49 protein-coding genes and 1 pseudogene (2 of these 50 only partly in view) are annotated in these 57,535 nt (G+C 61.0%); 26 read left to right on the top strand and 24 right to left on the bottom strand.

Features of this window, described 5'->3' with window-relative positions; all coding sequences use genetic code 11:
• The 7 genes from BN1800_RS12970 to BN1800_RS12940 form a co-directional block, all read left to right on the top strand.
• Positions 1-650: the 3' portion of a glycine--tRNA ligase subunit alpha gene (locus BN1800_RS12970; protein ID WP_086998011.1), read on the top strand. 310 nt of this gene lie to the left of the window's left edge; the window shows 650 of its 960 coding nt (coding positions 311-960); the start codon falls outside the window, past its left edge; the stop codon is at positions 648-650.
• Between the two features lie 332 nt (positions 651-982).
• A complete protein-coding gene (locus tag BN1800_RS12965; protein ID WP_027507772.1) occupies positions 983-1,534 on the top strand; it encodes a LemA family protein in 552 nt (183 codons plus the stop codon).
• 92 nt (positions 1,535-1,626) lie between these two features.
• Positions 1,627-2,889 (top strand): 3-phosphoshikimate 1-carboxyvinyltransferase, encoded by a 1,263-nt coding sequence (locus tag BN1800_RS12960; RefSeq protein WP_086998008.1) that lies wholly within the window; start codon positions 1,627-1,629, stop codon positions 2,887-2,889.
• Positions 2,890-2,933: 44 nt separating this feature from the next.
• Positions 2,934-4,868 carry a DUF2207 domain-containing protein gene (locus BN1800_RS12955; RefSeq protein ID WP_086998127.1) on the top strand — a complete coding sequence of 645 codons (1,935 nt, stop codon included), beginning with the start codon at positions 2,934-2,936 and terminating at the stop codon, positions 4,866-4,868.
• Between the two features lie 196 nt (positions 4,869-5,064).
• Positions 5,065-6,336, top strand: coding sequence for a phosphoribosylamine--glycine ligase (gene purD / locus BN1800_RS12950; protein WP_027507769.1), 1,272 nt, complete (start codon positions 5,065-5,067; stop codon positions 6,334-6,336).
• A 107-nt stretch (positions 6,337-6,443) separates the two neighbouring features.
• Entirely contained in the window at positions 6,444-6,908 is a 465-nt protein-coding gene (locus BN1800_RS12945; protein WP_027507768.1) for a plant virulence effector HPE1-like domain-containing protein, read from the top strand.
• 357 nt (positions 6,909-7,265) lie between these two features.
• Entirely contained in the window at positions 7,266-9,086 is a 1,821-nt protein-coding gene (locus BN1800_RS12940; RefSeq protein ID WP_086998004.1) for a methyl-accepting chemotaxis protein, read from the top strand.
• A gap of 66 nt (positions 9,087-9,152) precedes the next feature.
• On the opposite strand, the gene BN1800_RS12935 is transcribed toward BN1800_RS12940, so the two are convergent.
• The 3 genes from BN1800_RS12935 to glyS form a co-directional block, all read right to left on the bottom strand.
• Positions 9,153-9,647: a 2-thiouracil desulfurase family protein gene (locus BN1800_RS12935; RefSeq protein ID WP_086998124.1), complete on the bottom strand. Its 495-nt coding sequence runs from the start codon at positions 9,645-9,647 to the stop codon at positions 9,153-9,155.
• A gap of 157 nt (positions 9,648-9,804) precedes the next feature.
• Positions 9,805-10,185, bottom strand: coding sequence for a cupin domain-containing protein (locus tag BN1800_RS12930; RefSeq protein ID WP_027507765.1), 381 nt, complete (start codon positions 10,183-10,185; stop codon positions 9,805-9,807).
• Positions 10,186-10,259: 74 nt separating this feature from the next.
• A complete protein-coding gene (gene glyS, locus BN1800_RS12925; RefSeq protein WP_086998001.1) occupies positions 10,260-12,572 on the bottom strand; it encodes a glycine--tRNA ligase subunit beta in 2,313 nt (770 codons plus the stop codon).
• A gap of 415 nt (positions 12,573-12,987) precedes the next feature.
• Between glyS and BN1800_RS12920 the strand changes: the two genes are divergently transcribed.
• From BN1800_RS12920 to ubiA, 5 genes are all read left to right on the top strand, one after another.
• Complete coding sequence (locus BN1800_RS12920) at positions 12,988-15,297, top strand: Tex family protein (protein ID WP_086997998.1); 2,310 nt, start codon at positions 12,988-12,990, stop codon at positions 15,295-15,297.
• A 138-nt stretch (positions 15,298-15,435) separates the two neighbouring features.
• A complete protein-coding gene (locus tag BN1800_RS12915; RefSeq protein WP_086997995.1) occupies positions 15,436-16,695 on the top strand; it encodes a cyclopropane fatty acid synthase in 1,260 nt (419 codons plus the stop codon).
• A gap of 46 nt (positions 16,696-16,741) precedes the next feature.
• Complete coding sequence (locus BN1800_RS12910; protein ID WP_086997992.1) at positions 16,742-17,323, top strand: histidine phosphatase family protein; 582 nt, start codon at positions 16,742-16,744, stop codon at positions 17,321-17,323.
• Positions 17,324-17,390: 67 nt separating this feature from the next.
• Complete coding sequence (locus tag BN1800_RS12905; protein ID WP_037140686.1) at positions 17,391-17,876, top strand: class I SAM-dependent methyltransferase; 486 nt, start codon at positions 17,391-17,393, stop codon at positions 17,874-17,876.
• 57 nt (positions 17,877-17,933) lie between these two features.
• Positions 17,934-18,893, top strand: coding sequence for a 4-hydroxybenzoate octaprenyltransferase (gene ubiA / locus BN1800_RS12900; protein WP_086997989.1), 960 nt, complete (start codon positions 17,934-17,936; stop codon positions 18,891-18,893).
• Between the two features lie 133 nt (positions 18,894-19,026).
• Here ubiA and BN1800_RS12895 read toward each other — a convergent pair whose 3' ends face one another.
• Positions 19,027-19,593, bottom strand: a complete 567-nt coding sequence (locus BN1800_RS12895; RefSeq protein WP_027507758.1) for a DUF6101 family protein — start codon at positions 19,591-19,593, stop codon at positions 19,027-19,029.
• Positions 19,594-19,841: 248 nt separating this feature from the next.
• Between BN1800_RS12895 and BN1800_RS12890 the strand changes: the two genes are divergently transcribed.
• The gene (locus tag BN1800_RS12890) at positions 19,842-22,121 is read left to right on the top strand and encodes a DUF1217 domain-containing protein (protein WP_425298999.1); all 2,280 of its coding nucleotides are present in this window, start codon (positions 19,842-19,844) and stop codon (positions 22,119-22,121) included.
• Between the two features lie 12 nt (positions 22,122-22,133).
• On the opposite strand, the gene BN1800_RS12885 is transcribed toward BN1800_RS12890, so the two are convergent.
• From BN1800_RS12885 to BN1800_RS12875, 3 genes are read right to left on the bottom strand one after another with little or no spacing between them, the layout of a single operon-like run.
• Complete coding sequence (locus tag BN1800_RS12885) at positions 22,134-23,564, bottom strand: FAD-binding oxidoreductase (protein ID WP_086998118.1); 1,431 nt, start codon at positions 23,562-23,564, stop codon at positions 22,134-22,136.
• Between the two features lie 19 nt (positions 23,565-23,583).
• A complete protein-coding gene (locus BN1800_RS12880) occupies positions 23,584-24,561 on the bottom strand; it encodes an L-threonylcarbamoyladenylate synthase (protein ID WP_027507755.1) in 978 nt (325 codons plus the stop codon).
• A 56-nt stretch (positions 24,562-24,617) separates the two neighbouring features.
• Complete coding sequence (locus BN1800_RS12875) at positions 24,618-25,226, bottom strand: DUF6656 family protein (RefSeq protein WP_027507754.1); 609 nt, start codon at positions 25,224-25,226, stop codon at positions 24,618-24,620.
• A gap of 382 nt (positions 25,227-25,608) precedes the next feature.
• On the opposite strand from BN1800_RS12875, the gene BN1800_RS12870 reads away from it, so the two are divergent.
• Complete coding sequence (locus BN1800_RS12870; RefSeq protein WP_086997986.1) at positions 25,609-26,853, top strand: aromatic ring-hydroxylating oxygenase subunit alpha; 1,245 nt, start codon at positions 25,609-25,611, stop codon at positions 26,851-26,853.
• Positions 26,854-27,008: 155 nt separating this feature from the next.
• Positions 27,009-27,521, top strand: coding sequence for a BA14K family protein (locus BN1800_RS12865; protein WP_027507752.1), 513 nt, complete (start codon positions 27,009-27,011; stop codon positions 27,519-27,521).
• Between the two features lie 54 nt (positions 27,522-27,575).
• On the opposite strand, the gene BN1800_RS12860 is transcribed toward BN1800_RS12865, so the two are convergent.
• Positions 27,576-28,571: a transporter gene (locus BN1800_RS12860; protein WP_027507751.1), complete on the bottom strand. Its 996-nt coding sequence runs from the start codon at positions 28,569-28,571 to the stop codon at positions 27,576-27,578.
• A 200-nt stretch (positions 28,572-28,771) separates the two neighbouring features.
• On the opposite strand from BN1800_RS12860, the gene BN1800_RS12855 reads away from it, so the two are divergent.
• From BN1800_RS12855 to mcpU, 3 genes are all read left to right on the top strand, one after another.
• Complete coding sequence (locus BN1800_RS12855; protein WP_086997984.1) at positions 28,772-30,550, top strand: acyl-CoA dehydrogenase family protein; 1,779 nt, start codon at positions 28,772-28,774, stop codon at positions 30,548-30,550.
• Between the two features lie 8 nt (positions 30,551-30,558).
• Positions 30,559-31,311 (top strand): crotonase/enoyl-CoA hydratase family protein, encoded by a 753-nt coding sequence (locus BN1800_RS12850; protein WP_027507749.1) that lies wholly within the window; start codon positions 30,559-30,561, stop codon positions 31,309-31,311.
• Positions 31,312-31,517: 206 nt separating this feature from the next.
• On the top strand, positions 31,518-33,611 hold the full coding sequence (gene mcpU / locus BN1800_RS12845; RefSeq protein ID WP_086997981.1) for a methyl-accepting chemotaxis protein McpU: 2,094 nt from the start codon (positions 31,518-31,520) through the stop codon (positions 33,609-33,611).
• A gap of 87 nt (positions 33,612-33,698) precedes the next feature.
• Here the strand turns inward: mcpU and BN1800_RS12840 are convergent, their stop codons facing one another.
• Both BN1800_RS12840 and BN1800_RS12835 read right to left on the bottom strand, forming a co-directional pair.
• Positions 33,699-34,949, bottom strand: coding sequence for a class I SAM-dependent RNA methyltransferase (locus tag BN1800_RS12840; protein ID WP_086997977.1), 1,251 nt, complete (start codon positions 34,947-34,949; stop codon positions 33,699-33,701).
• Positions 34,946-35,692 (bottom strand): TlyA family RNA methyltransferase, encoded by a 747-nt coding sequence (locus tag BN1800_RS12835; protein WP_086997974.1) that lies wholly within the window; start codon positions 35,690-35,692, stop codon positions 34,946-34,948. The genes BN1800_RS12840 and BN1800_RS12835 overlap by 4 nt, the downstream gene beginning before the upstream one ends.
• 303 nt (positions 35,693-35,995) lie before the next feature.
• On the opposite strand from BN1800_RS12835, the pseudogene BN1800_RS12830 reads away from it, so the two are divergent.
• Positions 35,996-37,997 (top strand): annotated as a pseudogene (locus tag BN1800_RS12830) (methyl-accepting chemotaxis protein).
• 99 nt (positions 37,998-38,096) lie between these two features.
• On the opposite strand, the gene dxs reads toward BN1800_RS12830, so the two are convergent.
• Positions 38,097-40,013, bottom strand: coding sequence for a 1-deoxy-D-xylulose-5-phosphate synthase (dxs, locus tag BN1800_RS12825; protein WP_027507744.1), 1,917 nt, complete (start codon positions 40,011-40,013; stop codon positions 38,097-38,099).
• A 102-nt stretch (positions 40,014-40,115) separates the two neighbouring features.
• Positions 40,116-41,039: a pirin family protein gene (locus tag BN1800_RS12820; protein WP_086997971.1), complete on the bottom strand. Its 924-nt coding sequence runs from the start codon at positions 41,037-41,039 to the stop codon at positions 40,116-40,118.
• A gap of 113 nt (positions 41,040-41,152) precedes the next feature.
• On the opposite strand from BN1800_RS12820, the gene BN1800_RS12815 reads away from it, so the two are divergent.
• Both BN1800_RS12815 and BN1800_RS12810 read left to right on the top strand, forming a co-directional pair.
• Positions 41,153-41,443, top strand: coding sequence for a toxin-antitoxin system TumE family protein (locus tag BN1800_RS12815; protein ID WP_027507742.1), 291 nt, complete (start codon positions 41,153-41,155; stop codon positions 41,441-41,443).
• Positions 41,440-41,790, top strand: a complete 351-nt coding sequence (locus tag BN1800_RS12810; RefSeq protein ID WP_086997968.1) for an HVO_A0114 family putative DNA-binding protein — start codon at positions 41,440-41,442, stop codon at positions 41,788-41,790. Before BN1800_RS12815 ends, BN1800_RS12810 begins: the two co-directional genes overlap by 4 nt.
• Before the next feature lie 3 nt (positions 41,791-41,793).
• Here BN1800_RS12810 and BN1800_RS12805 read toward each other — a convergent pair whose 3' ends face one another.
• Together BN1800_RS12805 and BN1800_RS12800 are read right to left on the bottom strand one after the other, a co-directional pair.
• On the bottom strand, positions 41,794-42,045 hold the full coding sequence (locus tag BN1800_RS12805) for an exodeoxyribonuclease VII small subunit (RefSeq protein WP_027507740.1): 252 nt from the start codon (positions 42,043-42,045) through the stop codon (positions 41,794-41,796).
• A gap of 2 nt (positions 42,046-42,047) precedes the next feature.
• On the bottom strand, positions 42,048-42,983 hold the full coding sequence (locus tag BN1800_RS12800) for a histone deacetylase family protein (protein ID WP_086997965.1): 936 nt from the start codon (positions 42,981-42,983) through the stop codon (positions 42,048-42,050).
• Between the two features lie 227 nt (positions 42,984-43,210).
• Here BN1800_RS12800 and BN1800_RS12795 point away from each other — a divergent pair, with 227 nt between their 5' ends.
• Entirely contained in the window at positions 43,211-43,552 is a 342-nt protein-coding gene (locus BN1800_RS12795; protein ID WP_375714114.1) for a hotdog domain-containing protein, read from the top strand.
• A 9-nt stretch (positions 43,553-43,561) separates the two neighbouring features.
• On the opposite strand, the gene BN1800_RS12790 is transcribed toward BN1800_RS12795, so the two are convergent.
• Genes BN1800_RS12790 through BN1800_RS12780 form a run of 3 tightly spaced genes read right to left on the bottom strand, consistent with a single transcriptional unit; the run spans position 43,562 to position 45,432 of the window.
• Positions 43,562-44,125 carry a biotin transporter BioY gene (locus BN1800_RS12790; RefSeq protein ID WP_027507737.1) on the bottom strand — a complete coding sequence of 188 codons (564 nt, stop codon included), beginning with the start codon at positions 44,123-44,125 and terminating at the stop codon, positions 43,562-43,564.
• Between the two features lie 24 nt (positions 44,126-44,149).
• Positions 44,150-44,758: an energy-coupling factor transporter transmembrane component T family protein gene (locus BN1800_RS12785; RefSeq protein WP_027507736.1), complete on the bottom strand. Its 609-nt coding sequence runs from the start codon at positions 44,756-44,758 to the stop codon at positions 44,150-44,152.
• Positions 44,758-45,432, bottom strand: coding sequence for an energy-coupling factor ABC transporter ATP-binding protein (locus BN1800_RS12780; protein ID WP_027507735.1), 675 nt, complete (start codon positions 45,430-45,432; stop codon positions 44,758-44,760). The genes BN1800_RS12785 and BN1800_RS12780 overlap by 1 nt, the downstream gene beginning before the upstream one ends.
• A gap of 98 nt (positions 45,433-45,530) precedes the next feature.
• Between BN1800_RS12780 and BN1800_RS12775 the strand changes: the two genes are divergently transcribed.
• On the top strand, positions 45,531-46,727 hold the full coding sequence (locus tag BN1800_RS12775) for a winged helix-turn-helix domain-containing protein (protein WP_086997962.1): 1,197 nt from the start codon (positions 45,531-45,533) through the stop codon (positions 46,725-46,727).
• 285 nt (positions 46,728-47,012) lie between these two features.
• On the opposite strand, the gene ribB is transcribed toward BN1800_RS12775, so the two are convergent.
• The 3 genes from ribB to BN1800_RS12760 all read right to left on the bottom strand — a co-directional run bounded on the left by ribB (position 47,013) and on the right by BN1800_RS12760 (position 52,550).
• On the bottom strand, positions 47,013-48,116 hold the full coding sequence (ribB, locus tag BN1800_RS12770) for a 3,4-dihydroxy-2-butanone-4-phosphate synthase (RefSeq protein WP_027507733.1): 1,104 nt from the start codon (positions 48,114-48,116) through the stop codon (positions 47,013-47,015).
• A gap of 11 nt (positions 48,117-48,127) precedes the next feature.
• Complete coding sequence (gene aroC / locus BN1800_RS12765; RefSeq protein WP_027507732.1) at positions 48,128-49,225, bottom strand: chorismate synthase; 1,098 nt, start codon at positions 49,223-49,225, stop codon at positions 48,128-48,130.
• A gap of 145 nt (positions 49,226-49,370) precedes the next feature.
• A complete protein-coding gene (locus BN1800_RS12760; protein ID WP_086998114.1) occupies positions 49,371-52,550 on the bottom strand; it encodes a bifunctional diguanylate cyclase/phosphodiesterase in 3,180 nt (1,059 codons plus the stop codon).
• Between the two features lie 245 nt (positions 52,551-52,795).
• Between BN1800_RS12760 and BN1800_RS12755 the strand changes: the two genes are divergently transcribed.
• A complete protein-coding gene (locus BN1800_RS12755; RefSeq protein WP_086997959.1) occupies positions 52,796-53,056 on the top strand; it encodes a DUF1344 domain-containing protein in 261 nt (86 codons plus the stop codon).
• A 6-nt stretch (positions 53,057-53,062) separates the two neighbouring features.
• Here the strand turns inward: BN1800_RS12755 and BN1800_RS12750 are convergent, their stop codons facing one another.
• From BN1800_RS12750 to BN1800_RS12740, 3 genes are all read right to left on the bottom strand, one after another.
• A complete protein-coding gene (locus BN1800_RS12750) occupies positions 53,063-53,653 on the bottom strand; it encodes a histidine phosphatase family protein (protein ID WP_027507729.1) in 591 nt (196 codons plus the stop codon).
• 27 nt (positions 53,654-53,680) lie between these two features.
• On the bottom strand, positions 53,681-54,499 hold the full coding sequence (fabI, locus tag BN1800_RS12745; protein WP_027507728.1) for an enoyl-ACP reductase FabI: 819 nt from the start codon (positions 54,497-54,499) through the stop codon (positions 53,681-53,683).
• 122 nt (positions 54,500-54,621) lie between these two features.
• Positions 54,622-55,779, bottom strand: coding sequence for a J domain-containing protein (locus tag BN1800_RS12740; protein ID WP_027507727.1), 1,158 nt, complete (start codon positions 55,777-55,779; stop codon positions 54,622-54,624).
• Between the two features lie 269 nt (positions 55,780-56,048).
• Here BN1800_RS12740 and BN1800_RS12735 point away from each other — a divergent pair, with 269 nt between their 5' ends.
• Positions 56,049-56,546: an RNA-guided endonuclease InsQ/TnpB family protein gene (locus BN1800_RS12735; protein ID WP_086997956.1), complete on the top strand. Its 498-nt coding sequence runs from the start codon at positions 56,049-56,051 to the stop codon at positions 56,544-56,546.
• A gap of 54 nt (positions 56,547-56,600) precedes the next feature.
• On the opposite strand, the gene BN1800_RS12730 is transcribed toward BN1800_RS12735, so the two are convergent.
• A complete protein-coding gene (locus tag BN1800_RS12730) occupies positions 56,601-57,059 on the bottom strand; it encodes an RT0821/Lpp0805 family surface protein (RefSeq protein WP_027507726.1) in 459 nt (152 codons plus the stop codon).
• A 66-nt stretch (positions 57,060-57,125) separates the two neighbouring features.
• Between BN1800_RS12730 and pdxH the strand changes: the two genes are divergently transcribed.
• Positions 57,126-57,535, top strand: the 5' portion of a protein-coding gene (gene pdxH / locus BN1800_RS12725) for a pyridoxamine 5'-phosphate oxidase (RefSeq protein ID WP_027507725.1). It continues 211 nt past the right edge of the window; 410 of the gene's 621 nt are visible here — the first part of the coding sequence; it begins with the start codon at positions 57,126-57,128; the stop codon falls past the right edge of the window.

The following is a 57,535-nucleotide window of genomic DNA, read 5'->3' as shown; positions in this document are numbered from 1 at the left end:
ATCTTGGCTCGTTGGCGGCGATCGGTCTCGATCCGTTGCTGCACGACATTCGCTTTGTCGAGGACGATTGGGAAAGCCCGACGCTTGGCGCCTGGGGGCTTGGGTGGGAGTGCTGGTGCGACGGCATGGAAGTCTCGCAGTTCACCTACTTCCAGCAGGTTTGCGGCATCGAATGCTCGCCGGTCGCCGGCGAGTTGACCTATGGTCTCGAGCGTCTGGCGATGTATGTGCAGGGTGTCGACAACGTCTACGACCTGAATTTCAACGGCCGCGAAGGCGACGAGAAGATCAGCTATGGCGAAGTCTTCCTGCAGGCCGAACAGGAATATTCGCGCCACAACTTTGAGTTCGCCAACACCGAGATGCTGCATCGCCATTTCATCGATGCGGAGAAGGAATGTCAGGCACTTCTCGCAGCCGGTGCTCCGGGCGACGGCGACAATCAGCGGCTGCATAAATGCGTCTTTCCGGCCTACGACCAATGCATCAAAGCAAGCCACGTCTTCAATCTGCTGGATGCGCGCGGCGTGATCTCGGTCACCGAACGGCAGAGTTACATTCTGCGGGTGCGCACGCTCGCCAAGGCCTGCGGCGAAGCCTTCCTGCTGACGGATGCGGGTGGCGTGAATATCGCGAGCGCCGCCGCCTGAAAATACCGCTCAGTGGCGGTTGTTGGACCGGATAATAACGCGCCGGGGTGCCGGCCGCGGGGTGTTCCGGAAGACGACAAGAGATGCGATCGCCGACAGGCTCAATAAGAAGATTGCTGTGCTCATTGTCTGACTGTTCCTCGTCATGAGTTTCAAGTATGCCGCAACCAGTCGCGTAACAGAAAGATACAGCCCGTTCTCCGCGCGCGATATCGCGAAATTTCACTAGTTATGGTGGAATTTGTCGGAGAAGGAGCGGAAATGCGGGATGACAATCCGGCCGAAGCCGCATAGTCTCCAACCAACATTTGCGCCGTTGCGGGGGATTCGCGATGTATATCCTTCTCGGTGCGATCGCTCTGATCGCGCTTTATCTTGTCTTTGTCTACAACGGTCTCGTCCGCGCTCGGCAGATGGCTGAGGAAGCATGGTCCGGCATTGATGTGCAGCTGAAGCGCCGTGCAGATCTGATCCCGAACCTCATTGAAACGGTCAAAGGTTACGCCACCCACGAAAAGAGCACGCTGGAAGAGGTCGTCGAGCTGCGCAACAAGGCGCAGGCGGTGCCGGCAGGCGATGTTGCGGGCAGGGCACAGGCGGAAGGCCTTCTCGGCCAGGCGCTAGGCCGCGTTCTGGCGCTGGCGGAAGCCTATCCGGACCTGAAGGCGAACGAAAACTTCTCCGAGCTTCAGGCCTCGCTCGAAACCATGGAGAGCGAAATCCAGATGGCCCGCCGGTATTACAACGGTGCTGCCCGTGATCTCAACGTCAAAGTCGAGAGCTTCCCGTCCAATCTGGTCGCCGGGCAGTTCGGTTTCCAGAAGCGGGAATATTTCGAGATCACCAACGAGGCCGACCGCGCCGTTCCGGCCGTCAAATTCTGATATGGGCGTTTGCCTTTGCGCAAAAGCTGCTATGAGCAGGGCCGGTTAAGGCCGCAGTGCGGCCAGCGCAGTGGACGGAATAGACAGGCGTCATGAGCAAGGACAAGAAACTCAGCATCATCCCGGTTAAGGCGCCGCTCGTTGGGCGCGCCGTGCCGCCCGGTTCGAAGTCGATCACCAACCGCGCATTGCTTCTGGCGGGCCTCGCCAAGGGCACCAGCCGCTTGACCGGCGCCCTGAAGAGCGACGACACGCGCTATATGGCCGATGCCCTGCGCGCCATGGGGGTCTCCATCGATGAGCCGGACGATACCAGCTTCGTCGTCACCGGAAGCGGCAAGCTGCTGCCGCCGAAGGCACCGCTCTTCCTCGGCAATGCGGGCACGGCGACGCGCTTCCTGACGGCCGCTGCGGCGCTCGTTGATGGCACTGTCGTCATCGACGGCGACCAGCATATGCGCAAGCGCCCGATCGGCCCGTTGGTCGACGCGCTGCGGTCGCTCGGCATTGATGCGACGGCCGAAACCGGCTGCCCGCCGGTGGTGGTGAATGGCACCGGCCGCTTCGAGGCGAGCCGAATCGGGATCGATGGCGGTCTCTCCAGCCAGTATGTGTCCGCGCTGCTGATGATGGCGGCCGGCGGCGACCGTCGGGTCGATATCGAACTCCTCGGTGAGGATATCGGCGCGCTCGGCTACATCGATCTCACCACGGCGGCGATGCGCGCCTTCGGCGCAAGTGTCGAGAAGACCAGCCCGGTCGTCTGGCGCGTCGAGCCGACCGGTTACTCCGCAGCCGATTTCGTCATCGAGCCGGATGCGTCGGCGGCAACCTATCTCTGGGCGGCCGAAGTCCTGACCGGCGGCTCCATCGACCTCGGCGTTCCGAATGGCGCTTTCACGCAGCCGGACGCGAAGGCTTACGATATGATCGCCAAATTCCCGCACCTGCCGGCCGAAATCGACGGCTCGCAGATGCAGGATGCTGTCCCGACGCTCGCCGTGCTCGCAGCGTTCAACGGGACGCCCGTCCGCTTCGTCGGCATCGCCAATCTGCGCGTCAAGGAATGCGACCGCATCCGCGCGCTATCGACCGGCCTGACGCAGATCCGCTCGGATCTGGCGCGCGAGGAAGGCGATGATCTCATCGTTCAATCCGATCCGTCGCTGGCCGGAAGGCACCTTCCCGCCGAGATCGACACCTTTGCCGACCACCGCATCGCCATGAGCTTCGCGCTTGCCGGGCTGAAGATCGACGGTATCACGATCCTTAATCCGGATTGCGTCGGCAAGACGTTTCCTGCCTATTGGCGGACGCTGGCGGGACTGGGCGTCAGATATGCGAACGAGGGCTGACATTTTCTGAGGCGGCAGCGCGCCGCCGGCGGGGGCGAGGTATGATGATCCGGCGGCTTTTCGGCCTTTGCTTCATTCTGTTTCTGGCGTTTGTCGCGCACAGGGCAAGTGCTGCGGAGGTCATCAACTCCTTCGCATCGGATATAAAGCTCGAAAAGAGCGGCGCGATGACGGTGACGGAGACGATCACCGTCAATGCCGAAGGTGACCGTATCAGGCGCGGCATCTTCCGCGACTTTCCGCTGACGTTCGTCGATGAAGAGGACCGCCGCCGCACCGTCGACTTCGACGTCGTCTCGGTGAAGCGCGACGGAAATGACGAGCCGTGGAAGACGGAATCCATTTCCGGCGGCATCCGCATCTATGCTGGGTCGGAAGACGTCATGCTTCCGCCCGGCCGCCATCAATATGCCTTCACCTACACCACCAATCGCCAGATCCGGTATTTCGAAGATCACGACGAGCTTTACTGGAACGTCACCGGCAATGGCTGGATCTTTCCGATCATGGCCGCGACTGCGACCGTGACTCTACCGGATGGTGTTAGCGCAATAGATACGAATTTCTTCACCGGCCCGTTTGGCGCGACGGACAAGAATGCCCGCATCTCGGGCAGCGACACTCGACCGATTTTCTCGACAACCAGGCCGCTCAATGCCAACGAGGGCCTGACGATCGCTGTCAAGTTTCCGAAGGGTGCGATCGATCCGCCGAGCGCCGAAGATCGGCAGCGATGGTGGTTGAGCGACAACCGGGACTATTTCATCGGCTTCGGCGGCCTCGTCCTTGTTTTCCTCTACTACACCCGCGCCTGGTTGAAGGTCGGGCGCGATCCTTCCCGCGGCGTCCTTGTGCCGCGCTGGGACGCCCCGGACGGTATCTCGCCTGCGCTCGTCAATTATATCGACAACAGGGGCTTTTCCGGCGGGGGCTGGACGGCGCTTTCGGCAACGGCACTGAACCTTGCGGTTCGCGGCTATGTCGTTCTTGAAGACCTCAAGCAATCGATCATCGTGCGCCGCACGGAAAAGCCGGCGGGTAAAGAGAAGCTGGAAGCCGGCGATACCAGCCTCCTGAACGCCGTCGGCAACAAGGGATCACTGACGATCGACAAGGCAAACGGCGAACGTGTGAAGTCGGTCGGCCAAAGCTTCCGCTCTTCGATCGAGCGGGAGCATCGCGGCAAATACTATAATTCCAACACCGCCTATACCGCAGGCGGCATCGCGCTCAGCGTCGCAGCACTCGTCGCTCTCTTCGTTTTCGGCACGCTGGAGCCTGATACGATCGCGCTTATGATCATCCCGATCGTCGTTTCCGTCTTCGTTGCCATCTTCGTGGCAGGCTTTGCAAGATCGATCCGCCCCGGCGGGGCCTTGGGCGGCAAGATCGTCGCGGTGATCGCGATCGCCTTCGCTGTCTTCGTCGGTTTCAGCATCATTTCATCGCTGGGTCTGGCGCTTTTCTCCACGCTCTTGGAATTCCACGAGACACCAATGCTCTTTGCCGTCGGCGGCATCGTGCTGCTCAATCTGCTCTATGTCTTCATCATGGGTGCGCCGACGCCGCTCGGCTCGAAGATGATGGATGGCATCGACGGCCTTCGCCAGTATCTGACGCTTGCCGAGAAGGACCGGATGAACATGGCCGGTGCGCCGGAAATGTCGCCGCAACATTTCGAGAAGCTGCTGCCCTATGCGGTTGCGCTCGGTGTCGAGAAGCCCTGGACCCGCACGTTCGAAACCTGGCTCGCGGCGGCTGCTGCCGGTGCGGCCGCGGCCTATGCACCGTCCTGGTATTCTGGCAACTTCAGCAGCGGCAGCTTCTCCGATCGCATCGGCGGCTTCTCGTCGTCGATGGCGTCGACCATCGCCTCGACCATTCCCTCGCCGCCACCCTCCAGTTCCTCTTCCGGTTTTTCCGGCGGCGGTGGCTCCTCCGGTGGTGGCGGGGGAGGCGGTGGAGGCGGCGGCTGGTAAAAGACGCGCGGCGGCTTGGCAGCCCCTCATCCGGCTGCCGCCGCCTTCTCCCCGCTGGGGAGAAGGCGGCCTGAAGGGCCGGATAAGGGGGCCGCGCGGTATATCGCAGGCGATTAAGCCCTCCCACTCGCCACCAACACTTGACCTTTCGCTCTTGGCCCCTTAACCGCCAGACGGAAACGGGAAAGGATCGGGCATGAAGGTTCTGTTGATCGGTTCGGGCGGACGCGAGCATGCGCTTGCCTGGAAGCTGGCGCAATCGCCGCTGTTGACGGAATTCTATGCCACGCCGGGCAACCCGGGTATTGCCGAGCACGCAGCGCTCGTTTCCCTGAATGTCGAGGATCACGAGGCGGTCGCCGCCTTCTGCCGGGAAAAAGCGATCGACTTCGTCGTCGTCGGCCCCGAGGCGCCGCTGGTTGCAGGCCTTGCCGACCGCCTGCGTGCCTATGGCTTGAAGGTTTTCGGCCCTTCCGCTGCCGCGGCCCAGCTCGAAGGTTCCAAGGGCTTCACCAAAGATATCTGTGCCCGCTACAACATCCCGACGGGCGCCTACCAACGCTTCAACAACGCCCCGAAAGCAAAAGCCTATATTCGCGAACAGGGTGCCCCGATCGTCGTCAAGGCTGATGGTCTTGCCGCCGGCAAGGGCGTGACGGTGGCGATGACTGTTGAGGAGGCACTTGCCGCCGTTGACGATTGTTTCGAAGGCGCGTTCGGCGCAGCCGGTGCCGAGGTGGTCGTCGAGGCTTATCTCGACGGCGAGGAGGCAAGCTTCTTCTGCCTGTGTGACGGCCGGAACGCGCTGCCGCTCGCAACCGTCCAGGACCACAAGCGGGTGGGCGAGGGCGATACCGGCGTCAATACCGGCGGCATGGGCGCCTATTCGCCGGCGCCGGTGATGACTGCCGAAATGATCGAGCGGACGATGAAGGAAATCATCGAGCCGACGATCCGCGGCATGGCCGAAAGCGGGTACCCCTTCTCCGGTGTGTTCTTCGCCGGACTGATGATCACCGCAAAAGGCCCGGAACTGATCGAATACAATGTCCGTTTCGGCGATCCCGAGTGCCAGGTGCTGATGATGCGGCTGAAGAGCGATCTGCTGCCGCTGCTGCTGGCAGCCGCTGAGGGCACCCTCGACAAAGTCATGGCCGAGTGGAGCGACGATCCGGCGCTGACCGTCGTGATGGCCTCCAAGGGCTATCCTGGCTCCTACGAGAAGAACACGCCGATCGTCTCGTTGCCGGAGGCAGGCGACGGCGCGAAAGTGTTCCATGCCGGCACGTCATTAAAGGGCGGCGAACTTGTCGCCACCGGCGGCCGCGTGCTGAACGTGACCGCCACCGGCAGAACCGTCGGCGAGGCGCAGAACCGCGCCTATGCCTTGGTCGACAAGGTGGAATGGGAAAACGGCTTTTGCCGCCGCGATATCGGCTGGCGGGCGATCGAGCGCGAAAAAGCTTAACCTTCGGCCCAAAATCGGGTCAGTTCTCTAAATTTTTACCCTTTCCCCTGACGGGATGGAAATAAAGGCGCTCTATTCTGCTCCCATAGTAAGTCGGAGCAGCTTCCATGCGTCAATTCATTCTCGGTGCGGCAATTCTTCTGGCAGCCGGTTCGGCGATGGCCTCGTCGATCGAGGTGATCGGCAAGACGCCGCGCACCGGCGGCGAAAGCATCGTGACTGAGACCTGCGCTAGCTGCCCGCCGCTGCAATCGACCGAGCGTAAGAAGGACTACACGGTGCCGGCGCTGCCGCCCGGCGCAATCCAGGAAAGCGCGCTCCGCGATGTGGCAGGAGAGCCGAAGCTCTACCGCACTGAAGGCTGGATGGGCGGCTCGCCCGTCGTTTTCGTGACCAAGGCAACGCCCGAAGTCATTGCAGCCTTCAAGGAAACCGTTCCCGCCGAGGGCATTGACCCCACGGCAACGACCTCCGTGATCGGAGGCGATGCGAAGCCTGTTGTTGCCGGCATGTCCGTCTCGATGGAACAAACCGCGCCGCTCGACGTTTCCGGCTTCAAGCTGCGGATGTAATTTCCAAAGTTCCCTGCCCCTGACCCGATCAAAGTTTTGATCGTTCGGGGTTCCGCCTCTTTGGCGGACTGAATGCGCTCCTGAAGAGAAGCAGGGGCGCATTCTTTTTTAATTGAATTGCAAAGTACTCATGCAACCTAAGCGAATTGTGCAAGAAAGCATGACTCAGATTTGGCACTGTTGATCTTCAGCAAGCTCAGAAGCGTTAAGTAATCATTCAGCCATTCACAATAATTTTACTTACGGAGGACCGGAGTGAGCATGATTGCGCTTGCTGAATGTGCGTGGTGACACGCGCGAAGGGACGGGAGTTGACCGATCCGGTGTTGCAAATTCACCATTTTTCGCGAGACATTCATGAAAAATCTAAAGATTTCAAAACAACTGATATTGCTGGTGACGGGCCTGATGATTGCCTTTGTGATCGCCACCAGCCTGCAACTCAAATCGTCTGCCGACGGCATCTACAACGAGCGTTACGAAATGCTGCGCGCGGAAGTGGAATCCGCCGTCTCCGTCCTTAAGCTCTATCAGTCCAGGGTCGAAGCTGGCGAACTGACGCTGGACGACGCGAAAAAGCAGGCGTACGCCACGCTTACCGGCATGAAGTATAATCCAGACGGTTACTTTTTTGCCTATGACTACGACATCACCATCGTCTTTCACTACGACAAGACCAAGGTCGGCCAGAACGTGAAGGGCCAGCCGGATATCAAGAACCACTTGTATCGCGAGGAACTCGTCAAGCTCGGCCAAAGCGGCGGCGGTATGACGGATTACTATGCGAGCAAGCCAGGCGAGCCCAAGGATGCGACTTTCCGGAAGACCGCCTATGCGCTCGACTTCGCGCCATGGAAGATCGTGGTCGTCACCGGCGTCTACATGGACGATCTCGATGTGCAAGTGCGCGGCAGGATCATGACGGCGCTCATCAGCAGCCTCGTCCTTTTCATCCTTGCGATCGCGGCTGCCTATTTCGTCATCCGCGGTATTTCCAGGCCGCTTTCAGATGTCCACACAGCCCTGAAGGCCGTCGCCGACGAGGATGTGTCGGTTGCTATCCCGCACGCCGGTATGGGTAATGAAGTGGGCATGATGGCCAAGGCTACGAAGGCGCTTCAGGAAAAAATCCGCGAAAGGCAGGCGCTGGCCCTGCATCAGGCGGAGCAGGAATTGGCACTGAGTGCCGAGCGCGAAAACAATCTCCGCCTGCAGCAGGAAGAAGCCCGGATGCAGGCAGGCGTCGTTTCCACGATCGGCGAGGCACTGGAACTGATTGCCCGTGGCGATCTGACGGTTCGCTGCGGCGATATTGGCCAGAAATACGCCGCCCTTCGCGACAACTTCAACGACGCGCTTTCGCATCTCGAAGCCGCGATGGCCAAAGTCAGCGCCAAGGGCGGTGATATCGGCATGGCGAAGGAGGAAATCCGCCGCGCCTCGAACGAACTGTCGCAGCGCACCGAGCGCCAGGCCGCGAGTCTGGAGGAAACCTCGGCCGCTCTCGACGAACTGACCGTCGCCGTCCGCCAGACGGCGGAAGGCGCGCACGAGGCCGCCAAGCGCGTACACGCCGTCAGCACCGAAGCGAACCGCAGCGATGCGGTCGTCACCGAAGCGATCGAAGCGATGAGCGGCATCGAAAAGTCGTCCGACGAGATCGGCAAGATCATCGGAGTCATCGACGATATCGCCTTTCAGACGAACCTGCTGGCGCTGAATGCCGGTGTCGAAGCTGCACGCGCCGGCGAATCCGGCAAGGGCTTTGCGGTGGTCGCCCAGGAAGTCCGCGAGCTGGCTCAGCGCTCCGCCGCTGCCGCCAAGGAGATCAAGGATCAGATCGCCCGTTCTTCCAGCCAGGTCGATCAGGGCGTCCGCCTTGTCGGCGAGGCAGGGGAAGCGCTCAAGCGCATCTCGGATCAGATCAAGGCTGCCAACGAGATCGTCGCCAAGATCGCCCACAGCGCCTCGGAGCAGGACACGACGCTGCGCTCGATATCGTCCTCGATGAACCAGCTCGACACGGCAACGCAGCAGAATGCGGCGATGGCCGAAGAAACGACGGCATCGGCGGAAACGCTGGCGGCCGATACCGACGAACTGCTCGGCCTCATCCACGGCTTCCGTGTCGGCAGTGCAGCTCAGACGATCACTGCTCCGGCACGCCGCGCGGCCTAGGCCAGTCGTTTTCAAAGACAACATATTAGCGGCCGCCCGAGAAATCCGGCGGCCGCTTCTTTTTTCTCAGACGGCCGCGGCGAGGCTTTCCACCAGCCGGTCGATTTCCCGATCGGAGAATACCTGGATTCCCGCGCGCATCAGCAGGGCAGCGGTGACGCCCCTGCCGCTATGCTGCGCGCCGCTGAAAGACCCGTCATAGATGAAGCCGGAACCGCAGGAGGGGCTGCCGTCGATGAGCAGAGCGTAGGCGCAGCCCGTCTCTTGAGCCAGCCTGAGCGCATTCTCTGCCGCCTGCCGGAATGTCGCCGTTACATCGTCGCCGGTGATCTCGACGACGCGCGCTCTACCCGCAAGCACATCTTCGCCGCTCGCCCCGCCCGCGATTTCCGCCGGCGGCCGCGGCACGGGCATGCCTGCCGACATCTCCGGACACATCGTCACGAGCCTGCCCTCCGCCCGCCACCGCTCGATCGCCGGATGCGCAAGCGGCTTCGCCCGGCCGTCATAACGGACGGCATGGCCCATGAGGCAGGCGCTGACGAGAATTTTTCCGGTCATGATTGTCTGATAGCTCTGCTGCGCCTCAAATGCCAGTGCCAGTGGGGTTATCAGACATCGGAAGCGGGCAGCGATGCGATCGAATCTCGAAACCAGCGCCGGGCGGGAGGTACGTCTCACTGCCCACCAGAAATCTAGCTCCGAAATCTTGCGGCGGTCAGATCCAGATGTCGTTCTGGGCCGTCCTTTCGCCGCCTTCATCACCGGTATTCAGTGTTCCGCGCGGCTCGATGAGCAGCATCTTCACTTCGGAAGCTGCGTGAGGCTTGTGCTTGACGCCTTTCGGGACGATGTACATCTCTCCGGGGCCGATCGACACGGAGCCATCCGGAAAATCGATCCTGAGCACACCGTCGAGAACGATGAAAGCTTCATCTGTCGTCGGGTGATCGTGCCAGATGAAGTCCCCTTCAATGCGGACGATCTTGAACTGATAGTCATTGAGTTCGGCAATGACGCGTGGCTGCCACTGATCGCTGAACTTCGAAAGCTTGTCGGCAAAGTTGATGGGCGCGTAGGTCTTGGTCGTCTGATCCATCTTGATCTCCATTCTGCAGCCTGCAGTCGATAAACAAGGATGAATCAGCCGTCTTGTACGTTTGTGACCGGATTCTATCCGGCGATCTTCGAGAAGTCCGCAACTGTCCCCGTCGCCTCGCGGATGAGCCGCAGCAGGGCGAGGCGGTTGGCGCGGATCGCCGCGTCTTCATCGTTGACGAGCACGTCGTCGAAGAAGCGGTCGACCGGGGCGCGGAGCTTCGAAAGCGCCTCCATCGCCGAACGGAAGTCTTCCTTGGCGATTGCAGCGGAAGCCTCGGCCGAGGCTTCGGTGATGGCTGAAAAGAGCTCCTTTTCGGCATCGAGCCGGAACAGATTTTCCGAAACGCCGTCGGCGATCACTGTGCCCTTCTTCTCCTCGGCGGCGAGAATCTGCGTCGCGCGCTTGGTGCCGACCAAAAGGTTCTTGCCGTTTTCCGAGGTGATGAATGCCGTCAGCGCCTCGATGCGGCGGGCGATCATCAGGAGGTCGTCGGCTTCGGGAGTGACAACGGCGTCGATCAGATCGTAGCGGGCACCTTGATCGCGGAGATAGACCTTGAGGCGGTCGTGGAAGAAGGAGAGGAGGCTGATCGCCAGCTCATATTCTTCCTCGATTGTCTTTGGGTGGCCGTCAGCGAGATAGGTCTCGCAGTATTCGATAGCGGCGTATTGTTCTTTTATGAGCTTCTCGAATTCGGACTTATCCTCACCCTGTTGGATCCTAAGCTCGAAGAGTCTTATCGAAGCTTCATGGCTGGCGATGGCCACAGCCCATTCGCTGCGAAACGCGGCGCGAAACAGCGGGATGAGGGATGCTCTAATTCCTCGTTCCAGCAGCAGCCGTATAGATCCTAGCGCTGCGCGTCTTAGCGCGAACGGATCCTTTGAGCCGGTGGGTTTTTCATCTATGCGCCAGAACCAAACAAGCGTGTCGACCTTATCAGCAAGAGCGATGCATATGGCGACCTTGTCGGTAGGCACGCGGTCTGTGGGGCCTTGAGGCTTATAATGGTCCTCCACGGCCGCCGCCACCGATTCTTCTTCACCTTGCAGCAGCGCGTATTTCTTCCCCATTGTGCCCTGCAGTTCGGGGAATTCGCCGACCACCTCAGTTCGCAGGTCCGCTTTTGCCAACACTGCGGCACGGCTGACCTTTAAGGCATCTGCATCGACCACTTTCCCGATTTCGCCGGCAAGGGTGCGAATGCGGGTTACCCGTTCGCCCTGCGTTCCAATATGGGCATGGAACGTCACATGCAGCGTATCGAGCTTTGCCATCCGCTGATCCAGCGGCTTCTTCAGATCAAGCCCGAACTTTTTGGCTGAAACCTCCAGCGTCTCCAGGTCAGGCAAGTTCCCCTGGTCGCGCTTCCAGAAATGCAGCGCGTCGGAAAGGCGGGCGCGGACGACCTTGCCGTTGCCGTGGATGATTTCCTTGCCGCCGTCGCTCGCTTCAATGTTGGAAACGAGGACAAACTTGTTTGAAAGCGTCTCGTCGCCCGGTTTGCGTGTGACGAAGCACTTCTGGTTGGTCTTGATCGTCAGCCGGATGATTTCGGAGGGGATCGAGAGGTAGTCCTCCTCGAAGGCACCCATCAGCACCTGCGGCCATTCGACGAGGCCGGAGACCTCTTCGAGCAGGCCTTCGTCCACGACCAGTTCCAGACCGGCCGCGAAAGCAAGGTCGCGGGCGTCGTGCAGGATGATGTCCTTGCGGCGCTCGGCGTCGAGAATGACCTTCGCCTTTTCGAGGCTTGCGGCATAGTCGTCGAAGCGCTTGACGGTAATGGCGCCGGGCGCATGGAAGCGATGGCCGTAGGTGACGTTGGAGGCAACGACGCCGTCGATCTCGAAGGGGATGACCGTGGTTTCCTCATGCTCGGTGCCGAAGGTGCAGACGATCGATTGCAGCGGGCGTACCCAGCGCAACGATCCCGGCCTCGATGAGGCCGTGCCCCAGCGCATGGATTTGGGCCAGGGGAAATCGCGGATGATCCGGGGCATCACCTCGGTGATGATTTCGTCGGCCGCGCGGCCGGGCTTCGAAACGACGGCAATGTAGAAATCGCCCTTTTTCGGGTCGCTCTGCACCTGCGCCTCGGCAATCGAGGAAAGGCCGGCGCCGCGCAAAAAGCCTTCGATTGCCTTCTCGTTGGCGTCAATGCGCGGCCCCTTGCGCTCTTCGCGCACATCAGCGGAGCGGGCGGTCAAGCCGTGGATGTCGAGCGTTAGGCGCCGGGGCGTCCAGTATTCGCGGGCGCCCTCATAGGAAAGACCTGCCTCCACCAGCGCATCGGTGACCAGCTTCCTGAGATCGCCTGCGGCCTTGCGCTGCATGCGGGCGGGAATCTCTTCGGAGCGAAGTTCGAGAAGCAGGTTCGGCATGTGACTATGATCCTTGCACCGTCGGAAGAAAGCGGTCTGAAACGGTGGCTTCTGCTAGCAAAGAAAGCGGTCCTCGCACAACCGCAAAAAAGCGGAGGAGGGCGATCACGATAAAGGCCCTTCCCCGATCCCTCACCACAAGGGGGAGGGGCTACGATGCCGCTCACTTAATGCCCTCTCGCAGCGTTGTTCCACGAAGAGGTCGCTTTGCGGCGAACGATGGTGGCAGTTAAGTCCCTCCCCTTGTGGGGGGGTGGGGAGGGTCTTTCGCGGGTTGGGGAGGCGTCTTCGTCCAGAAGGGGTGGGAGGTTTTCGCATTAGTGGGGCCTCCGCTCTGTGGAAACCCATCTCGGGCATTGCCTTGCCGCTTTTCGCCGCTATGGTCCCGGCACTTTCGTGAATTCAGGGAAATCCCATGGCCGCAGACCTTCGCTCGCTTGCCGCAGTCATCGCCTCCGAAATCAATGCCCGGCCGGACCAGGCCAAAGCCGCGATCGAGCTGCTCGATGAGGGCGCGACCGTTCCCTTCATCGCGCGCTACCGCAAGGAAGTGACGGGCGGGCTGGATGATACGCAGCTGCGCACGCTCGCCGAACGCCTCGTCTATCTGCGCGAGCTGGAGGCCCGCCGCGACACGATTGTCGAATCGATCGCCGGCCAGGGCAAGATGACCGACGAGTTGATGGCCAAGATCGCGAGCGCCGCCACCAAGGCGGAGCTCGAAGACCTCTATCTGCCCTACAAGCCGAAGCGCCGCACCCGTGCCGAAATCGCCCGCGAGCGCGGTCTCGGGCCGCTGGCCGAAGCGATCGTCGCCGACCGCTCGAAGGAACCCGCTGCGTTGGCTGAAGGCTACATCACTGCCGATGTGCCGGATGTGAAAACGGCGCTCGAAGGCGCACGCGATATCATCGCGGAAGGCATTGCGGAAAATGCCGATCTGCTCGGTAAGCTCCGCGCCCATATGCGCAAAGCCGCGCTTCTGAAGGCCAAGGTCGTGGATGGCAAGCAGGCGGCGGGCGAGAAGTTCTCGGACTATTTCGGCCATTCCGAACGCTGGGCGACGGTGCCCGGCCACCGCGCGCTTGCCATGCTGCGCGGCTGGAACGAGGAAGTGCTGACGCTGACGATCGAAGCCGATGCGGAGACCGCCTCACCCAACAAGCCAGTCGAGCGGATGATCGCCGAAGCTTACGAGATCGGTCCGAACCGCCCCAGCGACCGCTGGCTGATGGATGTCGCAAGCTGGACCTGGCGCGTGAAGCTTTCCATGTCGCTGTCGCTCGACCTCATGCGCGAATTGCGCGAACGCGCCGAAGAGGAAGCGATCCACGTCTTTGCACGTAATTTGAAGGATCTGCTGCTTGCGGCGCCTGCAGGTTCGCGTGCCACGATGGGCCTCGATCCGGGCATCCGCACGGGCGTCAAGGTCGCGGTCGTCGACGGCACCGGCAAGGTCGTCGCAACCTCCACGGTCTACCCCTTCCAGCCGCGGAACGATGTGCGTGGCACTCAGGTGGAATTGGCCTCGCTCATCCGCAAGCACAATGTCGAACTGATCTCGATCGGCAACGGCACCGGCAGCCGCGAAACCGAAAAGTTGGTAGCCGACATGCTGGTCGATCTTCCGGGCGCAAAGCCCACCAAGGTTATCGTTTCGGAAGCCGGCGCATCGGTCTATTCCGCGTCCGCGACTGCTGCAGCCGAATTCCCGGACCTCGACGTATCGCTGCGTGGCGCCGTTTCCATCGCCCGCCGCCTGCAGGATCCGCTGGCAGAACTCGTCAAGATCGAGCCGAAGTCGATCGGCGTCGGCCAGTACCAGCATGACGTGGACCAGCAGAAGCTGTCGCGATCGCTCGATGCCGTCGTCGAAGACGCGGTGAATGCCGTCGGCGTCGATCTCAACACGGCTTCCGCGCCGCTGCTGTCACGCGTCTCCGGCCTCGGCCCGTCGATTGCCGAAGCCATCGTCGTCCATCGCGACCAGAACGGTCCGTTCGGAAGCCGCCGCGACCTGTTGAAGGTCGCCCGCCTCGGCAACCGCACCTTCGAGCAGGCGGCGGGCTTTCTGCGTATTCCGAACGGTAAGGAGCCCCTCGACGCATCATCGGTCCATCCGGAAGCCTATGGCGTGGCGAAGAAGATCGTCGCCGCCTGTGGCCGCGATCTGCGTTCGCTGATGGGCGACAGCGCCGCTTTGAAGGCGATCGATCCGCGCCAGTTCATCGACGAGAAATTCGGCCTGCCGACGGTCAAGGATATCCTCACCGAGCTGGAAAAGCCCGGCCGCGACCCGCGCCCGAACTTCAAGACGGCCACCTTTGCCGAAGGCGTCAACGAAATCTCTGATCTCAAGCCGGGCATGGTGCTGGAAGGCACGGTGACCAACGTCGCGGCCTTTGGCGCCTTCGTCGATATCGGCGTGCATCAGGACGGCCTTGTGCATGTCTCGCAGCTTGCCGACCGCTTCGTCAAAGATCCTCACGAAGTTGTCAAGGCCGGCGATGTGGTGACGGTGCGAGTCGTCGAAGTCGATGCGAAGCGCAAGCGCATCGGTCTTTCGATGCGCAAGGATGACGGTTCGCCGGCTTCGGCACCGCGCGGCGAGCCCCGTGGGAATCAGGGTGCACGGCCGCAGAACGACCGGCGTCCGCTTGTCCCGAGACAGGAAACACAAGGCGCCTTCGGCGCTGCGCTCGCAGAGGCCATGAAGCGAAAATAAAGGCTTAGCTGCGCCCATTGCAAAAATGTCACAGTTTGGCAGCCTTGTTGCGGAACTGCCAAATACGGCGCTTGTGTGGCGGAGGAGAGGGACTAAGTTTAATCCGTATCATCCTGTCACATTTGCGAGGCCCAGTGCATGGCGTCGGGATTTTTATCGATTGTCAAAAAAATCATCTGCAAGGGTAATCTGAAGCTCACGCTGGCCAATGGCGAGACACATGCGATTGGCGATGGCGGCGGGGATCTGGTCGTCGTCCGCGTAGCGGACGAGGAGGCCGAGAAGCTCATCCGCCGCGATCCCACACTCAAGCTCGGCGAAATGTATATGGACGGCCGGTTCATTCTTGAGCAGGGCAATATCTACGATTTCCTTTCGATGGTGAAGCAGAACACCACCAACGAAATCTTCGATATTCCGATGGCCGCACGTCTGGTCGGCCGCATCGCCCTACAGCAGCTGAAGAGCCGGCTGCCGATCAATCACAACAAGCGCAATGTCGCCCACCACTACGATCTGTCGGAAAAGCTTTTTGCACTTTTCCTTGATGAAGACTGGCAATATTCCTGTGCTTATTTCGATCCGCCGGGCATCAGTCTGGAGGAGGCGCAACTCGCCAAGAAGCGACATATCGCCGCCAAGCTTCTGCTGGAACCCAATCAGCACATTCTGGAAATCGGCTCCGGCTGGGGCGGCATGGGCATGTATCTGGCGGAGTCGACGACAGGCGTCGATGTCACCGGCATCACGCTCAGCGAGGAGCAGTTGAAAATTTCGCGCGAGCGCGCCCAAAAGCGTGGCCTTGCGGATTGCGTCCGCTTCGAACTGCAGGATTACCGCACGATGACAGGCATGAAGTTCGACCGCATCGTTTCGGTCGGCATGTTCGAGCATGTCGGCATCGGCAATTTCGGCAACTATTTCCGCAAGGTGCACGAACTTCTCGCCGACGATGGCGTCATGCTCCTGCATTCCATCGCCCGCCCAAAGCGGAGCTTTGCGACGAATGCCTTCATCGAGAAATACATCTTCCCGCAGGGCTACATCCCCTCGATCGGCGAGACGGTGCCTGCGATCGAGAAGGCCGGGCTGTTGATCAGGGACATCGAAGTCCTGCCGCTACATTATGCTCATACGCTCCGCCACTGGCGGGAGCGCTTCGTGACGCGAAAGGCGGAGGCCGTTGCCCTTTACGACGAGCGGTTTTTCCGCATGTGGGAGTTTTATCTCGCCGGCTCTGAAATGGGCTTCCGCTGGGACGAACTCTTCGTCATGCAGATCCAAATTTCCAAGAACCAGTACTCGACACCGGACAACCGCAATTATATTGCCGAGAATGAGGCGAAGCTGAAGGAGTTCGAGGCCACACGGCCGCCCTTGGAAAAGGTGGTTTTCTGACATCACGGCGCGGCGACCGCGCCTTTTCTTTAAGGAAGGTGTGCAGATGAGCAGTGCATTCCCCGAAATCCATCTCGTCCGCCACGGTGAAACGGAGTGGTCGCTCTCCGGAAAACATACCGGCAGAACGGATATCCCCCTGACCCCGAACGGCGAGGCGGCCGCCCGCAAACTCGCAGACCGCTTGAAGGGACTGGAGGCTTCCGCGGTCTGGTCGAGCCCCTCACAAAGGGCGAGAAACACCTGTGCTCTTGCCGGGTTCGGTGCAAATGCCATGATAAAGCCCAATCTCGCCGAATGGGACTATGGCGCTTACGAGGGCATCACGACAAAGGAAATCCTTGCGGCCCGACCCGGCTGGCGATTGTTCCGCGACGGATGTCCAGGGGGAGAGATGGCCCCGGATATCGGTGCAAGGGCGGACTGTATCGTCAGCGAAATTCGCGACGCCAACGTGCCGATCTTGATCTTCTCCAGCTCCCATTTCCTCCGCGTGCTTGCCGCCCGCTGGCTCGGCCTGCCGCCGGAAGACGGCTCGCGCTTCGTCCTCGACACTGCAAGTATCAGCACCCTCGGCTATGAGCACGACTTGACCGAGCCGGTCATCCGGCGCTGGAACCAGCGTTAGCAGCGGAGCGGTGTGATTGAACTATTGAATTTAAAGCTTATTTCGAGCTCGAGAACCGGAGCTATCTATGCGAACACGTCTCGACGACTTCATCAGCCGGATTTCCGCGCAGAGGGACATTCTCGATTACATCGCGGAAAAGCAGGCGAGCCTGCCCGATGGACCGATACTGGAAATCGGCCTCGGCAACGGCAGAACCTACAGCCACTTAAGAGTGCGCTTCCCGAATCGGCACATCATTGCATTCGATCGCGAAAACGGCGCCCATGGAAGCTGCCGGCCCGACGATGGCGATGTTGTGCTCGGCGATATCAAGGAAACCTGCCTGAGCTATACCGGCAAAAGGGCAGCTATCGGGCATGCCGATATCGGCACCGGGTATCCGGAGAAGGATGCGGTCATCCGGGAGTGGCTGCCGTCGAGAGTGGTTGCGGTGCTGGCGCCGGGCGGATTGGCGGTAAGCGGCCTGGAATTGATGCATCCTGAACTGGAGGAAATGCCGCTGCCGGCATCCGTCGGGAAAGGCCGCTACTTCCTCTATCGGCGAAGATGAGCGCCTGGTGCCGACTGCGCTATTGACCCGCACCGCGCCCCGTCGCTAGATGGCCGCATGCAACAGATTGGCGGCTTTAACGGGCGCGTCGCCGATGCGCCTTCGGACAATTGGGTTTATCGGATCTTGCCTCCGTGGCTCTGGCCCTATGCGCAGCTGGCGCGCTGGGACAGGCCGATCGGCTGGCAGCTCCTGATGTGGCCCTGCTTCTGGTCGGTGGCGCTTGCCGCGAATGCGGCCGCGGCGCAGGGCCTGTTTTCCGGCTCGCAGATGCTGTTTCACCTGCTTCTCTACTTCATCGGCGCCGTTGCCATGCGTGGGGCAGGGTGTACATACAACGATCTGGTTGATCACGATATCGACATGGAGGTCGCGCGCACACGTTCACGGCCGCTGCCGTCCGGACGCGTTACGCGCACTCAGGCAAAGGTCTTCATGGTGCTGCAGGCGCTGGCAGGCCTGCTGGTGCTTCTCCAGTTCAACTGGTTCGCAGTCATTCTAGGCGTGCTGTCGCTTTGCATCGTCGCGCTCTACCCGTTTGCCAAGCGCTTCACGGACTGGCCGCAGTTTTTCCTTGGCCTCGCCTTTTCCTGGGGCGCACTGATGGGCTGGGCCGGCATATTCGGCACGCTCTCTTTCGCTGCGATTGGGCTCTATCTTTCCTCAGTCGTCTGGACGATCGGCTACGACACGATCTATGCGCATCAGGACAAGGAAGACGACGAACTGATCGGCGTACGTTCGACCGCGCGGCTTTTCGGCGATCAGACGCGGCAGTGGCTGATCGGCCTTTATGGCACAACGCTAGTCCTCATGCTGCTCGCCTTTGTTTTGGCCGGCGCCGGTTTCGCGTCCTATATCGGGCTGTTGATTGCCGCCGGCATGTTCGCCTGGCAGATCGCCAGACTCGATATAAACGACGCCACGCAATGCCTGGCGCTTTTTAAGTCGAACAACCGCGTCGGCCTGATCATCTTTGCGGGACTGTTCGTCTCGGTGCTCTTTTCCCTTCCCTGATTGAAACAAANACAACCGCGTCGGCCTGATCATCTTTGCGGGACTGTTCGTCTCGGTGCTCTTTTCCCTTCCCTGATTGAAACAAAAAACCCGGCGCGAAGCCGGGTTTCAGATTGGGTCACTCGCCGAATTCTTAATTGCGGGCGATAATTTCCTTGCCTTCGATCTTCATCGTCACGCCGAGTTTGCCGATCGTGCGGCGCACTAGGAAGCGCGGACGGCGATTGGCGAAGTAGGAATGGCGGCGGCGTGGCTTCATGTGGCTGGTGCGCAGATCGCCGAGATGATCTTCGAGCGGACGGGCAATGCCGTCGGCCTCCACCATCAGCATCGGAATGCGGAATGCTTCCGACCAGCCCCGCCAGTCGGCGGCGATATCGGAGAGATCATGTGCGACAAGCAGCGGCACGCAGAGGTCCGGGTCTTCATGGTGCAGTTCCAGCGTGACGGTCACTTCGCCGTCGCCATGGTCGATCGCCCGGGCCGCAACGCCTTTGAAGGCGCGCTTCGGCAGGGCGATGGAAAGCGGCAGACCGCTGGAGGGAAGGATCTTGCGGAGGATGGCGCCGCGTTCATCGATCGTTATGCTGACGTCACTTGTGGAGTCGTGGATGGCGTAGCTGACCTGCTGGGGAAAGCGCGACGGATCGAGACGCAGTGTCGTTCCAGCCCAAGCGGGCTTCATAACGGTGTTGTTCATGTTCATTTCTACCCTTGTCTTACCTGAGAGCCGGTTTCCGGTCTTCTCCTCGGGGCTTTTTCGCCCTCTATGCCTCGACAATAGGCGGGGCCTCTTCCGGACCACTTAAAATTTGCGGTTAAGAAAACTTTGCCTTCCCTGATGGTTATCAAAAACCAATGTGGCAGGGTTTCCGGACCATGAACGGATCGGCGAGGGCGGTCGCGTCAAAGCGGGACAGCGTCAGGTAAGTCTCAGGTAAGCTTTCCATGGCAAAATACGCGCAGGATCCCGCATTGTTCTTTCAGGTTTTGCTGTTTAAGGGCGCATTCATGATTTCCGCCTCCGTTGCCTACGCGATCATAAGTCGCGACCCGAAGACGAGTCTTGATCGCATTGCTTCGCAGGCAACGATCAAAAGGGACGCCGAATATTACGCCGCCAATATCAACAAGGTGAAGGACGTCGACGACTTCCTCGGCGACTACAAGCTCTATAGCTATGCGATGCAGGCCTATGGCCTTGACGACATGACCTATGCCAAGGCCTTCATGAAGAAGGTGCTGGAAAGCGACCTGACCGATCCCGACAGTTTCGCCAACAAGCTTTCGGATCAGCGCTACAAAACTTTTGCTGCGGCGTTCAATTTTAGCACCGGTACGGCCAAGGATGCGCAGACGGACGCTCAGGAAACTGACCTTCTCGACAAGTATAATGCGTCCTTTACCGATCAGGAAAAGCAGGCGATCAAGGATACCGACTATTACAGTGCGGCGATCGCCAATGTGCAGTCTGTCGATGATCTCATCAATAACACGCGGCTGCGGACCTATGTGCTGGAGACGTTCGGCATTGATACGACCTACGCGTCCAAGCAGTTTCTGCGCGATGTGCTGACGAGCGATCTCAACGATCCGAACAGCGTGGTGAACCTTCAGGGCGGCGAGAAATACCAGGCGCTTGCGGCGCAGTTCAATTTCAATGCCGATGGCACGGTGAATGGCTCGGCCCAGACGGCGACCCAGAAAAATACGGTCATGGAGCAGTACAATCTGAATTCGTCGACCGTCATTGTCGACAACGACGTGTTTCCGGATATCGTCTATACGACGAAGGCCGCCGCCGACTACAACAAGACCTATTACGAATCCAAGATCAAGACGGTCACCAATGTCGACAGCCTCATCGCCGACGAGCGCCTGACTGACTACATCAGGGCCGCTTACAGTCTTGGCCCGAGCAGCTTCGGCACGGACTTGAGCGATGCGGCCTTGAGGCAAATCCTTGTCGATCCGGCCTATGCCAATACGATGGGCGCCACGGCTGTCTATCAGGCATTCGCCTTCGAGGCTGATGGAAGCGTCCTCGGGACCGATGGCCCGCAATCGGACTCCCTGATCCAGGCGACTTCCGTAAATTACATGGCCCGTTACGACGACGAGGCGAAAGCGGCCATCGAGGAAATCGTCGCCAACTACAAGACACGTATGTCCGATACCAGGACGCTGAACAATTTCTCCGACGTCGACAGCGTCAACGATTTCCTGAACAACAACAAGACCGGCGATCTAGACAAGACGAACGACGATCTGCCCGACCTCTATCAGGTTGCGCTTCAGGCTTTCGGCTTGACGGAGGCGGAGCTGCCGAAATCCGTCATGCGCAAGCTGCTGGCAAGCGATCCTTACGACCCCGAGGGCTATGTCGCATCCTTCAAAGACGACCGCATAACCCGATTGGCAAGGGCCTTCAATTTCGATAGCGAAGGTAACGCGTCAATCCAGCTGCAGGCACTGTCACCCGCGGCGATGGCCAAGTATGCGACGAGCTATAAGTCGCATGTAATCATGCTGATGAAGGACGGTCCCCTGAAGGATAAGGCATCCAAGGATGCGACCGAGGAAGTCGACTATTTCGCCAAGACCATGGAATCGGTGCAGTCCCTCGATGATTTCCTGGAGGACGACCGGTTGACCGGTCTGATTCTCAAATCCGTCGGTCTCGATCCCAAGGATTACGACGAAGAGACGCTGAAGAAGATATTCACGTCCGATCCCGACAATGCAAAGAGCTATCTGAACACCAAGGCTGACTCGAAATTCAAGAACATCGTCGCCGACTTTAACTTCGACACAGCTGGCGATCTCACGCGCGCCAAGCTGGGCACCGTTCAGGATCAAGGTGCGCTCGATCGCACCCAAGATGCCTATCTGCGGCAGACGCTCGAGACGCAGGAAGGCGAGACGAACGATGGAACCCGCCTCGCACTTTACTTCGCCCGCAAGGCGCCAGACATCACCTCGCTCTACTCCATCCTGGGCGACAAGGCGCTTTTCCAGGTCGTCACCACCGCCTACAACCTGCCAAGCCAGATATCGAGCATGGATGTCACCAAGCAGGTCGATCTGCTGAAGCGTTTCGTCGACCTAGAGGACCTGTCTGACTCGAAGAAGGTCGACAAGCTGGTGAAGCGTTTCACGGCGATGTACGATATTCAGAATGTCACGACGCAATCGCCGGCACTGCAGATTCTGACCGGTGGCGGCTAAGTCGCCACGTTTTTACTCCACATTGACCACTTTCCCCGGGTTCATGATGTTCGCCGGATCGAAGACGCGCTTGATGCGGCGCATCAGATCGATCTCGATGGCGGGGCGGATCGCGGCAAGTTCGTCGCGCTTCAGCTGGCCGATGCCGTGCTCTGCCGAGATCGAGCCGCCGTGAGAGAGCACGATGCCGTGCACGATCTCGTTCATCTCATGCCAGCGGGCAATGAAGGCGTCCTTGTCGGCGCCTACCGGCTGGGAAATGTTGTAGTGAATATTGCCGTCGCCCATGTGGCCGAACCCGCAGATGCGAGCACCGGGCATTACCGCCATGACGGCATCGCCGGCCTCCTGCATGAAATGCGGGATCTTCGAGACCGGCACGGAGACATCGTGCTTGATCGAGCCGCCTTCTGGCTTCTGGGCTTCCGACATGCTCTCGCGCATGTGCCAGAGCGCCTTCTGCTGCGCGACGGAGGAGGCAATCGCCGCGTCCTGCACGAGTCCGGCTTCAAACCCCTGTTCAAGCAGCGCATTCATCATCCGCTCGGCGGTCTCGGCTGAATCCGAGGTCGAGATGTCGATCAGCACATACCACGGGTAAGCCGTTTCCAGCGGATCGCGCACGCCCTCGATATGCTTGGCGGTGATCTCGACGCCGAAACGCGGCATCAGTTCGAAGCCGGTCAACGAGGTGCCGCAGAGGCTGCCCGCGAGATTGAAGAGGGCAAGCGCCTCCTCCACTGAGTTGACCCCTGCGAAGGCGACCTGATGGCCAAGTGGCTGCGGGTAAAGCTTGAGGACGGCACCGGTGATGATGCCGAGCGTGCCTTCGGCGCCGATGAAGAGATCGCGAAGATCGTAGCCGGTGTTATCCTTCTTCAGGCGGCGCAGGCCGTCCCAGATTTCGCCGGTTGGCAGCACGACTTCGAGGCCGAGGCAGAGCTGGCGCATGTTGCCGTATGCCAGCACCGCCGTTCCGCCAGCATTCGTCGAGAGATTACCGCCAATCCGGCAGGAGCCTTCGGCACCGAGCGAAAGAGGGAAAAGCTTTCCATGCGCCTCGGCCGTCTTCTGCACGTCGGCAAGGATCGCGCCGCCGTCGGCAACCAGCACGTTCGCCACCGGATCGACGTCGCGGATCCTGTTCATGCGTTCGAGCGAGATGATGATGTCCGACTTGCCCTCACGCGGCGTCTGGCCGCCGACAAGGCCGGTATTGCCGGTCTGCGGCACGACCGCCGTGCCGGTTTCCGTCGCAAGCTTCAGGATCGCCGAAACTTCCTCGACGTTCGCCGGCTTGAGCAGGAGAGGGGAGGAACCGTGATAAAGCCCGCGGTTCTCGATCAGGTGCGGCGCAAGCTCGGCCTCGCTGCGCAGCGCGTATTTCTCGCCGACGATGGCGGCGAAGCGGTCAAGAAGTTCGGGGGAGACGGCAGCGCTCATCGAGCTCATTCCTTCCTGGTTATTCGTCACGCGGCCCGGCAGCGCGCCGCAAACGGTCGTTGATCGCTTCGCCAAGACCCTCGTCCGGTATCGGCGAAAAGGCGATCGTTGCTGCGCCGCTGGCATCGGCCTTTTTCATGTAGTCGAAAAGATTGGCTGCCGCCTCGGCCAGATCGCCGCGGGGGCTGAGGTTGAGCACTATGGCGGCTTCGCTGGCACCCACGACATCGGTAGAGCCAAAGGCAATCAGGGCCTCGTCGCGTGTGACGGCTCCGGCATCGAGACGGACGTTGGCACCCGGCGCATAATGCGAGGCAAGCATGCCGGGAGCCTCGATCGCCGCTGATGCCTTTCCGGCGCGCCGCAGCCGCTTGCCGGCGACGCGTTCGATCTCGGAAGCCGGAAGCCCGCCGGGCCGCAGAAGCTTCAACTCGCCGTCCTCCACCTTGACGATGGTGGATTCGACGCCCACGGTGCTGGCGCCGGCATCGATGATGAGCTTGATCTTGCTGCCGAGATCGGCGTCGACATGCGCGGCGCTGGTGGCGCTGATCCTGCCGGATGTGTTGGCGCTGGGCGCTGCGAGCGGCTTGCCGAAGGCGCGGATCAGATCGCCCGCAAATCCCTTCGGCACGCGGATGCCGACCGTATCCAGACCGGCGGTTGCCAGCGCATGGATATGGCTATCCGCCTTCAAGGGCAGGACGAGCGTCAGCGGCCCCGGCCAGAAGGCTTCCGCCAACGCGCGCGAAACCGGATCGAACTCCGCATAGTCCTCTGCCATCGCAAGGTCGCTCATATGGCAGATCAGCGGATTGAAGCGCGGCCGTCCCTTGGTCTCGTAGATACGGGTTATCGCCGCCGCATTGGTGGCATCGGCGGCAAGGCCGTAGACGGTCTCGGTCGGGATGGCGACCGGAAAACCTTCCGAAAGCACGGCGGCCGCCATTTGCAGCGCTTCATCTCGATGTTCTGCGATGTCGATTATACGTGCCATATACCGCCCGTTGTTTCCAGGCAGTCCCATAGGCCTTTGAAAGCTTTCGATCAATATCAGAGCTGGCGGATGATTTCGCGAAGCTGTTCGTTGCGCGCGCCGAGCAGAAGCACGTTCCTGATGGCCACCTGCGGATCGTCGGTTCTGAAGAGCACGCCGTTGCCGCGAATGGAGCGGTCGATCGTCATTTTCTCCGGCGTATGTTCGCCCGGCTTGATCGCGACGGCGAAATACATGCGGGAATATTTGATATCGATGTGATGGAAGAAATTGTCGTTGTCGCCGATGTCTGCATAGAAGTTGGCGATGTAGAAGGCCCAACTGACGTCCTCGTAGCGGTCGAACTTTGTGCGGGCGGCCGTGACATGGCAGTAGCCGAGATGCGGGCTGTCGGCGAGCGTGCGGTGAAACACCATCTTGGGAAACTGGATCGTGCGGTGGAAGCCGTTGATCTGCTGATGCGCCTTGATGCCTGCCGTTTGCAGCTTCCGGCCGGTTTTCTCGCTTACTTCCTTATGCGTCAGATAGCGGCGTTCTTCGGCGAGCCAGTGCGCCCGATCGCGAGTGATCTTGCCGGTGCGGAGAAATTCGGAATGCGGTGCGGCAGGTCTCTTGTCCTGTGGCCTGGCATCTTCTTTGGCGTCGAAATAGCGAAGTTTCGCCATGGCTCGCATTCCATCTGCTTTGTTCGATAAGGGAAGAATAGAAGTTTATGCTTAATGGCCTGTTAAACCCGTCTCTTGCGCATGATGGCGGGCGCCCGTAGCGAAAGGGCGTCGCAGATGCGATAATGCGCTGGAGGGCGGTTGATTCCGCCGTCATATTTGAACTTTTCGGATGTCGCATTTGAAGGCTTCGCGGCGGGGATGCCGAAAATCATCTTGCCTCGCCGCGCTGTCGTCAATTTCGAAGCCGATGTCGCATTACAACCAAGCCGCAATCATGGCCGGTGTTTAAATGGCGCCATGATAATTCTCCCGCACGGAGAAGAAGCGGGCGCCTCCATCCCGCCTTCGCGGCGGCGGCCTATGGCACGAGGATAAGCAGATGGATATTCGCAGCAACGTTTTGCGGCAGCTCAGGAACCGGCGCGCAGGCTTCAGCCTTGAGCAGCCTTTCTATATCGACGAAGATTACTTCAAGCTCGATATGGAGATGATCTACTATCGAGACTGGCTGTTCATGGGCCACGATTGCGAACTGCCGAAGCCGGGCGCCTATTTCACCGTTCAGATCGGCCAGTATCCGGTTGTCATCGTCCGTGGCCGCGACAACGTCATCCGTGCCTTCCACAACAGCTGCCGCCATCGCGGCTCGCGCGTCTGCACCAAGGAGCACGGCTCGTCGGTCCGTCTCGTCTGTCCCTATCACCAGTGGACGTATGACCTCGACGGCAAGCTCGCCTTTGCCCGCCACATGGGGGATGATTTCGACAAGAGCGGCTACAGCCTGAAGCCCGTGCATTGCGAGAGCTTCGCGGGCTACATCTTCATCTGCCTGGCTGACACGGCGCCGGACTTCCAGCCGGTTCGCGACATGGTCAGCCCCTATATGCTTCCCCACCGTCTCAGCGAAGGCAAGGTCGCCTTCCAAAGCACCATTATCGAGAAGGGCAACTGGAAGCTCGTCTGGGAAAACAATCGCGAGTGCTACCACTGCGCCGCCAACCATCCCGAACTCTGCCGCACCTATCCGGAAGCCCCGAGCGTCACGGGTACGGACGGAGGTGCCGACGATCCGGAAATCGCCGGTCATTGGGCGCGCTGCGAGGCGGCGGGCCTTCCGAGCAAGTTCCAGATCTCGCCCGACGGCCAGTTCCGCACGGCCCGCATGCCGCTGATCGAGGATGCCGAAAGCTACACCATGTCCGGCCGCCCGGCCGTCAAGCGCAAGCTGTCCGAGGACGTCACAATCGACCGCATCGGCGCCATGCTGCTCTTCCACTATCCGACGACATGGAACCACCTGCTCGGCGACCACGCGATCACCTTCCGCGTGCTGCCGCTCAGCGCCAACGAAACAGCCGTCACGACGAAGTGGATCGTGCACAAGGACGCCGTCGAGGGCGTGGACTACAATCTCGAGGAACTGACGCACGTCTGGACGGAAACCAACGACCAGGATCGCCGCATCGTCGAGGAAAATGCCTTCGGCATTCACTCGCCGGCCTATGAGCCCGGTCCCTATTCGATGCTCCACGAAGGGGGCGTCATGCAGTTCCTCGAATGGTATTCGAACTTCATGGTGAACCGCCTCCAGGGCGACCAGGCGCAGCTTTCCGTCGTTGCCTGATTTTTCCCGTTCTGCGGAAAATGAACCGGTTAATCCCCGGTTCATTTGCACTCCAGTAGAAATCCGATTCATGCCGAACGGAGCGTGTTGGGAAAGTGTTCCGCACCTCTGCGTTACCGGTGAGGCCAGATTCGCGCTTGGGATTGGAGAATACAATGAATGGGCTCAGTAAGAAGATTGCGAGTGCCGTCTTTTCCGCCGTTGTCGTCCTGACGAGCTTCGTGCCGTCGCAGGCCATTCAGATGCCGGCAGCACCGCAGATCGAAAAATCGGACGTGCAGAACGTCCAGTACCGCCGCTACTATCCGCCGGGCTATCGCCCCATTTACCGTCCGGGCTATCGTCCCGGATACTACCCCGGTTACCGCCCCGCATATCGCCCGGCCTATCGTCCAGGTTGGTATGGTGGCTATCGCGGCTACCCTTACTACCGCCGCGGCTATCGCGAGTATAACGGCTACTGGTACCCTCTGGCTGCCTTCGGCGCCGGCGCGATCATCGGCGGCGCTATCGCTTCCCAGCCGCGCTACGTTGCCCCGCCGGCCTACAGCGGCGGCGGTGGCCATGTTGCCTGGTGCGCAAACCGCTACCGTTCATACCGCGCTTATGACAATACGTTCCAGCCCTATAACGGCCCGCGCCAGCAGTGCTACTCGCCTTATAACTGAGCTCGGCGTACCTTTGGATCGATCAGCCCGGCAGCGATGCCGGGCTTTTTCGTTTCAAAGAATATTGACACGCTTAAGGAGCCACCAGGCGAGCAGTACCGAAGCGACGATCAACGCGCCCGCATATGCCGTACCGCTGGCCCCTTCGGCGAAGGGGAGATTGGTGGTATTCATGCCGAAGAAGCCGGTCACCAGCGTTGGCGGCAGCAGGAAGGCGGTCATCAGCGACAGGATATAGAGGTGGCGATTGGTCTCGGAGGACTGCTTCGAGTCGATTTCCTCGTGCAGCAAGCGCGCGCGCTCCTGCAGCGCATAGATATCGTGGTCGACCGCCTCCAGCCTGCTCGTCAGCCTGCCGGCGATGTCCTCGAAGCCGAAGGGCATCTCGTCCTCGTCGGAGGCCGAGGCGCGCCGCATGAGCGTCAGCACGTTCCTGAGGTGCCGATGAAGCCGCACGATCGTGCGCCGTGCCGGCGCCAGCCGCCGTCGTTCGTCGCGAGAAACGTTGTCATAGACGAAGTCTTCGATGAGATTCAACTCTTCGGTGAGTTCCATCACGACGGCAATCAGCGTACGCTGGAACTCGATCACCAGTAGCTCGAAAAGGTCGACCGGCCGGGAGAATTTTGCCGAGTTCTTTTCGATCATCGCGCGTGCCCGCTCGAGGCTGCGTAGCGGCTGTAGCCGCGTGGTGATAATGAAGCGATCGGAGATCGCGAAATGCAGCCAGCCGAGATCGGCGGTGTCTTGGTCGAATTCGCGCTGGCAATCGATCAGCGTGCCGAAGAGCATCTGTTCGTCGACGGTGATCGCGGCATGTGTATCCCGCGTCGTCAGAGCCGCCTTGGCATCCTCGGAAAGGCCGTCCAGCGTATCGAGCAAGGCGGGAACTCGCGCATCGGCGAGGTTGAGATGCAGCCAGTAAAACCCTTCGCCGGACAGCAGCTCGGCCGGAAAGGCGCTGTTCTGCAGGCGTACCGCCTTGCCGCTTCCTGCCGGGAAGCTGTAGGCCCAAACGAGGCCTGGTATATTGGCGGGCAATGTGTCCATCGGTCGCGATCCTTTCGATGCGATCAGTCTTCGTAGAGATTCTCCATGACGGTTGTTTGTGCAAGTGCGAAGGTCCGTAAACGGCAAAATATCGCCAAATGCAGGAACACGGATTCCAAATTGACGTTTACGTAAAAATCAATTAGCTCTTCCACCGGAGGCGCGGAACCATGGTTCCGTTTGAGATGCGAGGAGATGATATGTACAAGGCGCCCGTCGAGGACATCGCGTTCACCCTGAAACATGTCGCAGGACTGAGCGACGCGATCGATAAGGGCCTGTTTGGCGATCTCGGCGAAGATCTCGTCGATGCGATCCTGAGCGAGGCCGGCCGTTTCGCAACGGAAGAGGTTGCTCCGCTGGCGGAGATCGGCGACAGCCAGGGGGCTCGTCTCGTCGATGGCAACGTGAAGACCCCGGACGGCTGGGCAAAGCTCTATCAGGACTGGATCGCCGGCGGCTGGAACGGTCTTTCGGCCCCCGAGGAATATGGCGGCCAGGGCCTGCCCAACATGCTGAACGTTGCCGCGCTTGAGATGTGGAATTCCGGTGCGACCGCCTTCGCGCTCTGCCCGACGCTGACCATGGGAGCGATCGAGGCGCTGAGCGCTCACGGCAGTGAGGAGCTTCGGAGCAAATATCTGCCGAAGCTCGTCTCCGGCGAGTGGACCGCAACGATGAACCTCACCGAGCCGCATGCGGGTTCCGACGTCGGCGGCCTGAAGAGCCGCGCTGAGCGGCGCGTCGACGGCACCTACCGCCTGTTCGGCCAGAAGATATTCATCACCTGGGGCGAGCACGACGCGACCGATAACATTATCCACCTCGTTCTTGCCCGCTTGCCGGATGCACCGGCCGGCACGCGCGGCATTTCACTGTTCCTTGTGCCGAAATTCCTCGTCAACAGTGATGGTTTGCCCGGACGCCGCAACGATCTCTTCTGCCATTCACTGGAACACAAGATGGGCATCCACGGCTCGCCCACCTGCACGATGATCTACGGTGACGGCAGGTTCGGCGAGGAGAAAGGTGCGGTCGGCTGGCTCGTCGGCGAGGAGAACAAGGGCCTCAACTGCATGTTCACGATGATGAACAATGCCCGCCTGACGGTCGGCATGCAGGGTGTCGCGATCGCCGAAGCCGCAACGCAGAAGGCACTCGCCTATGCCAAGGAGCGCACGCAGGGCAGGGCACCTGGCTGGACCGGCAGCGGCATGAGCCCGATCATCGAGCATCCGGACGTCGCCCGCATGCTGTTAACGATGAAGGCGCTGACGCAGGGCTCACGCGCCATTTCCTACGTCTGCGCCCACGCGATCGACATGTCGCATCGCGCGAGTGGAGACAAGCAGCACTGGCAGGAGCGCGCTGCGCTTCTGACGCCGATCGCCAAATCCTTCTCGACCGATGCCGGCGTAGATGTCTCCTCGCTCGGCATCCAGGTTCATGGTGGCATGGGCTTCATTGAGGAAACAGGCGCCGCCCGCTTCCTGCGTGACGCCCGCATCGCGCCGATTTACGAGGGCACCAACGGCATCCAGGCGATCGACCTCGTCACCCGCAAGCTGCCGCTTTCGAATGGCGGCCAAGTCAAGGGTTTCATCGCCGAGCTTCGCGATACCGCCGATCAGGTGCGCCGTTCCAACCTCGATAGCTTCGGCGAAACAGCGTCGCGGCTTGATGCGGCCATCGCCGATCTGGAACAGGCAACTGGCTGGCTGCTGAAGGCGCAGGCGGACGGCAAACTGGCAGAAGCCCTTTCCGGCGCGACACCCTACCAGCGCCTCTTCGGCCTTGTCCTGACCGGCTGCTATCTCGCCAAGGGCGGGCTTGCCGGGGTGTCTGACGGCGCGGGCGAAAGCCGCATTGCCCTTTGCCGCTTCGCCGCAGAAAATCTACTGCCGGAAACCGCGGCGTTGAGGGATAGCGTCGTCAACGGCGCAGCAAGCCTCGCCGCTGCCCGCATTGCTCTTGCCTGAGGATCATCATGTCCGATCACATCGTCGTCGAACAATCCGCCGACCATCCCGGCGTCCAGATCATTCGCTTCAACCGTCCGGAAAAGAAAAACGCGATCACCCGCGCCATGTATGTGCGGATGACGGAAGCGCTGAAGGCCGCGAACGAGGACAGTGCCGTCCGCGCGACGGTCTTCCTCGGCACAGAAGGCGCCTTTTCGGCGGGCAACGATATTGCTGATTTCCTTGCGGCCGCGATGGGCGGCAGCCTCGGCCATGAGCTTCTCGATTTCCTTTATGCGCTCGTCAATGCCGAAAAGCCGCTGATCTCCGGCGTCGATGGGCTGGCGATTGGCATCGGCACGACGATGCACATGCATTGCGATCTGACGATCGCCTCCGACCGCAGCCAGTTCCGCACGCCCTTCGTCGATCTGGCGCTCGTGCCCGAAGCCGCCTCCAGTCTGCTTGCACCGCGTATCATGGGTCATCAGCGCGCTTTCGCGCTTCTCGCTGCCGGCGAAGCCTTCTCGGCGGGGGAGGCTAAGGACGCAGGATTGCTCTGGAAAGTCTGTGCCGCGCCTGACGTCGAATCTCTCACACTTGCAGCTGCCGCAAAACTCGCTGCCAAGCCGCCGGAGGCCTTGAAGATCGCCCGCAATCTCATCCGCGGCGATCGTGGGGAAATCATCGAGCGCATCGATGATGAGGCCCGGCATTTTGCCGCACAGTTGAAGAGCGCGGAAGCCCGTGCTGCCTTCGAGGCCTTCATGCGCCGGTGATGCCGAAGCAAGGATATCTGCTAAATTTTAAGCCTGTTTTAAGCAACCCCTAATAATCAGGGGGTGACGAGTTGATTCCATTCGGTCGTCCGGGCGCATGAGGCGCTTTGCGCAGCCTTGTCTCCATGAGCCCTCTACCCGTTCAGCGCTCCCGCCCGCATGCCTGCGCGCCGGCGGGACGGCAGTCGATCCGAAAGGAACCTATCTTGAAAAAGAAAACGAATTTGATGACGCGCATCCTTGTCGCCGCGTCCGCCGTCGTTCTCGCGGCCTTTGCCGCCTTTTCCTATTACATCAATTCGGTCCAGCGCAGTGTCACGACGGCCTCGATCGAAGCGAATATCCAGTCTTCCGGCGAGCAGGCCGCACGCAGCCTTGCCAACTGGATGAACGGCCGCGTCACGCTGACTGCCATGGTCGCAAACGCCTCCGCCAAGGCTGCCGACCGCGCCGGTGTCGTCAGCGTATTGCAGAATGACGTCCTGACGAAGCAGTTCGTCAGCACCTACCTGGGCGATGAGCAGGGCGTGTTCACCTCCTGGCCGGACCTGCCGCTCCCGGCGGACTACGATCCGCGCAAGCGCCCGTGGTATCAGGACGCGGTCAAAGCCGGCGCGCCTGTGCTGACCGAGCCCTATACCGACGCCTCGAGCGGTGATCTCATCATCAGCGCCGCCGTTCCGGTCAAGCGCGACGGCAAGCTGGCCGGCGTCGTTGGCAGCGATTTCTCGCTCGATACCATGGTGAAGATGATCAAGGAGATCGATCTCGGCGGCCAAGGCATGGCTTTCCTGGTCAACAAGAGCGGCCAGATTCTCATCCATCCGGATGCCAAGCTCGTTACCAAGACGCTTGCCGATACCTTCCCGAATGCAACGCCGTCGATCGGTTCCGGCCTGATCGAGAGCGAATTCGACGGCAAGCCGGTTCTCATCAGCTTCCTGCCGGTCGATGGCCTCCCGACAGTTCAGTGGCATCTCGGCTTCGTCGTCGACAGCGACAAGGCCTTCGCGTCTCTGGACGAGTTCCGTATCGCCGCGACCATCGCCACGCTTCTTGCCGTTGGTCTGATGATCGCCGCCATGGCATGGCTGCTGCACGGCCTCGTGATCCGTCCGGTCACCGCTATGACGGCTGCGATGCAGAAGCTGGCCGCTGGCGATCTCTCCGCCACCATTCCCGGCGAGGAGCGCCGCGACCAGATCGGTTCGATGGCCGAAGCGGTTGCCGTTTTCAAGAATAATGCGATCGATCGCGAGCGTCTGGAAGGCGAGGCCGAGACCGGCCGTGCGCTGACTGAGCGCGAGCGTCAGGACCGGGAAGTGCAGAAAGCGCGCGAGGCAACGGAAATCCGCACCGCCGTCGATGCGCTGGCTGGAGCACTCGGTGCGCTTTCGGAGGGCAATCTCGCCCACCGTATCGAAACGCCGTTCGCCGCACATCTCGACCGTCTCCGCAGCGACTACAACACGGCCGTCGGCAAGCTGCACGCAGCGCTGCAGACGGTCGGCCACAACGCACATGCGATCGACGCCGGTGCCTCGGAAATCCGCACGGCCGCCGATGGCCTTGCCCGCCGCACCGAGCAGCAGGCCGCTTCGGTCGAAGAGACCGCTGCGGCTCTCGAGGAGATCACGACGACCGTCAAGGACACCGCCCGCCGCGCCGAGGAAGCCGGCAATCTCGTCAACCGCACGCGCGCCGGCGCCGAAGAGTCCGGCGAGATCGTCCGCAAGGCAGTCGTCGCGATGAACGGGATCGCGCAGTCATCCGAGCAGATTTCCAGCATCATCAGCGTCATCGACGACATCGCCTTCCAGACCAACCTTCTGGCACTCAATGCCGGTGTCGAGGCCGCGCGTGCCGGCGAGGCAGGCAAGGGCTTTGCCGTCGTCGCGCAGGAAGTCCGCGAACTGGCGCAGCGTTCCGCCAAGGCGGCAAAGGAGATCGAGAGCCTGATCACCGCCTCGAATTCCCAGGTTCGCTCCGGCGTAACGCTGGTCGGCGATACCGGCAAGGCGCTGGAGGCGATCGTTCTGCAGGTGCAGGAAATCAGCCGTCATGTCGGCGCAATCGTCACCGCCACTCGCGAACAATCGACCGGCCTTCACGAGATCAATACAGCCGTCAACACGATGGATCAGGGCACGCAGCAGAACGCCGCAATGGTCGAAGAGCAGACGGCAGCAAGCCACGGTCTCGCAACGGAGGCCGCAAAGCTGATGCAGCTTCTGGCGCAGTTCAACCTGCAGTCCGGGGGACGCGCAACGACGGCTTTGGCCAGCCGCCGCGCTGCTTGATCCTGACGCTTCAAACCAGAAGGTGCCCGCGCTCGCCGCGGGCATTTTTGTTTGCGCGCTCGATCGCAATGGCCGAGCGGCCAGCGTCTATTTTTCCAGCGTCGCCACCACCTCGACATGCGAGGTCCAGAGAAACTGGTCGATCGGCGTGACGCCGGTGATCCGGTACCCGCCCTCGATGAGTATGGCGAGATCGCGCGCCAGTGTCACCGGATTGCAGCTGACGGCGGCAATCTTCTTCGCTGCCGAGCGAGCGAGCTCCTGGCACTGCAGTTCCGCTCCGGCCCGCGGCGGATCGAAGACCACCGCGTCATAGACTTTCAGCTCGGACGTCATCAGCGGGCGGCGGAAGAGATCGCGCTTCTCGACGCTGACCGGCTTCAGGCCTTGCGTCCTGCGCGCTGCCTGGTCGAGTGCGGAAAGGGCTTTCTCGTCGCCTTCAACGGCATGGACGCGTCCGATCCGGGCAAGCCGAAGGGAAAAGGTGCCGGCGCCTGCAAAGAGGTCGGCGATGCGCTTTGCCTTGCCCACATGGGCAAGTACCAGATCGGCCATCGCCTCTTCGGCTGGCTTCGTCGCCTGCGTGAAGCCGCCAGCCGGCGGCGAGACCTGCACGCCACCGAAATCGACGGTCGGCTTGGACGGCTCGACCAGGATTTCGCCGTTCACCGAAACGCGCGCGATGCCGCGAAGGCCAAGCACGGTTTCGATCGCTTTGCGCCGCTGCGGGTCCGGCAGCTTCTGGATCCCGTCGACGGCGAGATCGAGCCCGGACAGTGTCTCAAGAACTGAAATGCGGAAGGCTTCGGCGCTGGTCGCAAGTGTCGCGCCAATCGCCTTGATCGCCGGCAACCGCGCGAGGATCGCTGCCGACGAGATGGGACATTCCTCGATCGCAACGATGTGGTGGCTTTCGGCTTGGTTGAAACCGATCAACATATCCTTCTCGGTCTTGCGTGCCGCAAAGACGACGCGCCGCCGCTCGCCGGGATGCGCCGCGACGAGCTCGCCTACCTCGGCCGATATGCCTTTCGATTTCAGCGCATCGAGCACCAGTTGCCGCTTGAAGGCCCGGTAGGACTGATCGACCATGTGTTGCAGCGTGCAGCCGCCGCAGGTCCCGTTGACACCGTCCGGGCCAAAATGGCGGCAGGGCGGCTCCTGCCGGTCGGGCGAAGGCTTGGCGATCGACATGATCGTGCCATGGTTCTTGACGCGCGCGATCGCCACGCGTTCGCCAGGCAGCGAGAAAGGCACGTAGATCGGGCCGTCCGCGCCGTCGGCAATCCCGTCGCCCTGGGCGCCGAGCTTTAGGATCGTTATTGTTTCGGTGCTCACGGCTTCGTTCCTGCGAGTAGAAATTCCTGGTTGCCGTCGCCGCCAGCGATCGGCGAGGCGATGAGCCCGAGACTCTTCCAGCCCATGTCTTTGGCGAACCAGCGCCCGAGCTCGTCGGCAACCGCACGCGCGGAGGAGGGGTCCTTCAACAGGCCGCCCTTGCCGATCGCTTCGCGCCCGGCCTCGAATTGTGGCTTTATCAGCAGCGCAGCAACCGCGCCGGGCTCGGCGATTTGCAACGCAGGCGCCACCGCCAGCTTAAGCGAAATGAACGAAACGTCCGAGACGACGAAGGTGATCGGCCGGCCAATTTCCTCTGCCTTTAGGTTTCGGGCGTTCAGCCCCTCGATATTCCTGACCCGCGGGTCGCTTGCGATGCGCGGGTGCATCTGCCCGTGACCGACGTCGATGGCGGTCACATGCACTGCACCGCGCTCCAGCAGCACTTCCGTGAAGCCGCCCGTCGAAGCGCCGACGTCGAGACAGTGGTGGCCCGCCGGATCGAGATGGAAATGATCGAGCGCCGCAATGAGTTTGAGCGCGGCACGGGAGACATAATCCTGTGCAGGATCATCGATCTCGATTACGGCATCGCCGGCAAAGAGCGCGCCCGGCTTGGTGACGACAGCGCCGCTAACCTTCACGGTGCCGCGGCTTACGGCATCGCGTGCCCGTGAGCGGCTGGCAAAAAGGCCGAGGCTGACGAGAAGCTGGTCGAGGCGCTGGGTGTTCTGATTAGACATTGGCTGTCCATGACCGGCAAAGCCGCTGCTTGCAAGCCTTTTGTTGCCGTGGCCGTGCTGACCGCGGGGTCTGCCAACGGCCGCACATAACGGCACCCCAATTTTTATGCAGCGCGGATTAAACAAATTTAAAGCCCGCCCACGTAGCTTTGCCGCGATTGCAGCGGTCCACCCGGCCGTTTCCTGCCATGATGGCATCATAACCTCCACCTGCAGATCATGTTCAGATTCATTCGCTGTGCCGCTGCGTCCCGCGCGGCCCGCTTCGCCGTTTTTGTCAGGAGTTGACCGGTGTTCGCCAACATGTCCTTGAAGGGAAAGCTTGCCGCAACATTTGCCGCGCTGATCCTCATCTTCGTTTCCGTCTCAGCCTATGTGTACAGCAAGGCAAGCGCCTCAGCCGCTGCCGCCGCCGAACAGGAGAAATCGCAGCTTCTCGTCGATCACATCGACGATGCGCTGCAGGCGATGCTGGAGCAGGCCGTCAACCTGCGCGGCTTCATCCTCTTCCGCAGCGATAGCACCTATGGCGATCTCTTCGCCAATCGCGAGCGGATGCTGAAGGCGATTGCCGCCGCCAAGCAGACGGCTGCAGGCGAGGTGGAATTGGTCGGAATGATCGACGGCATGCAGAAGGCCGCCGATCTCTATTTCCACGAACTTGCCGAACCGCAGGCCANAATTGGTCGGAATGATCGACGGCATGCAGAAGGCCGCCGATCTCTATTTCCACGAACTTGCCGAACCGCAGGCCAAGGCCCGCAAGGAAACCGAGACGCCGATCGCTGACGTCGTCAAGATCGGTGTGAACGCCACCAAGGGACAGCTCGACGGTTTCCGTCAGGCCTCGGCCAAGATCAAGGCAGTCGCCCGAGAAAAGTCGGCGGCCTTTGCTGCATCCCAGCTCGACGCCAACGAGGATCTGACCTTTACCCTGATTGCGGGCGGCATCGCCGCATCGCTCGCCGCAGCCGTGCTGGCATGGCTTCTATCACGCACCATTGCACAGCCGATCGTCGGCATGACTGCGGCCATGGGCCGCTTGGCGGCTGGCCATAACGATATCGACGTGCCCGCGCTCGACCGCGGCGATGAAGTCGGCCTGATGGCAAAATCAGTGCTCGTCTTCAAGGAAGCCGCGATCGAAAAGCAGCGCCTTTCCGGCGAGACGGACCGCATGCGCGACGAGGCCGAACGCCAGCGCCAGCTCTCCGACCAGGAGAAGGCCCGCGAGGCGGCCGAAATTCGCATCGTGATCGAGGGCCTCGCAAGCGGTCTTTCGAACCTTGCCAACGGCGATGTCGCAAGCCGCATTGCAGCGCAGTTCTCCGCTCAGTTCGACAGCCTGCGAAACGACTTCAACCATGCGGCCGAGAAGCTTCAGTCGGCGCTGCAAGCGGTCGGCCGCAACGCTTCCGCGATCAATGCTGGCGCCGGTGAGATCCGCTCTGCCGCCGACGATCTCGCTCGCCGGACCGAGCAGCAGGCCGCTGCCGTCGAGGAAACTGCCGCGGCACTTGAGCAGGTTACGACGACCGTCCGCGACAGCGCCAAGCGCGCCGAAGATGTCGGCCATCTGGTCGAGCGTGCGCGTCTCGGCGCCGAGCGCTCCGGCGATGTCGTCCGCAAGGCCGTCACCGCCATGCAGCAGATCGAGAGATCGTCGAGCGAGATCAGCAACATCATCGGCGTCATCGACGACATCGCGTTCCAGACGAACCTGCTCGCGCTCAACGCAGGCGTCGAGGCCGCCCGCGCCGGCGATGCTGGCAAGGGCTTTGCCGTCGTCGCCCAGGAAGTGCGTGAACTGGCTCAGCGCTCCGCCAACGCGGCGAAGGAGATCAAGGCGCTGATCAATACCTCCGGCAATCACGTCAACACCGGCGTCTCGCTTGTCGATGAAACCGGCAAGGCGCTCGCCGAGATCGTGAGCGAGGTCCAGGAGATCAACCGCCACATCGGTGCGATCGTCACGGCAACGCGCGAACAGTCAATCGGCCTGCAGGAGATCAATACCGCCGTCAACAACATGGACCAGGGAACGCAGCAGAATGCCGCTATGGTTGAAGAGCAGACGGCAGCAAGCCACTCGCTCGCCCAAGAAGCCCACGCGCTGGACGCCCTGCTGCAACAGTTCAAGCTCGGCCAGACAGCACCTGCGGCCACGCCCCGTACAGTTGCCGCACAATCCGGCGCCCGCCCTGTCGCATCGCCTGCTCGCGCGCTGACCAGCAAGCTCGCCAGCGCCTTCGGCGGCAAGGCGGCAACCGCCGCGGCCGTCCAGGACGATTGGACGGAATTCTGATTGGCTTCCCGTCTCCAGGCGGGAGAAAGTAGCTAAAGGGTCGGATGAGGGCAGTGCGGTGTATGCTGCACTGCCCTTTGCCTTTCTTAGCGCTTGCCGTCAGCCCGCAACGCCCACGGCGGCGCCGTGGCCGAGCGTGCGGAAGACGGTCGATACGATGCCAGCGCGGTCGAGGCCGGCATGGGCGTTCATCACCTCGGGTTTTGCCTGCTCCATCCACATGTCGGGCATGGTGAGCGAGCGGACCTTCAGGCCGCTTTCGAGCAGCCCTTCGGTCGCGAGGAAATGCAGCACATGACTGCCGAAGCCGCCGATGGCGCCTTCTTCGACGGTGATCAGCATTTCGTGGTGGCGGGCGAGCTGGCGGATCAGGTCATGATCCAGAGGCTTGGCGAAGCGCGAATCGGCAACCGTGGTCGAAAGGCCGGCGGCTTCAAGGTCTTCCGCGGCAAGCAGGCAATCGGCAAGCCGCGAGCCGAAGGAGAGCAGCGCAACCTTGGTGCCCTCCCTGACGATGCGGCCCTTGCCGATCTGCAGGATTTCGCCGCGCGCGGGCATCTCGACCCCCACGCCTTCGCCGCGCGGGTAGCGGAAGGAAATCGGGCCTTCGTCATAAGCCGCTGCCGTGCGCACCATATGCTTCAGCTCCGCCTCGTCGGCCGCAGCCATGACGACGAAACCGGGAAGTGTCGCAAGGAAAGTCGTGTCGAACGATCCCGCATGCGTCGGGCCGTCGGCGCCGACGAAGCCGGCGCGGTCGATCGGGAAACGGACCGGCAGGCCCTGGATTGCGACATCATGGACGACCTGGTCGTAGGCGCGCTGCAGGAAGGTAGAGTAAATCGCTGCAAAGGGTTTGTACCCCTCGGTGGCAAGGCCGGCGGCGAACGTGACGGCATGCTGCTCGGCAATGCCGACATCGAAACAGCGGGCAGGGAAGACCTCGGCGAGCTTGTCCAGGCCCGTGCCGTTCGGCATGGCCGCCGTGATGCCGACGATCTTTTCGTCGAGCGTCGCCTCCTGCACCAGCGCTTCGGCGAAGACGCTCGTATAGCTCGGCGCATTCGGTTTCACCTTGGCCTGCGCCCCGGTGATGACGTCGAACTTGTTGACCCCGTGATACTTGTCGGCTGCTGCTTCGGCGGGCGGATAACCCTTGCCCTTCTGCGTGACGACGTGGATCAGGACCGGACCTTCGGCGTTGTCGCGCACATTGCGCAGCACGGGCAGCAGATGCTCGAAGGAATGGCCGTCGATCGGGCCAATATGGTAAAAGCCCATTTCCTCGAACATCGTCCCGCCGGTCACATAACCGCGCGCATGTTCGACGGCGCGGGTGAGCGCCCGGTCGACCTTCTCGCCGAGATAGGCAGTCAGCTTCTTGCCGAAATCGCGGAAGCCCATATACGTCCGCCCCGAGGCGAGGCGGGCGAGATAGGCGCTCATTGCCCCCGTCGGCGGGGCGATCGACATGTCGTTGTCGTTGAGGATGACGATCAGCCGCGCATCGAGTGCGCCGGCATTGTTCAGCGCTTCGTAAGCCATGCCGGCCGACATGGCGCCGTCGCCGATGACGGCAATCACGCGCCGGTCGGTGTTGCTGAGTTCTGCGGCAACCGCCATGCCGAGGCCGGCGGAGATCGAGGTCGAGGAGTGCGCCGCCCCGAAGGGATCGTATTCGCTCTCCGCGCGCCGTGTGAAGCCCGAGAGGCCGCCTTCCTGGCGCAGTGTGCGGATGCGCTCGCGACGGCCCGTGAGGATCTTGTGCGGATAACATTGGTGGCCGACGTCGAAGATCAGCCGGTCCTCGGGCGTATCGAAGACGCTGTGGATGGCGATTGTCAGCTCGACGACGCCCAAGCCTGCGCCAAGATGGCCACCCGTGCGCGAGACCGCATCGATCATCTCATCCCGGACTTCGCGCGCAAGCTGCGGCAGGTCGCGATCCTCGAGCTTGCGCAGGTCGGCGGGATATTTGACCTGGTCGAGCAGCGGGGTTTTCGGCTGATGTGTCACGGGCGGGAGCTCTTTCTTATGGTTCTTGGCTTTGCTTATTCGACTAGATTGCGGCAAAACAAGTGCATTTCAAGAACCGCAACCCCATAATTCTAAAGGAGTTCATTCTTCAGGCAAAGGCACGAATTCCTCTTCGTCCCCCGGTACGATATCGAAGCGGCCGGTGCGCCATTCCTCTTTCGCCTTCTCGATCCGCTCCTTGGAGGAGGAAACGAAATTCCACCAGATGTAGCGCCTGGAGTTGAGGGCCGCACCCCCGAAAAGCATCAGATGACAGCCCGCAGGGCCTGCTTCGAGCGTGATCGCGTCGCCTGGCCGGAAGACGAGCAGCTGGTCTGCGGCAAAACGGTCGCCGGCAATGACGACCTCGCCCGAAAGCACATAGACCGCGCGCTCTTCATGAGCCGCGCCGAAGGGGAACCTCGCACCCGGTTCAATATCGAGGTCGGCATAGAGCGTGTCCGAAAACACCTTGACCGGCGCCGTCATGCCTTCGAAGGAGCCGATGACGACGCGCCCTCTCACGCCACGTTCATCGATCAGCGGCATCTCGCTTTTCTCAGTATGGACAAAAGAAGGGTCGATTTCCTCCTTGTCGTCCGGCAGTGCCAGCCAGGTCTGCAGCCCCGACATCAGCAGCGGGTGGCCACGCAGATTGTCGGGCGTGCGCTCCGAATGCACGATGCCGCGCCCGGCCGTCATCAGGTTGATGTCACCGGGGCGAATGATCTTTTCGGTGCCGAGGCTGTCCAGATGCCGGATTTCGCCATCGAAGAGATAAGTGACCGTCGAAAGACCGATATGCGGATGCGGCTTCACATCGAGCGCCTCGCCGGGCTTCAGGATCGCCGGACCCATCCGGTCGAAGAAGATGAACGGCCCGACCAGCCGCCGCTGCCGCGTCGGAAGCGCGCGCCGCACCTGAAAACCGCCGATGTCGCTGGTCCGCGGGATGATCAGATTCTCGATGGCGTCGCAGGCGAAGGCGTCACCAGGCAGTGGGTCTTTACCGGGGAAGAAGGACATGGCGGTTCTCCGAAGGGGACTGCAAGGGCGAAACTAGCGGCAATGACCATTCACGGATAGCAAAAACTTTATGTCGATTGACGACATATGGCGGACGATGTCATAATGTACCTATGAAGGCTGAGCGCGTCGTTTGCGAACGGATCGTTTTTGGCGACGGCGCGATCATCGATATCAAGGTGTGGCGTGTGCCGGCGCAAATGCCAGGCTCCAAGCACTTTTTGAAGTATTTGCTTTTCTACGGAAAGCCCGCGTTGCGTTTGATTTGCTATGACAATGAGCGGGGCAAGGGCGATCACCGGCACTACGATCAGCACGAAGAACGCTATGGATTTATCTCGATCGAGCAGATGCTCGCAGATTTCCGGAGCGACGTGGAAAAGCTGAGAGGAGAACGGATATGAGCAAGGATATAGAACTGCATATCGGCTCCTCCTTTGAGGATGTCGCAAGGCGCGTCACTGATGCCTGGCACAAGGCCGAGATGGGCGCACCTGTCACTGAGGATCATCTTACCTTCGTCGGGTGGGAGGCTTTCTCGCGAACTATGACTGCAAAGCGGCTTGAACTTCTCCGCCATCTGCACCGCAATCCTCAGACGAGCATTTCCGCTTTGGCGAAAAGCCTGAAGCGCGATTATCGCCGCGTCCACGAAGATGTGGAAATCCTCTCGGAGGCAGGCCTTATCAAACGGGATCATGATGGTCTGCGAGCAGGCTACGACGAAATCAGGACTATAATCGCTCTCTAGGCCTCACGCCCCGTCCAGCGGTTCCGTGCCCTGCGGTTTTCCGGCGCGGTCGAGCCTGATCTTCTCGATGCGGTTCTCGGCGGCCGAAAGCAGCGTCTCGCAGTGTTTCTTCAGCGCTTCGCCGCGCTCGTAGATCTCGATGGATTCATCGAGCGCCACGTCGCCGCGCTCGAGGCGGGCCACGATGCTTTCGAGTTCGGCAACCGCTGCTTCGAAGGAAAGACCGGAAACCTCCGGTTTGGCGCTGTCAGTCATACTCAACCCTTCATCAATCGAAGCACATGCAGGCCCGCCGATTCGGCAAGCCCTTCCAGATCATAGCCACCTTCCAGCAGGCTGACGACCCGGTTGGAGGCGCTTTTGTCGGCTATATCCAGCAATCTTCCGGTCGCCCAGTCGAAATCCTCGCCGACGAGATTGATCTGCGCCAAGGGATCGCGGTGATGCGCGTCGAAACCGGCGGAGATAATGATGAGATCCGGCCGGAAATCGACAAGGGCCGGCAGCACGCGCGATTTGAATGCCTCGCGGAAATGATCGCTGCCCACGTTCGGCGAAAGCGGTGCGTTGACGATCGTGCCGTGCTTGCCGCTTTCGTCCTTCGCTCCTGATCCCGGATAAAGCGGCATCTGATGCGTCGAGCAGAAGAGCACGGACGCGTCGTCCCAGAAGATGTCCTGCGTGCCGTTGCCATGGTGTACGTCCCAATCGACGATCGCCACACGCTCGGCGCCGTGGCGTTTCTGCGCATGCCGGGCGGCGATCGCCGCGTTGTTGAAGAAGCAGAAGCCCATCGCCGTCGTCTTTTCCGCATGGTGGCCGGGCGGGCGGGCGGCGACGAAGACGTTATCGGCCTTGCCTGTGAAGACGTCGTCCACAGCAGCCATGGCCGCACCGACGCCAGTCAGCGCCGCCTGTAGGCTCTTCGGGCTCGCATAGGTATCGGCCTCGATTTGGTTGATCTCGCCGTCCCCTTCGGGAATCTGGCGCATGACGGCGCGCAGATGCTCTTCCGGGTGGGCAAGCAGCACGGCGTCCTCGCTTGCCTGCGGCGCTTGCTTCCGATCCAGCTGCTCGAAATTCGGATGGCCGAGTGCAACATTGATCGCCCGCATCCGGTCCGAGCGCTCGGGATGGCCTGCCGGCGTGACGTGCTCGAGAAAGATCGGGTGTTCGTAAAGGCGGGTGCTCATGCGGATACTCTTATCGCTTGCCCCAGTCATGTTCCACACCAGATGGCGCAAATAGCGGCAATTTCAACACGCACGCTGTCGTGAGCCCGTCATCTCCACCGTTTACTTCGGCTTGCATTGCGCTAGTCTTTCAGCCAGGGAGCAAGGGAGCAAGGACAGGGATGCTGACGGCAAAGTCAACCGGCTCAAATGGAGCGGAAATACGTGTCCCGTTTCGAGATGTGGACATGCACGGCGAGATGTTTATCTCGTCCTATATTTCCTATGCCGAATCCGTACTTGCAAATTTCTGGCTGACCCGGCCGGAAGTGGAAGGCGAGCCCATTTATACTGCAAGCAAGATTTCGTGCATCCTACACCGGCCCTTGCATTACGACGAACTGGTGGAATTCACCACCGCGGTCGACAAGATCGGAGTCCGATCCGTCGGCTTCCTGATTGCAGTCGAGGCGGAAGGTGAACGCGCCGCCGAGGTCGAAATCATCTGGCAGGCGCGCAACCGCGAAGACCTCTCGCCTGCCGCGCTCCCCGAAGTGACGCGCGACTGGCTCTACACTTTCGTTGATTAGCCCCTGATCCTAGGTACGAGCCGGCAGCAGCGGATAGCCCGCCATGACGGCGCGGCCGGCAAGCGCTGCGACGAATGCCTTGATCACGTCGCCGGGAATGAAGGCCATCGAGCCGACGAAAGCCTGCTGAAAGCCGATGCCGGCTGCAAACGCGAGATAGGCGATCCCGAAAGCATAGAGAACGACGATGCCGCCGATCGCAGATGCGAGGAAGAACCCGACCGTCTGCACCAGGCCGGACTGCTCCGCCTTCACGAGGCGCTCGGCGATATAGCCGGTGGCGAAGGCGGCAAAGAGCCAGCCGACGAGGAAGCCGGTCGTCGGTGCGGCAAAGGCCGCAAGGCCGCCGCGTCCGCCCGAAAGCACCGGAAGGCCGATTGCGACCAGAACCAGGACGATCAGCACAGCGATTGCGCCGCGGCGCGCACCGAGCACGACGCCTGCCATCATGACGCCGAGCGACTGCGCGGTGATCGGCACCGGGATGAAGCCGAGCGTGATTGGCGGCAGAATGCCGAGCGCCACGATGATTGCGGCAAAGAGGGCTGAGAGAACGAGGTCGCGGGTGCTCATCATGGGCTCCGTGTTTACAGAATATTAACTGACATGCCGCCGGACGCCGCGCGCGTCAATTGCCGTCGCGATATTATCCGCATCTCTGAGCGTGAGAATGATGAGCGGCGCAAGCACCGTGACCGGCCGCACCTTGATGCCGCGCGCCGCATGCGCCTCCTTGATCGCCTGGTAGCGGCTCAGAATTTCCGGCACGAAACGGACCACGAGACCGACCGCCAGGCCGACGTCGTTCGCCGCCACGAGGCCGGCTCGCTCCAGCGGACGGGCAAGCAGCGTGATCTCGTCGATGAACTCGCTGATCGTCGTCGTTGCCGTGACTGCCGCCGCAAAGAGCATCAGCGCCGTCAGCCGCAAAAGCGCCACGACCGCACCGTGCCATGGATTGAACAATAGGCTGAAGAGCGCCACGACGAGGATTGTCAGCAGCACGGGCTTCAGCCGCGCAATCGCTTGCCCGAAATACAGGCCAAGGCTGAAATAGACGGCGCCTGTCATCAGTACGCCGATCGAAAGCAGCGGAATGTTGCGGGTGGTGAAGAGAATGATGCCGAGAATCGCGAGAACAAGCAGCTTCGAGCGCGCCGGAAACCGGTGCATGAAGCTGTCTCCTTCGACATAAAGCGATTGCATCAGCAGGTAATCTCCCGGTAGCGCGCGATTGCCTCGGCCGCTGGCGCATCGGTCGCAAGCCTGCCCTCGTGGAAGAGCAGGACGCGGCCGAAATCCGCGACCAGTTCCAGATCATGGCTGATCACGATGGCGTTTTCAGGCAGGCCCTTGATGATCTTCTGTACCAGTGCGCGGTTCTTGAGGTCGAGCTGGTTCGTCGGCTCGTCGAGGATCAGGATATCCGGACCGGTCACCAGAACCGCGGAGAGGGCGGCGATCTGTAGCTCGCCGCCGGACAGCTCGTGTGCCCGGCGCGCTGCCAGATGGGCGGCATCGAAACGGCCGAGCGCAGCTTCGACCCTCGCTTCGATCTCGGCCTTCGAAAAGCCGCGGCCCTTCAATCCGAAGGCGATGTCGTCGCGCACGATCGGCAGGATGATCTGGTTCTGCGGCTGCTGGAAAATGAAGCCGACATCAGGAAGGGCGGAATGGGAGGTGGCCGTGTCCCGGCCATTGACGATCACCCGTCCTATCGTTGGCTTCGTTAGCCCGTTGATCAGCCGCGCGAAGGTCGTCTTTCCCGAGCCGTTGAGGCCAATCACACCGATGCGGTTTTCAGTGAGGGTGAGGGTGAGTGGTGAGAGCGCCTCCCGCGTCCCATATCTGACTGCAGCTCCTTCAAAGCGGATGTCCAAATCATTCCCCTGTCACAATCCGATGCTGGTTCTATAACCGCAGCGGCAAAAGTGCAAAACCGGGTGGCTAGGAACATTTTCCCGAATATGATGTGCTCATGACGAATCTCCTTTCGAACTGCGATGCCCGCCGCGTCTTCCTAGCCAAACAGGGTCTCAGCACGCCGCCGAACCGCGCCCTGACCAAGGCGGGACTGCTGCAGTTGATCCATGAAATCGGTTTCGTGCAGGTGGACAGCATCCAGACGGTGGAACGGGCGCATCACCAGATCCTCTTTTCCCGCAACCAGACATACAGACGCGAACACCTGACCGCGCTCCTGGAGAAGGAGGGCGCGCTCTTCGAACATTGGACGCACGACGCCTCGATCCTGCCAAGCGCCTTCTTTAAATACTGGAAGCACAAGTTCCGGCACCAGGAGGAAGTGCTTGTCGAGCGCTGGCGCAAATGGCGCGGTGAGGGCTTCGAGCATGCCTTCGATGAGACCTACGAGCGCGTGGCGCGCGACGGCGCGATCATGGCGCGCGAGATCAAGGCCGATGGCCACACCTCCGGCGGCTGGTGGAACTGGCATCCCAACAAGACCGCACTCGAATATTTCTGGCACACCGGCAAGTTCGCGATCGCCGGCCGATCCAATTTCCAGAAGATTTACGATCTGGTTGAACGTGTCATCCCGGCGGAGTTCCGCGAGCCGGAGGTCAGCCGCGAGGAGTTTGTCGACTGGGCCTGCCGAAGCGCGTTGAAGCGGCTCGGCTTTGCGACTCATGGCGAGATTGCTGCTTTCTGGAACCTGCTTTCGCCGGACGAGGCGAAGGCGTGGGTCAGCGCGCATCGCGAAGAACTGACCGAAATACTGATCGAACCGGCACTCGGCGGAAAGCCGCGCCCATCCTGGGCCTTTATGGATTTCCTGTCGACGCTTGATGATTATCCCGATGCCCCGGCGCGCATTCGCGTCTTGAGCCCCTTCGACCCGATGATCCGCGACCGCAACCGCACCGAACGCCTGTTCGGCTTCTTCTACCGCATCGAAGTCTTCGTGCCGGAGCCGAAGCGCGAATACGGCTATTACGTCTTCCCGCTGCTTGAAGGCGACAAGCTCATCGGCCGCATCGACATGAAGGCGGATCGCAAGAAGGGGACGCTGGACGTCAAGCGGCTATGGCTGGAGCCTGGCGTAAAAGCGTCTGCTGGGCGCCTGGAAAGGCTGCAGGCGGAACTGGAGCGCGTGGCAAAGTTTGCCGGGGTGGAGAGGGTTGTGCTTCTCGACGGCTGGTACACGAGCGGCTAGAAAAAGCGATGCTTGCTTCTATCGAGTTTCGCCGCATTCTTCGAGCTGCTTGGCTGAGCGCACAGCATCTCGATTACAACGATTTTACACGCGTTCAACCAAACGTTTCCGATCGCACGCTTAGCTTCCTATGCACTAAGAATACCGAGAGCTGCAGGAGCCTAATGAGACAGTGGCGGCGCTGGTATTACATTCTGCAGCCCTATTCGTACAACTTCTCGATAACCTATCGCAGCAATCGCCTTGTCGATATCCAAATCTCAGCCAACACTATTTAGCTGAATCTCACCAAATCTCCGTCTTCGATATCTTAATCCCAAAGCCCTCGAGGCCGACATAGTGGCGCTCCCGGCTCGTCAGCAGCCTGATCGAGCTGACGCCGAGGTCTTTCAGGATCTGTGCGCCCAATCCGATTTCCAGCCATTCGCTTTCGCGGGTCTTGGCTTCGGCGTGGGATTCGCGGTCCTGGCTGCGGCTCTTGCGGCCATTGTCGTAATGGCCGACGCCGACGGAGCCTTCGCGGAGGTAGACAATGATGCCGCGACCTTCCTCGGCGATCTTCTGCATGTAGTGGTCGACCGGGCTCTTCTTGCCGAAAAGGTCCTCGGCGACGTTTTCCGGATGCAGGCGAACCGGGATGTCGATGCCGTCGCGGATATCGCCGAAGACGACGGCGAGGTGCTGCATCGGGTCCCAGGGGAGTGAGTAGGTATGTGCCTTGGCCTTGCCGAACGGCGTCTCGATATCGAAGCTGTCGCCGAGTTCGATCAGAGTTTCCTTGCGCTGGCGATAGGCAATGAGGTCGGCGACCGAGAGGACCTTCAGGCCGTGTTTTTCCGCGAAATCGATGACCTGCTGCCCACGCGTGACCGTGCCGTCATCGTTGACGAGCTCGCTGATGACGCCGATCAGCGGCAGTCCGGCAAGCCTGCAGAGATCGACAGCCGCTTCCGTATGGCCGGAGCGCATCAGGACGCCGCCTTCGCGGGCAACGAGCGGGAAGATGTGGCCGGGACGGACGAAATCGGCCGCACCGACATTCGGATTGGCGAGATTGCGCACCGTGAGCGTCCGGTCGTCAGCCGAAATGCCGGTCGTCGTGCCATGCTTGAAATCGACGGACACGGTGAAGGCCGTCGTATGCGCGGAGTCGTTTTCTGCCACCATAGCGTTGAGGTTCAGGCGCTTTGCCTCTTCCTTCGGCATGGGCGTGCAGACAATGCCGGAGGTATGGCGCACGATGAAGGCCATCTTCTCCGGCGTACAGTGGACGGCGGCGACGATAAGGTCGCCTTCGTTCTCGCGGTCGTCGTCATCCATGACGACGACGATCTCGCCGGCTTCAAAGGCTCGGATGGCATCGACGACACGCTTCTGGTCATAAGGCATGGGAGCAGTTCCTATTTCAGCCGGCCGGTCTGGCCGCGGTCGCGGAGGTAATGGTCGGCGATAGCACAGGCGACCATGGCTTCGCCGATCGGCACAGCGCGGATGCCGACGCAGGGGTCGTGCCGGCCCTTGGTGCGGATATCGACATTGTTGCCATCGGCATCGATCGAGCGCCGCTCGGTAAGAATGGAAGACGTCGGCTTGACCACAAAGCGCGCGACGACCGGCTGGCCGGTCGATATGCCGCCTAGAATACCGCCGGCGTGGTTGGAAAGAAACAGCGGCTTGCCGTCATTGCCCATGCGCATCTCGTCGGCATTTTCCTCGCCGGTGATTTCGGCCGCACCGAAGCCGTTGCCGATCTCGACGCCTTTCACGGCATTGATCGACATCAGCAGCGAGGCGATGTCCTGATCGAGCTTGGCGTAAATCGGCGCGCCGAGCCCGGGCGGAACGCCTTCCGCCACCACTTCGACGACGGCGCCGATCGAGGAGCCGTTCTTGCGGATGCCGTCGAGATATTCCTCCCATACGGGAACGATCGTGGCGTCCGGTGAGAAGAAAGGATTTTGATCGACCTGGTTCCAATCCCAGTTCTGGCGGTCGATCTTGTGTTTGCCGATCTGCACGAGGGCGCCTCGAACCTTCATGTCCGGCACGACGAGGCGGGCGATGCCGCCGGCCGCGACACGGGCCGCCGTTTCGCGCGCGGAGGAGCGGCCGCCGCCGCGATAATCGCGGATGCCGTATTTGACGTCGTAGGTGTAGTCGGCATGGCCGGGGCGGTATTGCCGGGAAATCTCGCCGTAATCCTTGGAGCGCTGGTCCGTGTTCTCGATTATCATCGAGATCGGCGTTCCGGTCGTGGTCATCGTCTCGCCGTCGGCGTCCAGCATCACGCCGGAAAGCACCTTCACGAGGTCCGCCTCGCGGCGCTGCGTCACGAAACGCGACTGACCGGGCTTGCGCTTGTCGAGCCAGGTTTGAATGTCCTCCAGCCTGAAGCGCAGCCCGGGAGGGCAGCCGTCGACGACGCAGCCGAGCGAAGGCCCGTGGCTCTCGCCCCAGGTTGTCACGCGGAAGAGATGACCGAATGTATTGTGCGACATATGTTCCGACCACGCGCGTCAACCCGCGCCATTCTCCAAAATGCGCGACACTCATAGGCCAAAAAGAGGTGGAGGCAAAAGCCTTTCTTTGCGCGAAATCCGCGTGAGGAAGAAATGCTGTTCCCGCAATTTGCGAACGATGCGCTCAGGAGGCGAGCCGCCATGGCGCGCCGTCCGCTGCAGCGGCGGTGAAGTCGTCGAAGGAGAGGGGCCGCGAGAAGGCGTAGCCCTGCAGCAGGTCGCAGCCGAGATCGCGCAGCATGTCCGCATGCGAAATCGTCTCGACCCCTTCCGCCACCGTTTCGACGCCGAGCGAGCGGGCGATATCGATGATTGAGCGTACCAGCGCGCGTTCCTGCGGCGAATGGAGGATTGGCTGCACCAGTTGGCGGTCGATCTTGAGCCTCTTTGGCTTCAGCTTCAGAAGGCTTACGATCGAGGTGTGGCCCGTGCCGAAATCGTCGATTTCGATATCGATGCCGAGCGCCTTGATACGGTCGAGATTGTGCGCCGCCACGTCCTCGCTCTCGTCGAGGAAGATCGATTCCACTAGCTCGAAGGAGATTTCGCCGGGCCGGATCTGCAGGTCGCTCAGCGATTCGAAAAGGCTGCCGTCGTGCAGCCGCCGCGCCGAAACGTTGACGGAGACCTGCGGCACGACAACGCCGAGTGCTGACCAGCGCATCTTGTCCTTCAGCGCGGTTTCGAGAACGATGCGGTCGAGCTCCTGCACGACGTTGATCTCGTCGGCGATGCGCAGGAATTTGTCCGGCGTCAGCAAGCCGCGGGCCGGATGGTGCCAGCGCACCAGAGCTTCGACGCCGGTGAGCTGCATAGTCTGTGCGCAAAATTTCGGCTGGTACCAGGCCGTGAATTCGCCATTCTCGATGCCGGCGAGAATCTCGTCGGCGGTGCGCTTGCTGTTGATGATGTCGGCCTGGAGGTTCTGGTTGAAGAATTCGTAGCGATTCCGACCCAGGCTCTTGGCGCGATAGAGCGCGATATCGGCATTGATCAGCACTTTGCGCGCGTCGACATGGATGCCGTTTGCAAGCGCGATGCCGATCGAAACGCCGCAGCGGCAGGGGAAGCCTTGGAAATTAACGGGCTGGCGCATTTCTTCGATGATCCGGCCCGCCAGCGCGGCCATATCCTCGTCGCCGACATCGAGGGCGAGGATGACGAACTCGTCGCCGCCGATACGCGCGACGACATCGCTGCCGCGGACATTCTCCGAAAGCACTTTCGAAGCATGCACCAGCATCGCATCGCCTGCTGCATGGCCGAGCGTGTCATTAATCTGCTTGAAGCGATCGAGGTCGATATGGAGGATCGCGAATTTCTGCCGCTGCGACTGGCTTCCGGCAGTCAGATTTTCCAGCGCGATGTCGAGCTTGCGGCGATTGGCAAGCGCCGTCAGCGGATCATGCAGCGAATTGTGCTCGATGCGATTCTTGGCAAGTTCGAGCTCGATATTCTTGGCAACCGCATCGTCCTTGGCTGCCTTGAGCTCGGCTGTCAGCAGCGCGTCTTCGGTGGCGTCGAACGCGACGCCGATGAGTTTCAGCTGTCCTGTTGCCGCCTGGTGCACCTTGCCGGTCGAGCGGACGTAGCGAATGCTGCCGTCCTCCGCCGGCACGCGGCAGATGAGCGTGTGCTTGTCGCCGAGCTTCTTGAAATGCCGTGCGCTTTCGAGCGCAAGATCACGATCGTCCGGATGAATGCGGGAAAGCCAGACATCCTGGGTCATGAACCCATGCCTTGGTTCTAACCCGTAGAGTTCATGCATGCGCTCGTCCCAGACGGAGCCGGCGGCGCCGAGCGTCGTCTCCCAAATACCGCATTGGTAGGAATCGAGCGCCAGGTCGAGGCGGGTTGAGAGTTCGGCAAGCTGCGTCTCGCGGCGGGAGAGTTCGTCCAGCGCCAATTCCAGCTCGGCATTCTTGATGTCGCTGTTTTCCTTCGCCTTGCGCAGCATATCGGCGGCCTCAGCGTCTGCAGTCACGTCCGCGACGATGCCGATCGTCCTGCCGGTTCCCCCCGCATCCGTATAGAAGGAGCCGACCGACCGCAGATGCCGGACGCCGCCGTTCGAAAGCCTGACGCGGTACTGAGCCGTGCAGGAGGTGCCCGCCAGGCTGCAGTTGAAGAAGTGTGTTTCGGCGATCGGCCGGTCTGCCGCCACGATTGCCTCGAGCCAGCTTTCAAGCGGATGACTGCCCTCGCCGGAAGGCTGGCCGTGAAGAGCCGAGGCCCGCGTATCCCAGTAAAGGCTGTGGCCATGATCCTGCAGTTCCCAGATGCCGATATTGGAGGAATCCAGCGCCAGGTTCAGCCGCTGCGAAAGCTCGAGCAGCTTCCCCTCGCGCGCCTCCAGCTCGCTGATATTGCGGTTGCGCTCGCCAAGCAGCAGGGTCGCGAAGAAGATCGGGACGATGATGACGCAGCCGGCGGCGATGATGATCAAGCGAAGCTGAAGCTGGTTCGGCGGGGGGTCGTTCCATCCGGTCATCGGCACAGCCGAAAGTTCCCAGCGCCCGCCAGCAAAAGTGATCTTGCGCCGGAGCGGCTGTTTGTCGAACACATCGGCGCTGCCGAAGAAGGGAAGGGCGGAGCCCTCGGCCGCCGTGCCCAGGTCGCGCACCGCGATCGAAAGGTGGCCGAGATGCGGATAACGCTCCTGGTTTTCACTGTTGCGCGCGGGTTTTAGGCCGGTGTTCTCGTAGAACATATCCCGGTCGATGGTGACTTCGACTGCACCCCAGACGTTGCGCTGCCCGTTCTCCTTGACGAAGATCGGGAAGAAGATCGCGAACGCATCCTTGCCGCTTCCGGTCGTGACCGGGCCGTAAAAGCGTGCCTGCTGGTCTCCCGTATTGCGCCTGACGGATTGGCGCAGCATCAGCGTTTGACGCACATCCTTGCCAATGCGGCTCTTGCCGGGCTGCGGTGGGAAGACGCTGCTGACGACGAAATCCGGTGCGACGGCGATACTGATGAAATGGGGGTTCTGGATGAGCACCCAATTGATCTGGCGCTCCATTTCCTCCTGGTTGGTTTTCGCGCTCACGGAAATCATGTTGGACAGATCGCGGGCGACGGTGATGTCCATGTTGATTTGTGCCGCCATGCGAGCGCGAATAAGGCTTGCTTCGTTTTCCGTGCGAATCTGCAGTTCCCGCAGATGGGCGGCCGTATTTGCGCGATCGAGTGTGAAGCCGACCCCAACGACCACAAATGCGACGAGAGTGGAAACCAGCAGTGAGACCCAGGTATTCTTGAGTAGCCGCCGTAAGTGAATATTGGCGCTGAGCCGCAAAAGCAAAAACACGTCCCCCTTGTTCGGCGGAACTCTAGGAGGAACCGGTTAATTTACGATTTCCCGATGGTTCGTCTTCGCTGCTTGTAATGAAGTGCGCCCTAATGGTTAGCGGTTGCTCTTGCTTATTGTTAAAATGCTATTCATCAATGAGGCGCGGAAAGTCATTCTTCCGGGCAATTTTCGCCATATTCAGGAGCTTATCTGTGTTTCACCGGATTTTTGCGTCGAGTTTCATGAGGGTTGCCGCGATGCGTTTTTTTGTTGCCACGCTGCTGGCTACAGCAAGTTTCCTGTCGCCCATCAGCGGCTTTGCGGAAAGCGCCGACGTCGAAGCGACCATCAAAACGGTCGACATGAGCAGCCTCAGCCTGACGCTTGATGACGGAAAGACCTATCAGGCGCCGGAGGAGTTCAACTTCGAGGGGCTGAAGGCCGGCGTGAAGGTGGTGATCTTCTACACGGAAGTCGATGGCAAGCGGGTGATCAACGACCTCGATATCGTGCAATGAGAGGGATTATATCCAGCCGATCAGTCTTCTTGCGGTGTCGATCTTCAGGATGCGGTCCTGCGGAATCTCCCCCTCGGCAGCCTCGTGCTTCGGCAGGTCCGCGATCATCTTGAAAAGGCTGCGGATGACGCCGCCATGCGTGACACAAACGGTCGGGCACTCGATCGAATTCAGCCATGAGCGGATGCGCCACGACATGATCTCGTAGCTTTCAGCATCGTTGCCCGGCGGAATGAAATCCCACTTATTGATATTGCGCTCGTTGATGCGCTCGCGCTGCGTCGCCTTCAGTTCCTTGATCGTAAAGCCTTCCCAGTCGCCGAAGGAAACCTCGACCAGCCGATCGTCCGGGCGGTAGTCCTTTGGCGGCAGGCCCATCGCCGCGCGCATGATCTCCATCGTCTCGCGCGTGCGCTGGAGCGGGCTTGCGACGAAATCGAAGGAAATGGCTTCGACCCTGAGAATCTCGGCCATATCGATGCCGTTCAGCCGCGCCTGTTCGCGGCCGATGGCGTTCAGCGGAATATCCTTCTGGCCCTGCAGGCGGCGTTCGGCATTCCAGTCGGTCTGACCGTGTCGGACCACATAGATGAGCAAGGCAGGTTCCGCTTGATTGGACTTCGATCAGTCTTTGATAACCGAAATATCCGGCGCGTCTACCGCCTTCATCCCGATCACATGATAGCCGCTGTCGGCATGGTGTACTTCACCCGTGACCGAGCGCGAGAGGTCCGACAGCATGTAAAGGCCGACATCGCCGACATCTTCGATGGTGACGGTACGGCGGAGCGGAGCGTTGTACTCGTTCCACTTCAGGATATAGCGGAAATCGCCGATGCCGGAGGCTGCGAGCGTCTTGATCGGGCCTGCCGAAATCGCGTTGACGCGGATGTTCTTCGGTCCGAGATCAACGGCGAGATACTTGACGCTCGCCTCGAGCGCTGCCTTGGCAACACCCATGACGTTGTAGTTCGGCATGACCTTCTCGGCGCCGTAATAGGTGAGCGTCAGCAGCGATCCGCCCTCTGTCATCAGCTTCTCGGCGCGGCGTGCGACAGACGTGAACGAATAGACGGAAATCTGCATCGTCTTGGCGAAATTGTCCGGCGAAGTGTCGACATAGCGACCGGTCAGCTCGTCCTTGTCCGAGAAGCCGATCGCGTGAACGACGAAATCGATCTTGCCCCACATCTTTTCGACGTTCTCGAAAACGGCATCAATGCTCGCTTCGTCGCTGACATCACAGTGGCCGGCGAGTACGCCACCGAGTTCGGCAGCCAGCGGCTCGACTCGCTTCTTCAGGGCATCGCCCTGATATGTAAATGCAATTTCGGCGCCCTGTGCATGAATGGCTTTGGCAATGCCCCACGCAATCGAACGATTGTTGGCGACGCCCATGATGACGCCGCGCTTGCCTGACATGAGGCCTGTTGCTTGAGCCATATTTTGCCCCCTAATGATCCAATTGGAAATTGCCTATGGCATAGGCCGTCCACCGGTTCAAGATTGCGGGCAATCATCAACTGTAAGGGATCGTAATAAAGGGTGCGCTTGTCACGAAAATTTCACAGAAACAGCCCTTCGCGCATGCTTCGCATGAGATCCGTGACTTTATCGTCCGGCTTTTCCCACAACATAATGCGTAGTTCGACGACCAGGTCGCCCTTTCCGCCGGTGTCGTCGGGCAGGCCCTGGCCGGAGATTCGGATCGTCTTGTCGGATCCTGACCAGGCGGGAACGGTGACGTCGACCGGCCCGTTCGGTCCGTCGATGCGTGCTTCGGTGCCGAGAACGGCATTTTCGATCGTCACAGGAAGCACGGTATGCAGGTCGAAGCCATCGACGGTGAAACGCGCGTCGGGCGCGATGTGGATGCTGACGACCGCATCGCCGCGCTGCATGTTCGGCAGCTTGTAGCCCTGACCCTTCAGCCGGACCTGATGGCCCTCCCGCGTTCCGGCCGATAGTGCGAAGCTTGCCTCGCGGCTCTCGCCGAGCTGCACGGTGGCCCAGTTACCTTTCAGTATATCTTCTATTGTTACGGTCGTCTGTGCAAACTGATCCGGCGCCTTTTCCGGTGCGGGCGTGCTGCCGGTGAAGCGGCGCACGAGCGACGTCAGGATGCTCAAGGGCTGAAGAATGCCGCCAGCAGCCGCGACGGCAGCAGTTTCTGCACCTTCCTCCTCGGGCTTGATTGCCTCCGCCTCCGGTTTGCCTGCCTCCGCCTCCGGTCGCCGGCTGGCATTTGCCTGTGGATGAACCGTCGCGCCTGCGCTTGCAGCTTTAGCCTGCGCGCCAAAAATGCGCTCGACCATGTCTTCGGCGGATTCCGGGCTGGCCTGCTGCTGCTTTGCCGCTTCGGCGGCGGCCCTCGCCGCCTTTTGCGCGTTGGCGCGGGTGAGTTCTTCCATCACCCGTTCGGCATTCGCCTGTGCTGCCTTCGCCCGGACCGCCGCCTCGCGGGCGGCCTGCCGCTGTTGCATGATCGTATCGCCGCTCACGCGCGCCTCCGCCATCCGTGCGGCCGTATCGAAAAGGCTGCGCTTCTTGGGGTCCTTCAATGTCTCATAGGCGCGACCGACCTCGGCGAAACGCGCCGTTGCCGTCGGGTCGCCCTGGTTATGGTCCGGATGGACGGCCTTGGCCTTGTTGCGCCAAGCGGCCTTGATCTCGTCTGCCCCTGCGTCCTGAGGAACGCCCAAAATCTTATAAGGATCGCGCATAATAAACCGCCGGTGTTCCGATGCGGTGTGCCTGTCCTTGCCCAGCACCCCGATGCCCAATGACAACTCTCTGCGCGCCATCTGGCCCATTTGAGAGGAACCGGAACACGCGTCTGTGAGCCGATCGTGCGTCAGAGTTACTAATCAGTCCTTATTTTTGGGGAGGGGAATGCGGCTTTCTCCGCAAATGGTTAGCTTTCTGCTAAGCATCGCGGCGGCGATTAATCATCGGAAGCGCGCGACCTTGGGTCTCGACATACTGCCGGACAATGTCCAAAGGCGCGCCGCCGCATGACGCGGCGAAGGCGGCGCGCCAACGGCTGCACTGGCAACACGTGACGACGACGCGCATCGCGAAGCGCTTCGGGGCGGCCGTCCTCGAGGACCTGAAGATCAGGAACATGAGCGCCTCGGCGAAAGGGACCGTCGAAGAGCCGGGCAAGAACGTCGCCCGGAAGGCTGGCCTCAATCGCTCGATCCTCGCGGCGGCGTGGTACCGCTTCGAGCTGTTGCTGACTGACAAGCTTGCCTTCCTCGGCGGAACCGTCGTCAAGGTCGATCCGCGATACACGTCCGTGACCTGCTCAAAGTGTGGGTCGAGGGACAAGGCAAACCGCGAAAACCAAGCGAAGTTCCTCTGCCTCTCCTGCGGACACGCAGACCACGCCGACGTCAACGCGGCGGTCAACATCCTCCTGGCTGGAACACGGCCATCGGCGGCGTCGGAGACTTCCGGCGGGAGCCGAGGACTCGAAAGGGCGGCCTAAAGCCGCCCCTGAAAATCCCCGTCAGGGCGGGAAGATGTTAAGTTTTGAAGCGGATCAGCCTTCCGGCTGGAAGCTCAGCAGCTGCCAGTTGCCGCCGCCCACGAGGCAAGTCTTGCCGTAGAATTTGGCAACGCCCGCATAGGAGTGCCGTGTCGTGCGGAATTGGCGGCAGACCTGGCCCTGGTCGTTATTCTCGACGATCGTGTCGATGACGCCGGCGCTGCCGGTGGAGGAGTTCGCCCAAGGCAGTGGCTGACCGGCCATCCTCTGGATGTCGGCGGAGGTGACCGCGTTGCGGACCGTCATTTCGTCGGAAAGAGTATCGGTGCTCGGCGGCGCCTGCGGCACGGTACCGGTGGCGACTGAACGGTCCACCTTGGAATCGCTCAAGAAGTCAAATCCGCCCGTCATGCAGCCGGAAAGCGGCAGCATCGCCGCTCCGATGACGAACAACATGGTACAACGGCACAGCCGGCCCTTTGTATGGCGATTTGACTTTGCTATGACTTTCACCCTGCGTCCTGTCCAGTCGTGAAAAGCTGGGCATTAAACCAATAAACCCGGGGCATTTGAGATAATATGTCGGCAAATGAGTTAACAAGCAGTGACTTCACCGAGCGCGACGAGCCGTTCAAGCTATTCGCGGAATGGCTGAAAGATGCCGAGGGTTCCGAGATAAACGATCCGAATGCGGTAGCACTTGCAACGGTCGATGAAGATGGCCTTCCCAATGTCCGCATGGTTCTCCTGAAGGGATTCGATAGCGACGGATTCGTCTTCTACACCAATTTTGAAAGTCAGAAAGGCCGCGAAATCTTGGGACAGAAAAAAGCAGCCCTGTGTTTTCATTGGAAAACGCTGCGCCGGCAAGTGCGCGTTCGCGGTCCTGTGGAAATCGTGACCGACGAGGAAGCCGACGCGTATTTCAAGACCCGCGCACGCGGTAGCCGCATCGGCGCCTGGGCGTCCAAGCAATCCCGCCCGCTGGA

This window comes from Rhizobium sullae (assembly GCF_900169785.1).
GTDB lineage: Bacteria > Pseudomonadota > Alphaproteobacteria > Rhizobiales > Rhizobiaceae > Rhizobium > Rhizobium sullae.
The sequence above is the reverse complement of the archived record's forward strand: the minus strand, read 5'-3'. Positions and strand labels throughout refer to the sequence as shown.

Bases quoted from the DNA above. Each gene is read 5' to 3' on its own strand.
- BN1800_RS12965 (WP_027507772.1), top strand. From the start codon at position 983: ATGTATATCCTTCTCGGTGCGATCGCTCTGATCGCGCTTTATCTTGTC.
- BN1800_RS12960 (WP_086998008.1), top strand. From the start codon at position 1,627: ATGAGCAAGGACAAGAAACTCAGCATCATCCCGGTTAAGGCGCCGCTC.
- BN1800_RS12955 (WP_086998127.1), top strand. From the start codon at position 2,934: ATGATCCGGCGGCTTTTCGGCCTTTGCTTCATTCTGTTTCTGGCGTTT.
- purD (WP_027507769.1), top strand. From the start codon at position 5,065: ATGAAGGTTCTGTTGATCGGTTCGGGCGGACGCGAGCATGCGCTTGCC.
- BN1800_RS12945 (WP_027507768.1), top strand. From the start codon at position 6,444: ATGCGTCAATTCATTCTCGGTGCGGCAATTCTTCTGGCAGCCGGTTCG.
- BN1800_RS12940 (WP_086998004.1), top strand. From the start codon at position 7,266: ATGAAAAATCTAAAGATTTCAAAACAACTGATATTGCTGGTGACGGGC.
- BN1800_RS12935 (WP_086998124.1), bottom strand. From the start codon at position 9,647: ATGACCGGAAAAATTCTCGTCAGCGCCTGCCTCATGGGCCATGCCGTC.
- BN1800_RS12930 (WP_027507765.1), bottom strand. From the start codon at position 10,185: ATGGATCAGACGACCAAGACCTACGCGCCCATCAACTTTGCCGACAAG.
- glyS (WP_086998001.1), bottom strand. From the start codon at position 12,572: ATGCCGAACCTGCTTCTCGAACTTCGCTCCGAAGAGATTCCCGCCCGC.
- BN1800_RS12920 (WP_086997998.1), top strand. From the start codon at position 12,988: ATGGCCGCAGACCTTCGCTCGCTTGCCGCAGTCATCGCCTCCGAAATC.
- BN1800_RS12915 (WP_086997995.1), top strand. From the start codon at position 15,436: ATGGCGTCGGGATTTTTATCGATTGTCAAAAAAATCATCTGCAAGGGT.
- BN1800_RS12910 (WP_086997992.1), top strand. From the start codon at position 16,742: ATGAGCAGTGCATTCCCCGAAATCCATCTCGTCCGCCACGGTGAAACG.
- BN1800_RS12905 (WP_037140686.1), top strand. From the start codon at position 17,391: ATGCGAACACGTCTCGACGACTTCATCAGCCGGATTTCCGCGCAGAGG.
- ubiA (WP_086997989.1), top strand. From the start codon at position 17,934: ATGCAACAGATTGGCGGCTTTAACGGGCGCGTCGCCGATGCGCCTTCG.
- BN1800_RS12895 (WP_027507758.1), bottom strand. From the start codon at position 19,593: ATGAACAACACCGTTATGAAGCCCGCTTGGGCTGGAACGACACTGCGT.
- BN1800_RS12890 (WP_425298999.1), top strand. From the start codon at position 19,842: ATGGCAAAATACGCGCAGGATCCCGCATTGTTCTTTCAGGTTTTGCTG.
- BN1800_RS12885 (WP_086998118.1), bottom strand. From the start codon at position 23,564: ATGAGCGCTGCCGTCTCCCCCGAACTTCTTGACCGCTTCGCCGCCATC.
- BN1800_RS12880 (WP_027507755.1), bottom strand. From the start codon at position 24,561: ATGGCACGTATAATCGACATCGCAGAACATCGAGATGAAGCGCTGCAA.
- BN1800_RS12875 (WP_027507754.1), bottom strand. From the start codon at position 25,226: ATGGCGAAACTTCGCTATTTCGACGCCAAAGAAGATGCCAGGCCACAG.
- BN1800_RS12870 (WP_086997986.1), top strand. From the start codon at position 25,609: ATGGATATTCGCAGCAACGTTTTGCGGCAGCTCAGGAACCGGCGCGCA.
- BN1800_RS12865 (WP_027507752.1), top strand. From the start codon at position 27,009: ATGAATGGGCTCAGTAAGAAGATTGCGAGTGCCGTCTTTTCCGCCGTT.
- BN1800_RS12860 (WP_027507751.1), bottom strand. From the start codon at position 28,571: ATGGACACATTGCCCGCCAATATACCAGGCCTCGTTTGGGCCTACAGC.
- BN1800_RS12855 (WP_086997984.1), top strand. From the start codon at position 28,772: ATGTACAAGGCGCCCGTCGAGGACATCGCGTTCACCCTGAAACATGTC.
- BN1800_RS12850 (WP_027507749.1), top strand. From the start codon at position 30,559: ATGTCCGATCACATCGTCGTCGAACAATCCGCCGACCATCCCGGCGTC.
- BN1800_RS12835 (WP_086997974.1), bottom strand. From the start codon at position 35,692: ATGTCTAATCAGAACACCCAGCGCCTCGACCAGCTTCTCGTCAGCCTC.
- BN1800_RS12820 (WP_086997971.1), bottom strand. From the start codon at position 41,039: ATGTCCTTCTTCCCCGGTAAAGACCCACTGCCTGGTGACGCCTTCGCC.
- BN1800_RS12815 (WP_027507742.1), top strand. From the start codon at position 41,153: ATGAAGGCTGAGCGCGTCGTTTGCGAACGGATCGTTTTTGGCGACGGC.
- BN1800_RS12810 (WP_086997968.1), top strand. From the start codon at position 41,440: ATGAGCAAGGATATAGAACTGCATATCGGCTCCTCCTTTGAGGATGTC.
- BN1800_RS12805 (WP_027507740.1), bottom strand. From the start codon at position 42,045: ATGACTGACAGCGCCAAACCGGAGGTTTCCGGTCTTTCCTTCGAAGCA.
- BN1800_RS12800 (WP_086997965.1), bottom strand. From the start codon at position 42,983: ATGAGCACCCGCCTTTACGAACACCCGATCTTTCTCGAGCACGTCACG.
- BN1800_RS12795 (WP_375714114.1), top strand. From the start codon at position 43,211: ATGCACGGCGAGATGTTTATCTCGTCCTATATTTCCTATGCCGAATCC.
- BN1800_RS12790 (WP_027507737.1), bottom strand. From the start codon at position 44,125: ATGAGCACCCGCGACCTCGTTCTCTCAGCCCTCTTTGCCGCAATCATC.
- BN1800_RS12785 (WP_027507736.1), bottom strand. From the start codon at position 44,758: ATGCAATCGCTTTATGTCGAAGGAGACAGCTTCATGCACCGGTTTCCG.
- BN1800_RS12775 (WP_086997962.1), top strand. From the start codon at position 45,531: ATGACGAATCTCCTTTCGAACTGCGATGCCCGCCGCGTCTTCCTAGCC.
- ribB (WP_027507733.1), bottom strand. From the start codon at position 48,116: ATGCCTTATGACCAGAAGCGTGTCGTCGATGCCATCCGAGCCTTTGAA.
- aroC (WP_027507732.1), bottom strand. From the start codon at position 49,225: ATGTCGCACAATACATTCGGTCATCTCTTCCGCGTGACAACCTGGGGC.
- BN1800_RS12755 (WP_086997959.1), top strand. From the start codon at position 52,796: ATGCGTTTTTTTGTTGCCACGCTGCTGGCTACAGCAAGTTTCCTGTCG.
- fabI (WP_027507728.1), bottom strand. From the start codon at position 54,499: ATGGCTCAAGCAACAGGCCTCATGTCAGGCAAGCGCGGCGTCATCATG.
- BN1800_RS12740 (WP_027507727.1), bottom strand. From the start codon at position 55,779: ATGCGCGATCCTTATAAGATTTTGGGCGTTCCTCAGGACGCAGGGGCA.
- BN1800_RS12735 (WP_086997956.1), top strand. From the start codon at position 56,049: ATGTCCAAAGGCGCGCCGCCGCATGACGCGGCGAAGGCGGCGCGCCAA.